This window comes from Streptomyces sp. 3N207, from assembly GCF_052246355.1.
Classification (GTDB): Bacteria; Actinomycetota; Actinomycetes; order Streptomycetales; family Streptomycetaceae; genus Streptomyces.
The window spans coordinates 1-55,787 of the sequence record NZ_JBQQBV010000032.1 but is presented as its reverse complement, the minus strand read 5'-3'; the positions used below and the strand labels follow the sequence as shown (position 1 = coordinate 55,787).

At 68.0% G+C, this 55,787-nt stretch carries 52 protein-coding genes and 13 pseudogenes (1 of these 65 running past the window's edge); 31 read left to right on the top strand and 34 right to left on the bottom strand.

The window, feature by feature from the left end:
• The 7 genes and pseudogenes from ACTWP9_RS33210 to ACTWP9_RS33180 form a co-directional block, all read left to right on the top strand.
• Positions 1-477, top strand: the 3' portion of a protein-coding gene (locus tag ACTWP9_RS33210; RefSeq protein WP_443250042.1) for a TetR/AcrR family transcriptional regulator. 159 nt of this gene lie to the left of the window's left edge; only the last 477 of its 636 coding nucleotides appear in the window; its start codon lies off the left edge, out of view; its stop codon occupies positions 475-477.
• A gap of 46 nt (positions 478-523) precedes the next feature.
• Positions 524-1,273, top strand: a complete 750-nt coding sequence (locus tag ACTWP9_RS33205; RefSeq protein ID WP_443250041.1) for an L-2-amino-thiazoline-4-carboxylic acid hydrolase — start codon at positions 524-526, stop codon at positions 1,271-1,273.
• Positions 1,274-1,560: 287 nt separating this feature from the next.
• Positions 1,561-1,788, top strand: a complete 228-nt coding sequence (locus ACTWP9_RS33200) for a hypothetical protein (protein ID WP_443250040.1) — start codon at positions 1,561-1,563, stop codon at positions 1,786-1,788.
• A 175-nt stretch (positions 1,789-1,963) separates the two neighbouring features.
• A pseudogene (locus tag ACTWP9_RS33195) lies at positions 1,964-2,233 on the top strand (ATP-binding protein); the annotation flags it as partial.
• A 56-nt stretch (positions 2,234-2,289) separates the two neighbouring features.
• A complete protein-coding gene (locus ACTWP9_RS33190) occupies positions 2,290-3,027 on the top strand; it encodes an ArsR/SmtB family transcription factor (RefSeq protein ID WP_443250039.1) in 738 nt (245 codons plus the stop codon).
• Complete coding sequence (locus tag ACTWP9_RS33185; protein WP_443250038.1) at positions 3,024-3,761, top strand: class II aldolase/adducin family protein; 738 nt, start codon at positions 3,024-3,026, stop codon at positions 3,759-3,761. Before ACTWP9_RS33190 ends, ACTWP9_RS33185 begins: the two co-directional genes overlap by 4 nt.
• On the top strand, positions 3,754-4,629 hold the full coding sequence (locus tag ACTWP9_RS33180) for an alpha/beta fold hydrolase (protein ID WP_443250037.1): 876 nt from the start codon (positions 3,754-3,756) through the stop codon (positions 4,627-4,629). Before ACTWP9_RS33185 ends, ACTWP9_RS33180 begins: the two co-directional genes overlap by 8 nt.
• A 55-nt stretch (positions 4,630-4,684) precedes the next feature.
• On the opposite strand, the pseudogene ACTWP9_RS33175 reads toward ACTWP9_RS33180, so the two are convergent.
• Positions 4,685-5,489 (bottom strand): annotated as a pseudogene (locus ACTWP9_RS33175) (transposase family protein).
• A gap of 257 nt (positions 5,490-5,746) precedes the next feature.
• Between ACTWP9_RS33175 and ACTWP9_RS33170 the strand changes: the two are divergent.
• Positions 5,747-6,361 carry a dihydrofolate reductase family protein gene (locus ACTWP9_RS33170; RefSeq protein WP_443250036.1) on the top strand — a complete coding sequence of 205 codons (615 nt, stop codon included), beginning with the start codon at positions 5,747-5,749 and terminating at the stop codon, positions 6,359-6,361.
• 225 nt (positions 6,362-6,586) lie between these two features.
• Here the strand turns inward: ACTWP9_RS33170 and ACTWP9_RS33165 are convergent, their stop codons facing one another.
• The 5 genes from ACTWP9_RS33165 to speB all read right to left on the bottom strand — a co-directional run bounded on the left by ACTWP9_RS33165 (position 6,587) and on the right by speB (position 9,557).
• Complete coding sequence (locus ACTWP9_RS33165; protein WP_443250035.1) at positions 6,587-7,114, bottom strand: SMI1/KNR4 family protein; 528 nt, start codon at positions 7,112-7,114, stop codon at positions 6,587-6,589.
• Between the two features lie 405 nt (positions 7,115-7,519).
• A complete protein-coding gene (locus ACTWP9_RS33160; RefSeq protein WP_443250034.1) occupies positions 7,520-7,747 on the bottom strand; it encodes a hypothetical protein in 228 nt (75 codons plus the stop codon).
• Positions 7,748-7,812: 65 nt separating this feature from the next.
• The gene (locus ACTWP9_RS33155; RefSeq protein WP_443250033.1) at positions 7,813-8,088 is read right to left on the bottom strand and encodes a hypothetical protein; all 276 of its coding nucleotides are present in this window, start codon (positions 8,086-8,088) and stop codon (positions 7,813-7,815) included.
• A gap of 97 nt (positions 8,089-8,185) precedes the next feature.
• Positions 8,186-8,344, bottom strand: a complete 159-nt coding sequence (locus ACTWP9_RS33150; protein ID WP_443250032.1) for a hypothetical protein — start codon at positions 8,342-8,344, stop codon at positions 8,186-8,188.
• A 172-nt stretch (positions 8,345-8,516) separates the two neighbouring features.
• Entirely contained in the window at positions 8,517-9,557 is a 1,041-nt protein-coding gene (gene speB, locus ACTWP9_RS33145) for an agmatinase (protein ID WP_443250031.1), read from the bottom strand.
• Between the two features lie 56 nt (positions 9,558-9,613).
• Here speB and ACTWP9_RS33140 point away from each other — a divergent pair, with 56 nt between their 5' ends.
• Complete coding sequence (locus tag ACTWP9_RS33140) at positions 9,614-10,609, top strand: ArsR/SmtB family transcription factor (protein ID WP_443250030.1); 996 nt, start codon at positions 9,614-9,616, stop codon at positions 10,607-10,609.
• Positions 10,610-10,701: 92 nt separating this feature from the next.
• Here ACTWP9_RS33140 and ACTWP9_RS33135 read toward each other — a convergent pair whose 3' ends face one another.
• Entirely contained in the window at positions 10,702-11,904 is a 1,203-nt protein-coding gene (locus tag ACTWP9_RS33135) for an MFS transporter (RefSeq protein WP_443250029.1), read from the bottom strand.
• Positions 11,905-11,996: 92 nt separating this feature from the next.
• On the opposite strand from ACTWP9_RS33135, the gene ACTWP9_RS33130 reads away from it, so the two are divergent.
• Complete coding sequence (locus ACTWP9_RS33130) at positions 11,997-12,602, top strand: TetR/AcrR family transcriptional regulator (RefSeq protein ID WP_443250028.1); 606 nt, start codon at positions 11,997-11,999, stop codon at positions 12,600-12,602.
• Between the two features lie 52 nt (positions 12,603-12,654).
• On the opposite strand, the gene ACTWP9_RS33125 is transcribed toward ACTWP9_RS33130, so the two are convergent.
• Positions 12,655-13,428: a Tn3 family transposase gene (locus ACTWP9_RS33125; protein WP_443250027.1), complete on the bottom strand. Its 774-nt coding sequence runs from the start codon at positions 13,426-13,428 to the stop codon at positions 12,655-12,657.
• A gap of 258 nt (positions 13,429-13,686) precedes the next feature.
• On the opposite strand from ACTWP9_RS33125, the gene ACTWP9_RS33120 reads away from it, so the two are divergent.
• Positions 13,687-14,067 (top strand): DUF6009 family protein, encoded by a 381-nt coding sequence (locus tag ACTWP9_RS33120; protein ID WP_443250026.1) that lies wholly within the window; start codon positions 13,687-13,689, stop codon positions 14,065-14,067.
• A 141-nt stretch (positions 14,068-14,208) separates the two neighbouring features.
• Here the strand turns inward: ACTWP9_RS33120 and ACTWP9_RS33115 are convergent, their stop codons facing one another.
• Positions 14,209-14,631: a hypothetical protein gene (locus tag ACTWP9_RS33115; RefSeq protein ID WP_443250025.1), complete on the bottom strand. Its 423-nt coding sequence runs from the start codon at positions 14,629-14,631 to the stop codon at positions 14,209-14,211.
• A 120-nt stretch (positions 14,632-14,751) separates the two neighbouring features.
• On the opposite strand from ACTWP9_RS33115, the gene ACTWP9_RS33110 reads away from it, so the two are divergent.
• From ACTWP9_RS33110 to ACTWP9_RS33100, 3 genes and pseudogenes are all read left to right on the top strand, one after another.
• Positions 14,752-15,075, top strand: a complete 324-nt coding sequence (locus ACTWP9_RS33110) for a DUF3289 family protein (protein ID WP_443250024.1) — start codon at positions 14,752-14,754, stop codon at positions 15,073-15,075.
• Positions 15,062-15,661 carry a hypothetical protein gene (locus ACTWP9_RS33105; RefSeq protein WP_443250023.1) on the top strand — a complete coding sequence of 200 codons (600 nt, stop codon included), beginning with the start codon at positions 15,062-15,064 and terminating at the stop codon, positions 15,659-15,661. The genes ACTWP9_RS33110 and ACTWP9_RS33105 overlap by 14 nt, the downstream gene beginning before the upstream one ends.
• Positions 15,662-15,679: 18 nt before the next feature.
• Positions 15,680-15,868 (top strand): annotated as a pseudogene (locus tag ACTWP9_RS33100) (hypothetical protein); the annotation flags it as partial.
• Here the strand turns inward: ACTWP9_RS33100 and ACTWP9_RS33095 are convergent.
• On the bottom strand, positions 15,777-16,421 hold the full coding sequence (locus ACTWP9_RS33095; RefSeq protein ID WP_443250022.1) for a hypothetical protein: 645 nt from the start codon (positions 16,419-16,421) through the stop codon (positions 15,777-15,779). The pseudogene ACTWP9_RS33100 and the gene ACTWP9_RS33095 sit on opposite strands and share 92 nt — an antisense overlap.
• Before the next feature lie 224 nt (positions 16,422-16,645).
• On the opposite strand from ACTWP9_RS33095, the gene ACTWP9_RS33090 reads away from it, so the two are divergent.
• Positions 16,646-17,320 carry a helicase associated domain-containing protein gene (locus tag ACTWP9_RS33090; protein ID WP_443250021.1) on the top strand — a complete coding sequence of 225 codons (675 nt, stop codon included), beginning with the start codon at positions 16,646-16,648 and terminating at the stop codon, positions 17,318-17,320.
• A 39-nt stretch (positions 17,321-17,359) separates the two neighbouring features.
• Here ACTWP9_RS33090 and ACTWP9_RS33085 read toward each other — a convergent pair.
• Positions 17,360-17,908: pseudogene (locus tag ACTWP9_RS33085) on the bottom strand (tetratricopeptide repeat protein); the annotation flags it as partial.
• Between the two features lie 1,527 nt (positions 17,909-19,435).
• Between ACTWP9_RS33085 and ACTWP9_RS33080 the strand changes: the two are divergent.
• On the top strand, positions 19,436-19,669 hold the full coding sequence (locus ACTWP9_RS33080; protein ID WP_443250020.1) for a hypothetical protein: 234 nt from the start codon (positions 19,436-19,438) through the stop codon (positions 19,667-19,669).
• Positions 19,670-19,692: 23 nt separating this feature from the next.
• On the opposite strand, the gene ACTWP9_RS33075 is transcribed toward ACTWP9_RS33080, so the two are convergent.
• From ACTWP9_RS33075 to ACTWP9_RS33040, 8 genes and pseudogenes are all read right to left on the bottom strand, one after another.
• Entirely contained in the window at positions 19,693-20,169 is a 477-nt protein-coding gene (locus tag ACTWP9_RS33075; protein ID WP_443250019.1) for a hypothetical protein, read from the bottom strand.
• A 72-nt stretch (positions 20,170-20,241) separates the two neighbouring features.
• Positions 20,242-22,923, bottom strand: coding sequence for a Tn3 family transposase (locus ACTWP9_RS33070; RefSeq protein WP_443250018.1), 2,682 nt, complete (start codon positions 22,921-22,923; stop codon positions 20,242-20,244).
• Positions 22,920-23,066 (bottom strand): hypothetical protein, encoded by a 147-nt coding sequence (locus ACTWP9_RS33065; protein ID WP_443250017.1) that lies wholly within the window; start codon positions 23,064-23,066, stop codon positions 22,920-22,922. Before ACTWP9_RS33065 ends, ACTWP9_RS33070 begins: the two co-directional genes overlap by 4 nt.
• Positions 23,067-23,140: 74 nt before the next feature.
• The gene (locus ACTWP9_RS33060; RefSeq protein ID WP_443250016.1) at positions 23,141-23,602 is read right to left on the bottom strand and encodes a transposase; all 462 of its coding nucleotides are present in this window, start codon (positions 23,600-23,602) and stop codon (positions 23,141-23,143) included.
• Positions 23,603-23,718: 116 nt separating this feature from the next.
• Positions 23,719-24,846, bottom strand: a pseudogene (locus ACTWP9_RS33055) (transposase); the annotation flags it as partial.
• A gap of 260 nt (positions 24,847-25,106) precedes the next feature.
• A pseudogene (locus ACTWP9_RS33050) lies at positions 25,107-26,819 on the bottom strand (ATP-binding SpoIIE family protein phosphatase); the annotation flags it as partial.
• Between the two features lie 1,918 nt (positions 26,820-28,737).
• Positions 28,738-28,944 carry a hypothetical protein gene (locus tag ACTWP9_RS33045; RefSeq protein WP_443250015.1) on the bottom strand — a complete coding sequence of 69 codons (207 nt, stop codon included), beginning with the start codon at positions 28,942-28,944 and terminating at the stop codon, positions 28,738-28,740.
• 199 nt (positions 28,945-29,143) lie between these two features.
• A complete protein-coding gene (locus ACTWP9_RS33040) occupies positions 29,144-29,380 on the bottom strand; it encodes an integrase core domain-containing protein (protein WP_443250060.1) in 237 nt (78 codons plus the stop codon).
• 516 nt (positions 29,381-29,896) lie between these two features.
• Between ACTWP9_RS33040 and ACTWP9_RS33035 the strand changes: the two genes are divergently transcribed.
• A complete protein-coding gene (locus ACTWP9_RS33035) occupies positions 29,897-30,619 on the top strand; it encodes a reverse transcriptase domain-containing protein (RefSeq protein ID WP_443250014.1) in 723 nt (240 codons plus the stop codon).
• Positions 30,620-30,685: 66 nt separating this feature from the next.
• The gene (locus ACTWP9_RS33030; RefSeq protein ID WP_443250013.1) at positions 30,686-31,714 is read left to right on the top strand and encodes an IS630 family transposase; all 1,029 of its coding nucleotides are present in this window, start codon (positions 30,686-30,688) and stop codon (positions 31,712-31,714) included.
• A 143-nt stretch (positions 31,715-31,857) separates the two neighbouring features.
• Here the strand turns inward: ACTWP9_RS33030 and ACTWP9_RS33025 are convergent, their stop codons facing one another.
• On the bottom strand, positions 31,858-32,811 hold the full coding sequence (locus ACTWP9_RS33025; RefSeq protein ID WP_443250012.1) for a helix-turn-helix domain-containing protein: 954 nt from the start codon (positions 32,809-32,811) through the stop codon (positions 31,858-31,860).
• 246 nt (positions 32,812-33,057) lie between these two features.
• Here ACTWP9_RS33025 and ACTWP9_RS33020 point away from each other — a divergent pair, with 246 nt between their 5' ends.
• A complete protein-coding gene (locus tag ACTWP9_RS33020; RefSeq protein WP_443250011.1) occupies positions 33,058-33,651 on the top strand; it encodes a hypothetical protein in 594 nt (197 codons plus the stop codon).
• A 19-nt stretch (positions 33,652-33,670) separates the two neighbouring features.
• On the top strand, positions 33,671-34,621 hold the full coding sequence (locus ACTWP9_RS33015; RefSeq protein ID WP_443250010.1) for a ribosome-inactivating family protein: 951 nt from the start codon (positions 33,671-33,673) through the stop codon (positions 34,619-34,621).
• 145 nt (positions 34,622-34,766) lie between these two features.
• Here the strand turns inward: ACTWP9_RS33015 and ACTWP9_RS33010 are convergent.
• From ACTWP9_RS33010 to ACTWP9_RS32985, 6 genes and pseudogenes are all read right to left on the bottom strand, one after another.
• A pseudogene (locus tag ACTWP9_RS33010) lies at positions 34,767-35,201 on the bottom strand (transposase family protein); the annotation flags it as partial.
• 105 nt (positions 35,202-35,306) lie between these two features.
• Positions 35,307-35,912 (bottom strand): annotated as a pseudogene (locus ACTWP9_RS33005) (IS630 family transposase); the annotation flags it as partial.
• A gap of 226 nt (positions 35,913-36,138) precedes the next feature.
• Complete coding sequence (locus tag ACTWP9_RS33000; protein ID WP_443250009.1) at positions 36,139-36,477, bottom strand: MerR family transcriptional regulator; 339 nt, start codon at positions 36,475-36,477, stop codon at positions 36,139-36,141.
• Positions 36,478-37,798: 1,321 nt separating this feature from the next.
• Positions 37,799-38,092, bottom strand: a pseudogene (locus tag ACTWP9_RS32995) (ISAzo13 family transposase); the annotation flags it as partial.
• A gap of 253 nt (positions 38,093-38,345) precedes the next feature.
• Positions 38,346-39,218, bottom strand: coding sequence for a DUF3800 domain-containing protein (locus tag ACTWP9_RS32990; RefSeq protein WP_443250008.1), 873 nt, complete (start codon positions 39,216-39,218; stop codon positions 38,346-38,348).
• A gap of 410 nt (positions 39,219-39,628) precedes the next feature.
• Positions 39,629-39,868, bottom strand: a complete 240-nt coding sequence (locus ACTWP9_RS32985; RefSeq protein WP_443250007.1) for a hypothetical protein — start codon at positions 39,866-39,868, stop codon at positions 39,629-39,631.
• A 108-nt stretch (positions 39,869-39,976) separates the two neighbouring features.
• Here ACTWP9_RS32985 and ACTWP9_RS32980 point away from each other — a divergent pair, with 108 nt between their 5' ends.
• The 5 genes from ACTWP9_RS32980 to ACTWP9_RS32960 all read left to right on the top strand — a co-directional run bounded on the left by ACTWP9_RS32980 (position 39,977) and on the right by ACTWP9_RS32960 (position 44,024).
• Positions 39,977-40,789 carry a hypothetical protein gene (locus tag ACTWP9_RS32980; RefSeq protein ID WP_443250006.1) on the top strand — a complete coding sequence of 271 codons (813 nt, stop codon included), beginning with the start codon at positions 39,977-39,979 and terminating at the stop codon, positions 40,787-40,789.
• Positions 40,790-41,043: 254 nt separating this feature from the next.
• Positions 41,044-41,769 (top strand): DUF402 domain-containing protein, encoded by a 726-nt coding sequence (locus tag ACTWP9_RS32975; RefSeq protein ID WP_443250005.1) that lies wholly within the window; start codon positions 41,044-41,046, stop codon positions 41,767-41,769.
• Positions 41,770-41,786: 17 nt separating this feature from the next.
• Positions 41,787-42,356, top strand: coding sequence for a hypothetical protein (locus ACTWP9_RS32970; protein WP_443250004.1), 570 nt, complete (start codon positions 41,787-41,789; stop codon positions 42,354-42,356).
• A 29-nt stretch (positions 42,357-42,385) separates the two neighbouring features.
• Positions 42,386-43,132: a hypothetical protein gene (locus tag ACTWP9_RS32965; RefSeq protein ID WP_443250003.1), complete on the top strand. Its 747-nt coding sequence runs from the start codon at positions 42,386-42,388 to the stop codon at positions 43,130-43,132.
• 77 nt (positions 43,133-43,209) lie between these two features.
• Positions 43,210-44,024, top strand: a protein-coding gene (locus ACTWP9_RS32960) for an IS5 family transposase (protein WP_443250002.1) whose coding sequence is annotated in 2 segments (ribosomal slippage) — positions 43,210-43,552 and positions 43,552-44,024 — 816 coding nt in all. Because the reading frame shifts where the segments join, the coding sequence is not laid out codon by codon here.
• 115 nt (positions 44,025-44,139) lie between these two features.
• Here the strand turns inward: ACTWP9_RS32960 and ACTWP9_RS32955 are convergent.
• Together ACTWP9_RS32955 and ACTWP9_RS32950 are read right to left on the bottom strand one after the other, a co-directional pair.
• Entirely contained in the window at positions 44,140-44,514 is a 375-nt protein-coding gene (locus tag ACTWP9_RS32955) for a toxin Doc (RefSeq protein WP_443250001.1), read from the bottom strand.
• A complete protein-coding gene (locus ACTWP9_RS32950; protein ID WP_443250000.1) occupies positions 44,514-44,753 on the bottom strand; it encodes a hypothetical protein in 240 nt (79 codons plus the stop codon). Before ACTWP9_RS32950 ends, ACTWP9_RS32955 begins: the two co-directional genes overlap by 1 nt.
• A 1,128-nt stretch (positions 44,754-45,881) precedes the next feature.
• Between ACTWP9_RS32950 and ACTWP9_RS32945 the strand changes: the two genes are divergently transcribed.
• Complete coding sequence (locus ACTWP9_RS32945; RefSeq protein WP_443249999.1) at positions 45,882-47,102, top strand: competence protein CoiA family protein; 1,221 nt, start codon at positions 45,882-45,884, stop codon at positions 47,100-47,102.
• A gap of 175 nt (positions 47,103-47,277) precedes the next feature.
• Here ACTWP9_RS32945 and ACTWP9_RS32940 read toward each other — a convergent pair whose 3' ends face one another.
• Positions 47,278-47,478, bottom strand: coding sequence for a hypothetical protein (locus tag ACTWP9_RS32940; RefSeq protein WP_443249998.1), 201 nt, complete (start codon positions 47,476-47,478; stop codon positions 47,278-47,280).
• A 315-nt stretch (positions 47,479-47,793) separates the two neighbouring features.
• On the opposite strand from ACTWP9_RS32940, the gene ACTWP9_RS32935 reads away from it, so the two are divergent.
• The 4 genes and pseudogenes from ACTWP9_RS32935 to ltrA all read left to right on the top strand — a co-directional run bounded on the left by ACTWP9_RS32935 (position 47,794) and on the right by ltrA (position 51,311).
• Complete coding sequence (locus ACTWP9_RS32935) at positions 47,794-48,522, top strand: DUF6333 family protein (RefSeq protein ID WP_443249997.1); 729 nt, start codon at positions 47,794-47,796, stop codon at positions 48,520-48,522.
• 36 nt (positions 48,523-48,558) lie between these two features.
• A pseudogene (locus ACTWP9_RS32930) lies at positions 48,559-48,878 on the top strand (IS1380 family transposase); the annotation flags it as partial.
• The gene (locus ACTWP9_RS32925) at positions 48,879-49,334 is read left to right on the top strand and encodes a transposase (RefSeq protein ID WP_443250059.1); all 456 of its coding nucleotides are present in this window, start codon (positions 48,879-48,881) and stop codon (positions 49,332-49,334) included.
• A gap of 660 nt (positions 49,335-49,994) precedes the next feature.
• Positions 49,995-51,311, top strand: coding sequence for a group II intron reverse transcriptase/maturase (ltrA, locus tag ACTWP9_RS32920; RefSeq protein ID WP_443249996.1), 1,317 nt, complete (start codon positions 49,995-49,997; stop codon positions 51,309-51,311).
• 98 nt (positions 51,312-51,409) lie between these two features.
• Here the strand turns inward: ltrA and ACTWP9_RS32915 are convergent.
• The 3 genes and pseudogenes from ACTWP9_RS32915 to ACTWP9_RS32905 form a co-directional block, all read right to left on the bottom strand.
• Positions 51,410-52,173, bottom strand: a pseudogene (locus tag ACTWP9_RS32915) (transposase family protein).
• Between the two features lie 184 nt (positions 52,174-52,357).
• The gene (locus ACTWP9_RS32910) at positions 52,358-53,959 is read right to left on the bottom strand and encodes a serine/threonine-protein kinase (protein ID WP_443249995.1); all 1,602 of its coding nucleotides are present in this window, start codon (positions 53,957-53,959) and stop codon (positions 52,358-52,360) included.
• A 412-nt stretch (positions 53,960-54,371) separates the two neighbouring features.
• Positions 54,372-54,584, bottom strand: a pseudogene (locus tag ACTWP9_RS32905) (helix-turn-helix domain-containing protein); the annotation flags it as partial.
• A 312-nt stretch (positions 54,585-54,896) separates the two neighbouring features.
• Here ACTWP9_RS32905 and ACTWP9_RS32900 point away from each other — a divergent pair.
• Positions 54,897-55,232, top strand: a pseudogene (locus ACTWP9_RS32900) (helix-turn-helix domain-containing protein); the annotation flags it as partial.
• Positions 55,233-55,259: 27 nt separating this feature from the next.
• Here the strand turns inward: ACTWP9_RS32900 and ACTWP9_RS32895 are convergent.
• Both ACTWP9_RS32895 and ACTWP9_RS32890 read right to left on the bottom strand, forming a co-directional pair.
• The gene (locus ACTWP9_RS32895; protein ID WP_443249994.1) at positions 55,260-55,502 is read right to left on the bottom strand and encodes an integrase core domain-containing protein; all 243 of its coding nucleotides are present in this window, start codon (positions 55,500-55,502) and stop codon (positions 55,260-55,262) included.
• Positions 55,503-55,566: 64 nt separating this feature from the next.
• The coding region (locus ACTWP9_RS32890; protein WP_443249993.1) for a transposase at positions 55,567-55,787 on the bottom strand (221 nt) is incomplete at its 5' end.

Below are 55,787 nucleotides of genomic sequence, written 5' to 3'. Positions count from 1 at the left end.
AAGGCGGAGTTGTTCGGCGCGGCCGTCGCGGCCCGCTGGGGCGAGCTCGCCGCCGAGGTCTTCGGGGCGCTGGACGGCGACGAGCCCCCACTGGTGCGGGTGGAGGGATTCGTCGCGGGATACGTCCGCCGGGTCGAGGACGAACCTCGGTTCCGGGAGCTGCTCGAGGTGATCGTGCTGCGGACCGAGCCGCTCCCCGAGCTGGCGGCCGGGCTCGGTGAAAAGCAGCAAGCCGTCGAGGCGTGGCGGGAGGCGCTCGTTCCCGTGCTCGCCGCGGCCGAAGCCGCAGGGCAGTTGCGTCCCGGGCTCGACGCGTCCGCTGCGGCGGCGGATGTCGTCGTGATGCTGCACGGTGTCACGGTCGTCAGCGCCCTGAACGCGCGGGCGGACAGCGTGAGCGCCGTGACCCCCCCGGATGCCGGCCTTCTCGACGCCGACCGTCTGGCCCGAACCCTGGTGCGGGGCCTCGCCCGATGAGTGATGCCGCGAACCGCACCACCATCTCGATCCCTGGAGGATCCCCATGACCGACACCCCGATCGGCACCACCGGCGCCGGCGGCCCTCAGCCGGATGCCGAAATCACCCCGCTAACTGCTGAGGGGGCGAGTTACGAGCCCGAACCGGGCGCCGACACCCAGGCGGTCATCGACGCCTTCCAAGCGGCACTGCCATCGCTGCTACGGGACCGTGGAATCGACGACGCTGCCGCCGAGGAACTGATCGGCCGTATGAAGACGTCGCACGCCGAACTCGAAGATGCTTCAGGCGCCTGGCACGTCGATGACGCCGCGCGCCACCATGTGCGGCTGACGTCCCTGGTCATCGCCGGATCCCGACTCCTGGCAGGGCTCCTGCCGCCCCCGGACGTGCGGGAGGTTCTCACCTTCGCCCTCAATGAGCCACTGCGGGAGACGATACTGACCGGCGCTGCGGCCGCCCTCGACCACGCCCCCGACGCGTTCCGCGCTATGGTCGATTTCTCCAAGGCCAGGGAGAACCACTTCTTCGGCGCCGGGTTCACCTTCGAGCGTCCCCGTGACGATGACGGCGTCTACCAGGTCGACGTTCACCGATGCCTGTACCACGAGCATCTGGCCGCGCACGGCGCCGCCGAACTGACCCCGGTCTTCTGCGCCTTCGACGCAAATTGGATCGACGCCATCGACCCCGACCGGCACGGCTTCACCTTCGAGCGGCGCACGACCATCGGCGCCGGCGGCCGGCACTGCCCCTTCCACTTCCGACGTGTGGCCCCTAACCCCTCCCGATAGCAGCATCCACCGTGGCTGGTGCCTGCCTCATGTTGAAGGGCGAGCGATATCCGGGACTCTAGCGGGGTGGCCGAGCGGTCCCTTGTCGATTCCCGTTCTCTCGCTCCTGGAGGAAAGGGTCCATCGCCTCACGGTCGGGCATCCCGCGGCGCCGGGACCTCCTCGAGCGGTAGCTCGTTGTCACCGCGGCCAGCAGGACCACGTGCGCGAGCCGGGCCGTCGGGCTCAACCCGGGGTCGAGCAGCACGTCGCAGGGCACGGCGACTCACGGGCACGGGAGGACCAACGTGCACGACGCTCATGTCCAAGCCCCCTGGCGAAGCTGCGGCAACTGGTTGCAGTCAGCGATGCGCGAGGAGTTGACCGCGCTGGGCTTCGGCCGGGTTTCACGGGTGACAGTGCAGCGGATGCGTCTGACCTATCGCAAGCAGGGGATGTGGGGGCTCGACCATCGCACCACCCGCGGTCCCAGTTCCGCCGGGAGGCAGGATGAGCGGGCGGGCAGCAAGGAGTGAGGACGAAGATGGCTACCGGTGAACGCAGGGGGACGCCTGCCAAGCCGGCGCCAGGACCATTTCATGCGCCTGCCCGGCGCCCAGGTCGTCTCCACCCGGGCGCTTCTGACGGCCCGGGAGAACGTCCGCGCCGCGATCGAGGCGAAGGCGGTGATCTGCATCTACGGGCCAGGCCGGCAACGGCAAATCCTTCGCGGTCAATGCCTCCCTGCGGGAACTCGCGCCCACCTTGACCCGCCGGATCCAGTTCCGGGCCCGCCCCACCACCCGCGATCTGCGGCACGAGCTCTTCCATGCCCTGGGGCTGCACGGCCGCCCGCCCTCGCATGCGATCGAGTTCGACCGCATGCTGCGCGGCGCGCTGGAAGAGCCCCGGGTACTGGTCTGTGACGAAGCGCAATGGCTCTCGAAACTCTGGTGTGCCGGCAGCCGAGTCGCACGGTGACCGAAACCGATCCACATTCTTGTTTCACGCTAGCTTGAAGTGTTAATGTCGCGCTCATGGAAACGACCCCGCCCCTGCGCGCAGCTCCGGCCGAGGACGCACGGCTGGACCTTCTCCGGCACCTCGGAGACCCGGTTCGGCTGGGCGTGCTGGACCGGCTCGCGGAGCGCGGCCCTTCAACGGTGGGCGAGTTGGCGCTGTATTTGGGGACAAGCGCGCCGCGGCTGTCGAACCATCTGCGGCGTCTTCATGGCGCCGCATTGGTGGAGGTCGAGCGCACCGGCCGTCAGGCTGTTTACCGGCTCGCTGACGAACGAGTCATCGAGTTGCTCAGCGCGCTCGGAGCCGCGGTGGGCAGCGTCCCTGCGGACCGGTCACCGTACGAGCATCGATTCGTGCTGGCTCGCACGTGCTTCGACCATCTCGCGGGGAGGCTCGGTGTCTCCCTCTTCGAGCGGCTTACGGAACTGAACGCGCTCCGGTCGGCGGGCGGCACCAACGTGGAACTCGGGCCGGATGCCGAGAAGGTACTCGCCCGGCTGGGTGTGGATTCCGGCGCTGTCCATGCCGGCCGTCGGCGGTTCGCCTGTACGTGTCCGGATGCCACCGAGCAGCGGCCGCATCTCGGTGGGGCGCTCGGGGCGGTGCTGGCCGAGACTCTCACGGACAAGGGCTGGATTTCCGTACGGCGAGAACATCGTGAGGTGGAGGTGACCACGGCCGGACACGCCGGACTGCGGACAGCGCTGCGGCTGGAGACCGACATCACGAAGGAGAAGGGACCACGAACATGAGCAGTACGACCCTTTCGGATAGAGACGTGGAAGCCGCCAAGGTGGAACTCGCGGCTGCCTTCCGTGCGGCCGCGCAGCACGGCTTCCACGAGGGGATCGACAACCATTTCAGTCTGGTCGTCCCCGGACAGCCGGACCATTTCTTGCTGAATCGGTTCGGCCCGCACTGGTCCGAGATGCAACCGCATGACCTGTTGACCATCGATGCTGACGGACGTGTGGTGGACGGAGAAGGTGAGTGGGAACGCAGCGCGTTCTCCATCCATCTCGCAGCACACCGCACGAGTGCCGACGCGACATGCGTGCTGCATACCCACATGCCGTATGCGACAGCGGTCTCCATGACGGAGCACGGACTCGACACGCGGAGCAGCCAGAACGCCATGATCTTTCATGGCCGTTATGCGCGACTGTCCTTCGGCGGCATCGCAGATGATGAGGAGGAGGGACAGCGCATCGCTTCAGCCCTGATCTCGGGCGCTTCGGTCATCATGCTCGACGGTCATGGCGTCCTGATCGTCGGCGCATCCGTCGCCGAGGCCTGGTACAAGCTCTACTTCCTGGAGCGCGCATGGGAGGCGCAGGTCCTCGCCATGTCAACGGGCTCGCCCCTGATCCGGGTGCCGGAGGAGAGGGCCACCCGTACGGCATCTCAGTGGGATGTGGCCGGAAACCCCGACGCGCTCTTCGCTGCCGTCTGCCGGCGCCTCGACGACTCGGTGCCCGGTGCTTGACGCGTTTACGCAGCGACGGATCACGGGAGCGGACGGCGTCGAGATCAACCTGCTGGTGAGCGGCGCAGGACCACCGCTCCTGCTCCTGCACGGGTGTCCACAGACTCACGCCATGTGGCACAAGGTGGCGCCCAAGCTCGCGGAGCGGTTCACAGTGGTCGTCACCGATCTCCGGGGATACGGGGCAAGCTCACAACCCGTGGGCCACGCCGATCACTCCAACTACTCCTTCCGTGCCATGGCGAACGACCAACTCCAGGTGATGGAGACGCTCGGCTTCCCGCACTTCCGCGTCGCGGGCCATGACCGTGGCGCACGCGTCGCACACCGAATGGCACTCGATCACCCCGATCGGATCCTCCAGGTCGCCGTGCTCGATATTCTCCCGACCCTGACGCTCTACGAGAACACGGACCGGGATTTCGCTTCAGCGTACTGGGAGTGGTTCTTCTTCACACAGGACAGAGACTTCCCGGAACGTTTGATCGCTGCGGAACCCGAAGCATTCCTCCGGCATGAGCTGGGACACCTTACGGAACAGGGAGTGATCACGGCAGAGGTATGGGACATCTACGTGCGGGCCCTCACGAATCCGCGCGCAGTCCACGGAATGTGCGAGGACTATCGTGCGGGCGCGACCATCGACCTGGAACATGACCGCCTCGATCTCGACCGCCGAATCGAGTGCCCCCTTCTGGTGCTCTGGGGTACCGAGAACATCGTCTGGAACCGGTTCGACATGCTGGCCGTGTGGCGGGAGCGGGCTCGTACGGTGACGGGCGAGGGCATCCCCTGCGGCCACTATCTGGCGGAAGAGGAGCCGGACACCACTGCGCAACTGCTGGCCGAGTTCTTCGCAAACGGCTGAACGGCGTTCGAGTAATGCCGCCATGAGCCCAACACCACAGGTCACTGAACGCTTCTCATCCTGAGTGCCAGACGGTCTCGATGGCGTGAACGGCGGCGACGGTCCGGCTGATCCGGTTGGGGCTGCTGCGGGCTTTGCGGAAGATCCGCCATTGCTTGAGGCGGGCGAAGGCTCGCTCGCCGGGGGCTCGCAGCTGGGCGTGCTCCCGGTTGAACTGGGTGTACTTCGTGGGTAGGTCGCGGCCGTAGTAGGGGGTGCGGACCGTGGCGCCGGCTCCTCGGTACGCGCGGTCGGCGAATACCAGGATCTGCCTGGTCAGGCACGCTTGGATCACTCCGTGAGCGCGAGCGGCCGTGAGGTCGTGGGTGCGCCCTGGCAGAGCGCGTGAGTACCACAGTGCGGTGCCGTCCGGGCGGGCTCGGCACCGCGACGTTCATCCCGTGGTGACGGTGCTTTTGCGAGTAGTACAGCTCGTCGGCGGCCACCCGGTCGGTCCTGATCAGGGTGCCGTCCAGGATGAGGAACTGGTCAGGGTCATGGTTTCGCAGCGCGTCCAGCAGGGTGGGAGCGTGGTCGGCCAGGACGTCGACGGCCTCGGTCACATACCGTCCGGCCGTCGCGGTGGATACGCCGAACCCGAGTCCTACCTGCTGGAAAGTCTCGTTCTTGCGCAGGTGCACCAGCACGAGGAGGGCCTGCTGGAAACAGCTCAGCCGCCGCCAGCGCGAGCGTAGTTCACGCCTTCGGGCGTAGATGAGCCAGGAGACGTGCTCAACCACCTCATGCGGGACGTCGAGCATGGCACGATACGGGACCAACAGGGCTCCTGTGTCGGGGCGGTTGATGAGTGAGATCACCAACCAAACGACCAGGAGCCCTGCTACGTCACGAGCCCCACTGGCCGTTCGTCATCAGCCCTCAATCCCAGGATGAGAAAGCTTCACTGAGACTCGCTCAAGGTTCGGTGCGACAGGACACCCGCGGGCCGAGTGTTTCGTCGCAGCAGGTTGAGCGGCACGGCGTGCACAGTGGGTGCCCCGTGCGCTGCGAGGACGCCACCCGGCTTGGCCTCATGCGTGAGCGATGAGTCTGGGCAGCGGATCGGGTCTGCCTTGGTATGACTCGAATCATCGCTGACATCTCGGTCTCTCTCGACAGCTTCGTCACCGGACCCGACCCCGGCCCGGACAACGGTCTGGGCACCGGCGGTGAGGCCCTGCACACCTGGGCGTTTTCCGACGATCCCGACGACCGCCGGTATCTGCGCGGGGGGACCGCCCGCTCGGGCGCCGTCGTCCTGGGCCGCCATCTCTTCGACGTGGTCGACGGGCCGAAAGGCTGGGACGACAAGGTCGGCTACGGCGCCGGCGAGGTTGGCAAGCCCGCGTTCGTCGTCGTGACGAGTTCGCCGCCGGAGTCGGTGCGGCTCACCGACCTCGACTGGACTTTCGTCACCACTGGTCTGCCCGACGCCGTCGCCGCCGCGCGCGAGCGTGCCGAGGCGGTGTCGTCGCACAGCGGCAAGAACTTGGACGTCGTCCTCATGGGCGGCGGCGCCACGATCGGCTCGGCGCTCGACGCCGGGCTGGTCGATGCACTGACACTGCACCTCGCACCCGTCGTGCTGGGCGCCGGAACGCCACTGTTCACCGGCACAGGGCCACGCACGCTCGTGCAGCGGAGCGTGACCTCGACATCGACCGCGACGCACCTGACCTACGACGTCCTCTGACGAGTTCGTTTGGTCTCCTGACCACGCCCCCGCTTCGGGGATCGACGACGTGCACTCACACGAATCGGCGCTCATCCTCATTCGTTGAGAAACGATCAAGCTTCGCTGCGACAGATCACCGAGCGTCGCGGATCCAGCGAACCCCGACCCTGTCCCGTCTCCGCCGATGTGGTCCGCGTCTCAAGTGATCTGGTCCGATTCGCCTCTGGTCTCAGGCGATCGGGTTCAGCGACAGAGCTCCATGATGGTGTCGTCGAAGTCGGGGAACTCTCGTGTGGCCTGTTCAATCACGGAAGCTGCCGGTGCACGGTGGCCCGGCGCGAATTGCTGTGCGATCGTCGTCAGTTCACGATTGGGGTGTGGAACCCAGTCGGGCTCGTACGAGGTGGCTGCCTCCCAAGGACCGAAGCCGCCGGCCAGCAACCACAAGAAGGCGCCCAGGCCGCGCGCGACGACGCCGGTCTCCCCTTCGGAGCCGAGGAAGATGACAGGCTGCTCGACCAGTGCCCGGCCTGGGCGGACCAGCCAGAACGCGGCGTATCCGCCGGTGCCATCCTGGCCGAACACGCGGAAGTCGTTGCCGTTCAGCTCGCTGTTACCGGTCCATGCTCGGAACCAGTCGGTTGTCTCATCGGCAGACAGGAAGGCTGCGAAGGGTTCAAAGTCGACACCGTCACCGTCGGCGTAGTCGAACCGGACCGCCATGGCGGCGGCGAGCGCTGGAGGAAACTGGCGACCTTCGTTCGGCGTCACGCGAACAGGGTGCCATGGCCGGAGCCTTGAGGGGCTACCAGGTCTTGGCGTCATTTCGTAAGGCGGCGCCAGACCAGTTCAGCTGAGACAAGATCCGGCATCCAGCGGCCCGGGATCAGATGCACCGAGATTCCCGGCATGCTCGCATCTCAAATGATCTGGTCGCCGCAGGTCACAGGTCTGAGCAGGGCCAGATCATTTGAGACGGGACAGACCCGTCAGCGCCTGCCGGCCACCGACACGGTTCTGTCCGCTCCCTGATGATGGGGTTCCGCCGCAGTCCAGAGTTGATTACCCGGTGGGGTTCGCTCGACATCGAAGCGCCGACAGCATCCGGTCGATGTCCTGGGCGGTGGCGTCGGTGCCCGACCACTCGGAAGAGAAGCGGGGTGGTGGTGGAGGAGTTCAGCTGAGCCAGATGAGGTCGGTTACGCGGAATTCGCGGTGTCCGGGGTAGCGGGTGTAGCTGATCAGCACGGGGAGGCGGGGGACGTCGATGTTGTAGCGTCCGTCGCCCATGGGGAGGCCGGGGAGGGGTTTGTCGGCGTCGGCCGCGGCGCCGGCTTCAAGCGCGAGGGCGGTGAGGAACCGCACGATCTGGTCGTGCAGTTCGGTCTCTCCGCTGCGGCGCATGGCTTCTAAGGTGTTGGCGCTGTCCTCGTTGCAGTAGATGGTCCAGCCAGGCTGTTGTGGGTCGGTCACCCGCGGTCCCCGGTCAGGTCTGGGAGGGGGACGAGGTTGCGGCCTGCGTCGGTGTCGGCGAGTCGCTGTTCCCGGCCGGGGCGGCTGTCCATGATGGCCTCGATCCACCATTTGCGGAGGGTGGTGTTGAGGTCGTCGCCTTCTTCGGCCTGGCCGATCTCTCGGTAGAACGCCATGCGCTTGGCGCCGGTCAGGGTGCTGGCTACGGCGTCGATGGTGCGGGGGATCGGGTGGACTCTCGGGTCGGCCGGGTGTTCGGGCTGGGCGCTCATCGGTGCCTCCGCTGGCGTTGTGGACAGCTCTACGGTACTGCCCTGCCGGAAGGGGGCGAAGCGGGGTTCGTGCTGTTTGCTCCGGGCGGCCGGGGTGTCACTTGGCGGCCTGGAGGGCTGCTTCGCGTTCGGTGCGGCAGGTGCGGCAGAGGGGGCTGGCGCCTTTGCCGTAGCGGTGACAGGGGCGTCGGCAGTGTGCGCAGGGGCCTACTTGGCTGAGGGTGCAGTTGAGGGCTGCCGGGATGGTCGCGTCCATGAGGGCCGTCTCCAGTTGTGCCGGGCCCGGCTGGCTGCCGGGCTCTAGCCCAAATCGTACAGACCTTCGAATTTGATCTTCCGCTAGTCTCTCGCCGCAGCGACGTACGGTCGCTCCACATGCTTCACGTTCCCTGTCAAGCCAGCGTGTTGAGTTTCAGGGATCACTGAGGTCATGATGTCAACCGCGCCTTGGCGTGCTTGTTGAAGGCCAGGCCGGCGAGCGTCTCCCAGATCAGCCGGTGGGCGTTGTTGACCGTCAGGTCGGCGTGGTCGTACGGAGGAGAGACCTCGGTGACGTCGAGCGCCACCACGTTGGTCTCCAGGGCGATCCGGCGGACGGCTCTGAGTAGATCGGCCGGAGCGAACCCCCCGGGCTCAGGTGTCCCTGTCCCCGGGGCGAACCCGGGGTCGAGCACGTCGATGTCGATGGAGATGTAGATGCCATCCGTACCGTCGATCGCCTCGGCGATGACATCGTCCATGACCGCATTGATACCGCGCTCCCAGATCTCCTGCATCGTGTGATGGCGCATCCCCTGCTCGCGCATCCACTCCTGAACGTCGGCCGGTGGCCAATAGCCCCGGAGCCTGACCTGGACGAAGTCCCTTCCGGCGATCGCCCCCGACTCGATCAGTCGCCTCATCGGTGTGCCGTGACTGGCCAGGTTGCCGCGCAGAACGTCAGCCGTGTCGGCGTGCGCGTCGAAATGGATCATCCCGATCCGGCCGTGACCGTGATGCGCGCCGACCGCCATCCCGCTCGGCCACGTCACCGAGTGGTCGCCCCCGATCACCACGGGGATGATTCCGCGGTTCACCACTTCGGATATCCGCCGGCGGATAGCGTCTCGCGAGAGCTCCCACATGCCGGGCAGGACAAGCGCATCACCGTAGTCGACCACGTTGAGGTGGTCGAAGATCTCGATCTCCAGGTCGAGGTGGTAGCTGCCCGCATCGTAGGCGTTGGCGCGCAGTGCCCGGGGCCCGAAACGAGCACCGGGACGGTTGGTCGTGCTGTCGTCCCACGGTGCGCCGATCACGGCGACGTCGGGCCGCCACTCGTCGAGTTGCTCCGGCTCGGTGAGGTGAGGCCGCCGACCGAACGTCGGCACACCCATGTACGAGGACGCATCAAGCTGGGCCTGCATGCCGGACGGCAGGGCCGGTCGGTCACCGGCCGTCGTGCGTTCGCCACGGGTTTCCTGTGTCATGCGGTGGAGTCCACAGCAGCGACGATGCCCTGCCAATCGATGTAGCCTGCGGCTTAATGATCAGCTTCGCGCTGGGTGTCGAGGATCTCGCCGACACCAGGTTCGCCGTCTCGCCTCTGCAGGAGACCGTGCTCAGTCTGCGGGTGTTACGTGATCCGGGCCTGTCCGCATTGCACCTGCCGTGGCGCAGGGCCGTTCTCTCCAGGCTCGGTGCACTCGACACCGGCCTGCTGATGTCCCTGGTCGGAAGGCGCCATACGGTTCCCGACTTCCTGACCCCACGGCCCACGGGCTTCGCCCCGTCCTTCGAAGACGAACTGGCCGTCGTCCGCCGGACCTCCCCTCACGTGGTCCGCCGCGAACTTGAGGCTGTATACGCGCCCGACCCGCTTCCCGAACCTTTGCACCACGCCGCCGCAGCTTTCGCCGACGCCGACGCCACTGACGCGCCCGTCGCCGGACTCGTCGACACCATCTGCGAACTCCTGCAGCACTACTGGGAACTCGCCATCAGACCGACATGGCCACAGATGCAGCTCGTCCTGGAAGCCGACATGACCTATCGCGCAGGGCAGTTGGCCGTAGGAGGCGCCCGTCTGCTCTTCACCGACATGCACCCGAACCTGCGGTGGCATGACGGAGTGCTGCACATCGACAAGGCGATCGGCAACTACCGCGTCACGGCCTGTGGCCGGGGGCTGTTGCTGATCCCGTCCGTGTTCGCCCACAAGCCGGCGCCCCCCATCAGCCCGGACGAGCCACCAGTGTTGGCATACCCCAGCCGCGCGGTGGCGACGCTGTGGGCCCCGGCGCCGGCCGCTGACACATCCGCTCTCGCCTCGCTGCTCGGTACGCCCAGATCCAGACTGCTCCGCCTCCTTGCGGAGCCGCTGGCAACAACGGAGATCGCCCGCCGCCTCAGGGTGACCCCAAGTGCCGTGTCCCAACACCTTCGCGTGCTGTACGCCACGGGCTTGGTCACCCGGGCACGCCACGGACGGCGGGTCCTCTACCGCCGCAGCTCTCTCGGCGACCAACTGACCGACCGATAGATGAGCAAGAAGATGCGGCCTCGGTAATCTCCTTGTGACCCAGTCCGCGCCGTGTGGTTACGAATCTTCGGCAGGCCCTGCGAAGAATTCGGTCAGCGCACGGCGTCGTTGGTGCGGGCGGTCCAGATCGCCAGGGCGGCGAGCAAGGCGCAGGCGCCGCCGAGCCAGAGCACGCCCTGGAGCGTAAGTGTGTCGACGATGATGCCGCCGGCCAGCGCGCCAAGGCCGATGGACAGGTTGAACACCGCCACCCACAGCGAGGAGGCCGCTTCCACCGCTTGTGGGGCGGCCTTGATCATCCAGGTCTGGAGGCCCACGGAGACACCACCGAAGGCCAGGCCCCAGACGATCAGCAGGATGGCGCCGCCGATCGCGGTCTGGCCAAGCAGCAGGAAGAGTGGCATCGCGGCCGTCATGGCTACGGCGATGGTCAGCACGCTGCGGTGGACGCGGCGGGAGAGCGCCGATCCGGCGATGAAGTTGCCGATCATGCCGGCCGCACCGAACCCGAACAGCAGCGGACCGACGTAGCGCTCGTCGATCCCCGACAGCTTTTGCAGCGCCGGGCTCACGAATGTGTAGGCGGCGAAGTGTCCGAACACGATGAGCACCGTCGCGATGATGCCGACGCGCACGCCTGGGTTGCGGAGCTGCTCCATCAGTAGCTTGGGCCGGATGGCCTGGGAGGCGACCAGCCTCGGCAGTACCGCCAGCAGGGCGATCAGGGTCACGAGCGCCAGGGCGCTGAGCGAGGAGAAGGCGATGCGCCAGCCGGTCAGGTCACCGACCAGGGTGCCGAGCGGGACACCGAACACGTTCGCGGCTCCGACGCCGCCGAAAATGACCGCGGTGGCGCGAGGCACGTCCGGGGGGGCGACGAGCCGGACCGCCAGGCCGGCGGCGACCGCCCAGAAGCCGCCGATCGCTATGCCGACCAGCACCCGGGAGCCCACCAGCACCGCGAAGTTCGGCGCCAGGGCGGAGCCCAGGTTCGCGACGGTCATCAGGGCCATCAGCCCGAGCAGCAGGATGCGGCGGTCCAGCGCCCCGACGATCATCGGGACCAGCGGTGCCGCGAACCCGGCGACGATGCTGGGCACCGTCACCATCAGTCCTGCCCTCCCCTCGGAGACCGACAGCGCGGACCCCACGGAGGTCAGCAGGCCGATCGGCAGTTGCTCGGCGGTCACCAGCAGGAAGGTGCCCAGAGCCACCACGGAGACCGCCAGCCAGCGACTCTTATCCGGGGTCCCTGGTTCCTGTGTCTGGGTGGGGGTCTGCTCTGCGGTCGTCAACGGATCCTCCTTCAACAATTCGGGAGCGTTCGCTCCCATACGGCGACACTAATATGGGAGCGAACGCTCCACAAGTTGGGTAAGGTGAATTCATGGCACGCCCCCGACAGTTCGACGAGAAGAACGCGGTCACCTCGGCGACCGAGCTGTTCTGGCGACGCGGTTACCACGCCACCTCGGTGCGCGACCTGGGTGACGAGCTGAAGCTCACACCCAGCAGCCTGTATCGGACATTCACTGACAAGCACACGCTGTTCCTTCGCGCGCTCGACCACTACCGGGCCACCGAGTCCGTTCAGGCACGCCAGCGGCTGGATGCGACGGACCGCCCGGTCCGGGAGGTGCTGCGGGAATGGATGCTGTGGCTGGTCACCTGCCCAGCCGACGGCAAGCCAGGTCGCGGCTGCTTCGTGGTCAACACCGCAACTGAACTGGGCACCACCGACGAGAAGGTCCAGCAGCGGACTGAGGCCGCATTCGAGGTCACGCGCCAGGCCTTGCGCTCGGCCCTGGCCGAGGGGCGCGATCGTGGTGAGCTGTCCGAGGACCTCGACACCGACGACGCCGCTGAGCTGTTGTTCACCACGGTTCTCGGCCTACGGGTACGCGAACGAGCCGGCCACGACCTCAAGCGTCTGACCACCGCAATCGATCTCGCGATCCGGGGCCTGGGCCCCACGCCCCCGGAACCTGCCTGATTGCCCGGAGCCAGTGGAGCTGGCTCCGGGCCACCGCCGACTCAACGGTCTGCTACGGCGTCGGCTGCCGCTCGTCCGCGGGGGCGCGTGGTCCGGGCATGGTGGTGGTGGCAAGGTCCAGGCGGGCCTGCATGTCGAGGTTCACGTCGCCGTACGGGCGTACGTGCGACCAGAACAGCGGGGTCAGCCCGCGCCGGTCGGCCGGAGTCAGGATCCCGGCCCACTCCGGTTCGCCCAGGATCTCCTGGAGCATCAGCGTGTTCACGAAGACCAGCGCAGACTGCAGGATGCGCAGGCAGAGCACGAACATCTCCTGCTCGTCGCGCCGGTTGGAGGCGATCTCGCCGCCCTTGCCGTACGCGATGACGGCGCCGGCGCCGTTGGATGCCTCCATCACGTTCAGGCCCTCCTCGATCTCCCGCTGCAGCTCGCGCAGCCGCAGGTAGCGGGCCACGAAGATGGTCTTCTGCACGCGGCCGACCTCCAGCATCGCCGCGTAGGTGGGGTGGGAGGCGTTGCGGGTGAAGCGCCGCAGGATCGCCTCGGTGGAGGCGGTGCGGGTCCTAATCGCCGTCGCATACTTGATCATCTGGTCGTACTGCTGGGCGATGAGCTCCCAGCGGATCGGCCGGGTCAGCGCCGGCGTCAGACGGAGGTAGGCGTCCGGCCAGAAGTGTGGTGAGCGACCAGCGCCGGTCGGAATAGCCGGACGGCGGCGGATTCTTGCCTTCTGCTGGAGACGACGCCATGGTTCCTCCCCCTCTGAGCGCGCCCTGTCGCGCCCCGTTGACCTTGTCTGTCCTGCCCAGGCCGAGCGAAAGGGCAACCGGCGGATTCACGTGTTCCAGGCGTCCTGGGCCTTGGCGGTGGAGTCGGTGTCCGGCGGCCACATGCGGAGGATCTCGTCGTGTTCCGGGTGCGATGCGCGTCAGTGTGATGACGGCCGCGGGATCGCTGCCGTAGACGCCCACCCATTCGCGGCAGCGGAGATCAACGGTCTGTCCATAGCCAGTCGGGCGGGAAAAACAACACAGCACCAGCCCGGCCCCGCCCGGGGCCGGCACCAGAAGGAGGGGCTGCGGCCATGAGCTCGCTACTGACCGAGGGCGATCTCACCCACGAAGAAAACGTGGTGTGGCTGGAGAACCCCGAACACTTCGACTACGTCCGCCAAGCCCTCGACAAAACCCCACGCCGCCGCAACAAACCCCGCTACGCCCGCGACGGACGCATGGTCGGCTTCACCGAACTGACCAAAGACGCCGAACCCGACCCCGACTCCGGCCTCTACCGCCGCCGCGTCTTCTTCCTCCTGCCACACGACCGCGACAGCAACCCCACCGGCCTCTACCAAGAAGGCGCCCCCGGAGAAGCCGTCGACCCCCGCACCATCCAGCCCAAACACGTCGGCGAGAAGACACCCCGCTCACAAAGCGGCCCCGCCGCCATAGCACCAGCAGGCTGACTCCCCACCCCGGAGCAACACCCTCATCCCCCGAGGCGAGTCGCTTCAGTCGCTCTGCGGCGGACTCGGCCTCCGCACGAGGAACGGACAGGTTGACCTGACTCTGCTCCGCTCAGATCTGGAGATCATCCACGGGCGTGGTCAGCGGTTCTGTGACGATGTTGAGTGCTTCGCCTGGCGGAGGTGACCGCGCAGCAGGGTGCGCAGCTGGGGAAGCGGCAGGCGAGCACCCAACGCAGTGAGAAACTCCGGCACCCTCCATGTGATCAGGGCTCCCTGGCGGGGGAGGTAGAGGCCGACCCGGTCGATGCCGTACGTGTCGTCGTAGTCGAGCAGCAGATACCTGGCCAGCTGCTGTACCGCGGAGCGGGGGAGTGTGCGGGGGCGGGTGGTGACCTTGCAGTCGATCAGCAGCCCGCCCACGATGAAGTCCGCATCGGCCCCGCCCACGTCGTCACTGCTGGCGAACACCGGTCCGCACACCCGCTGTTCGTCCGGCAGCTGCCGAAACGGGGCGAAAGGCTGCTGCGCGAGCTGCATCTGCTCGGCGATGTCCTCCACCACGTACGCGGGGACGGCTGCGGTCAGCTGACCCAGGGTGGTGCGCGTATCGGCGGGGGCGAGCAGGTTCCGGCGCCGGGGGAAGACGCCCGTGCGGTAGACGGCTTCATAGAACCCCGCTACGTGACACAGCCGGGTCAGCTCCAGTACCCGGTGTACGACTTCTCGCTCTGGGACGCCAACCAGCGCGCCCTCTCCATCGCGATCCACCAGTTCCACGGCCACACGATCGCGCTGAAGGACTACAAGGTCGAGGGTGGCAACTCCTTCTCCGGCAAGCTCGTCTTCCACTCCTACGACCACTTCGGTCTCGACCCGGACGACGAGATCACGGAGTACGGCTTCATCGACTGGTTTACGCTCCAGCACTATGACCGGTTCGACGGGAAGTACCCCCCGCCGATTGCGCAGGCGGACATCGAGATCCCCATCAGTGGCACGTTCTGACCTCGCCGACCTGATGCCCCACAGGCGCTCGCCGGGCCGGGTCCTGGTCGTCACGCTGCTCGTCGTGACGGCCGGGTACCTGGCCTGGCGGGTCGCCGTCCTCGCGGGCCTGGAGGCCCACTTCGGCAGCGGCTTCGACGAGCAGCGCTTCAACCGGCTGCAGCAGGAGTACGACCGCCGCGAGGACGCCTTCGCCCGGGCCGACGCCCGGATGCGGAAGCTGATCGCGGAACACCCCCGCGCCGAACGCATCGACTGGAGCCGGTACCGGACCTGCGTCCGCGAGCCCGGCCGCCCCTCCGACACGTGCACGACGACGCCCCCGCGCGACCAGAAGGTGTACGACGCCCTCTGGGGCGTCAGCGTGATCCTCTACCAGCCCAAGGACGAGGGCCGCACGTTCTACCGCTTATACCACGAGGACCCCCCGCGCTACACGATCATGCGCGCCCCCGAGGACACCGCGGAGGAGGCCGAGGAGTACGCGGACGCCCACGGCTTCCGCTCCACCCGCCCCCTCGGGCCCGGCTGGACGATCCTCGGCCCGATCGACGACATCGGCCGCGAGGAGAAGCGATTCCCGTAGGAGGGCTCGAGGAACGCTTCGCCGGGAAGCAGCAGGGAAGCAGCAGGCACGAGAGCGCTGAAGCCGATGATGGAGGGTCACCAAACGAGACACGACCCCCATCGCGGCCGCTACTTCAAGCCCCAGCGCCTGCACGCCGACAAAGCCTACGACCGGGCTGACCTCCCGGTGACGACGCGACGTTGGAGGAGCGGCGCGGGCTGCGGCTGGGCGCGATCCGCGCGGCCACCCTCGCCCACATGGAAACCACCGGTGTCGTCAGCCTGCTCTCCTTCCACTCCCGTACCCAGGAAGCCCTCTCCTTCGCCCGTGGCCTGCCGGACGCGGCCGATGAACTGCGCGCGCCGGGCGGTTCCCGGGTGAGGTGTGGGGGGAGTGGCTGTGCGGCCTCCACCCGGCCGCCCACCAGCGCGCTGTCCTCGACCAGTTCGCAGGCGGTGTGGACGCGGAGGGCCGTAAGACGGAGTTCCGGATCCTGTCCTCCTGCCGCCTGCTGGGGGAGGGGACCGATATCACCGATCGGTGCGGTCTGGACGGTGTGCTGTTCGCCGACGTGCGCAGCAGCCCCGTCGACATCGTCCAGGCCGTCGGCCGCGCCCTGCGCCAGAAGCCGCACGAGGGCAAGGTCGCCCGCCTGGTCGTGCCCGTGCTCCTGGCCGCTGAGGACGAGGGCCGGGACATGGCAGCTGTGGCCGCGTTCGAGCCGCTGGTGACCGTCCTGCGCGCGCTGCGCGCCTTCGACCCGCGCATCGTTGAGCACTTGGCGCTGCGGTCGGCCGGGCGCAGCGCACGCCGGAGGACGTCCTGGCCGCCGATCCCGCCGGGGACCCCCGAGAGGCCGACAACACCTCCGCCGAGGGCGGTGAGCCGGCCGACGAGGACCACGCCCAGGAGCAGGAGCCCAACGGCCACGGGCAGGGGGCCGAGCTGGCGCTGCTGCACTTTTCCCGCCGTCCCCGCGAGGCCGACCAGATCGCCCGGCTGGTGCGCACCCGCGTCCTGCGCCCGGAGTCCACCGCCTGGCTCACCGGCCTGGAAGCCGTCCGCACCTACGCCGCCGCCCACGGGCACGCCAACATCCCCTACACCGCCACCGTCGACCTCGGCGACCACAACGTGGCCTACCCGGCCGGACAGTGGGCCGCCGAGCAGCGCCGCGCCTGGCGACGGGGCGAGCTGGCCGACTGGCGCACCGAGCTGCTCGCCGAGACCGGGTTCGTCTTCGACCCCCGCGACCAGAGCTTCACGGAGTTCCTGGACGTGTGCGCTCTCTACTTCGCCGAGCACCACACGCTCGCCGCGCCCCGAGACGCGGTTCTGGTAGGCGTGGCGGTCGGGGAGCGGCTGCACCAGGCCCGCAAGCCCGGGGGCTGGGCAAGAGGCCCGAGCGCGCAAAGAGCCGGCGCCAGCGGCTGGAGGCCGCTGGAACGCGCCCGCGGTGAGGGTGTAACGCGAACGATCGGTTGCGTGCTACCACCACGGCTGAGCCGGAGAACCGTCAGCCTCCAGCCCGAATCGCCTCAACCGTTCCGCGCCGTGGGTGTCCCCGGCCTCCTCGTGCCGCTGCGCCAGCTCCACCAGGACGCTGGTGTGTCCGGCGTTGACGGCCCGCTGGTACATCTGTTCCGCGCCGTGGGTGTCCTCGGCCTTCTCGCGTAACCGTGCCAGCTCCACCAGGACGCGGGTGTCTCCGGCGTCGACGGCCCGCTGGGCGAATCGTTCCGCGCCGTCGGTGTCCCCGGCCTTCTCGCGCAGCCCCGCCAGGAACGCCAGGGCGTCCGTGTCTCCGGCGTCGGCGGCCCGCAGGTACAGCTGTTCTGCGCTGTCGGTGTCCCCGGCCTTCTCGCGCTCCCACCCCAGCGGGATCAGGATGTCTATGTCTCCGGCGTCGACAACCCGCAACAACAGCTGTTCTGCGCCGTCGGTGTCCCCGGCCTCCTCGCGCAGCCCCGCCAGCCTCAGCAGGGCTCGGGTGTCTCCGGCGTCGGCGGCCCGTTGGGCAAGTCGTTCGGCGCCGTCGGTGTCCCCGGCCTCCTCGCGTAGCCGCGCCAGCTTCCCCAGGGCGCGGGTGTCTCCAGCGTCGACCGCCCGCTGGGCGAATCGTTCTGCGCCGTCGGTGTCCCCGGCCCCCTCGCGCAGCCCCGCCAGCCCCAGCAGGCCGCGGGTGTCTCCGGCGTCGGCGATCCGCCAGTACAGCTGTTCCGCGCCGTCGGTGTCCCCGGCCCGCTCGCGCAGCCCCGCCAGCATCACCAGGGCGTCCCTGTCTCCGGCGTCGACGGCCCGCCAGTACAGCTGTTCCGCGCCGTCGGTGTCCCCGGCCCGCTCGCGCAGCCCCGCCAGCTCCACCAGGGCGTCCCTGTCTCCGGCGTCGACGGCCCGCCAGTACAGCTGTTCCGCGCCGTCGGTGTCCCGGGCCTCCTTGCGCTGCCGCGCCAGCTCCACCAGGGCGTCCGTGTCTCCGGCGTCGGCGGCCCGTTGGGCGAGTCGTTCGGCGCCGTCGGTGTCCCCGGCCTTCGCCCATAGCCGCGCCAACCTCCCCAGGGCGCGGGTGTCTCCAGCGTCGACCGCCCGCTGGGCGAGTCGTTCCGCGCCGCCGGTGTCCCCGGCCCCCTCGCGCCGCCGCGCCAGCTCCACCAGGGCGTCCGTGTCTCCGGCGTCGGCGGCCCGTTGGGCGAGTCGTTCGGCGCCGTCGGTGTCTCCGGCCTCCTCGCGTAGCCGCGCCAGCTTCCCCAGGGCGCGGGTGTCTCCAGCGTCGACGGCCCGCTGGGCGAGTCGGTCCGCGATGCGGTAACGGCCCCGCGAACTGGCCGCGACCGCCAGGGCGTTCAGGTCAGCTGTGCTGGCTGAGTGGTCCCGGGCCGCAATCCAGAAGGAGCCAGGCGGGAAGACGTGGCAGCGGATGGTGCGGGCGTGATGGTCGAGGTAGTCGCTGAGGCCGTAGATGTCGGGGACGGCTCCCATGCCGTCCGGGTTGGCGACGGGTTCCAGGGCTGCGGCCACGCCCTTGACCTTTTCCCGCGCATAGTCGAGAGCGTGGGCGAACCAGGTGTCGGGGTCCGCGGCGGCGCGCTGTTGTTCGGTCAGGTAGCCGGGGGCAGCGGCCTTGAGGAGTGCGGCCGGCAGGGGTGAGGTGTGGCCGAGGCGTCGGGCATCCATGGCCGCGGTGATGACGGCGTGGCCGCAGGCACCGTGGGGTTCGGTGGCCTGTTCGTAGTGGTCGACCAGTTGCGGGCCTGCCGCCAGGGTCTGGGTGATCCTCCCGCCGGTGCTCGTGCTCACGGCCGTGCCCAGCGAGCGGTCGCGTTGGACGCGCGGATCCCGGAGAGAGTCGACGGTGAAGGACGCCGGGACGTCGATCAGTTTGGCCTGACTGAGCAGGGCGCGGGCGTTCGCGTGCGTGTCTGTGCCGGGCTGCGGGGTGGCGGTCAGGGCGCGGTGGTACTCGGGCCACAGCGTGCCCAGGATCACGACCGGTCCAGGCTCCTCCAGTCGGCTGTGCAATGCGGAGGCGGCCTCCTCTGCGCCGGTCCCGGTGAGGAAGTTCTGGGCTTCGTTGAGCCACAGGACGGTGTGCGGGGCGAGGGCGTCGGCGTCGAGCAGGGCGAGGAGCCTGGTGGCGTTCTTCGGGAAGACCAGCTGCCAGCCTGTCAGGCAGGCGTGGGCGGCTTCGAAGGCGGTGCGGGTCTTGCCGGTGCAGGACTCTCCACGCACGAGCACCAGCGTCGCCTGCTCGGCGGAGGCGGCCTGGGCCAGGCGGTTGCGCAACTGCCGGTCGTGGTCGCGTTCGATGTAGTCCGGGAGGACGAAGGCGCCGTCGGTATCCGGCGTGGTGGTGCCGTGAATGGCGGGATGGACGCCGAGCTGCTGCGCGGTCCACGACTCGACAGGCCGCGCACGATCGATCCGGGCAACAGTCCGTTCCTCGGAAATGTGCTGGTGGAGTTGCCCGATGTTGTACGCGGCGACCCCGCCCTGTGTGGCCTGGACCGCGGCAGGACCGGGGCTTGAGCTTGCTGTGGTGCCGGGGCCACTCAGCCCTGATGAGGCGGCCCCGGCTGCGGAGGGTTTCCCGGGGTCACGTTGCCCATGTTCCAGGCGGCTACGGACCCGCGGTCGGCACTGATGTCCACGTTCCCGCCGACGACTTGCCCGCCCTGGCTGGCTGACACTCCGCCTTGAGGGATGCACTGTTCAAGCAGGGCGTTCAGCTGCTCGGCTGCCTGGTCTCGCTCGGAGCCGTCGAGGCTTTCCAGCAGGGCCTCGATACGGGCCTGCCACGCCGCCTCCTGACGGATACGCACCCGCTCCAGCTCGGCCGGCCCGACCGACTCCAGGTCGCCTGCGGTCCGGTCGAGGCGCTCCAGTTCGTCGTTCTCGCGTTGCGGGTTTCCCCGGCCGAGCCACCGGGCCACCCGCTGGCGGAACCCTGTCCAGGCGTCGGTGCCTGCGGCCTGCACCACCGCAGTGCCTCCCGCCGCGGCCAGCGCGGCCATTGCCTCCGACAACATCCTCGCCCCTTCTACACGGAGATCGATCCGCCTGGGAGATAACCGACACCAGTGCCCCAGCACGTCACCCCATCAGATACGTGCCGCAGTTGTCCTTGGTTCCGCCAAGAGAGCGCCCTCAGCCGAAGTGCGGGGGCGGGGCACGGCGGCAGCCGGCACCAGGTCGAGGCGCTTGTCCATGTCCAGGCGGAAGGTGCCGTACGGGTTGACGTTCGACCAGAACAGCGCGGTCAGGCCGCGCCGGTCCTCGTCCGAGAGCTTCTTCGTCCAGGCCGGCTCGGCGAGGACCTGCTGCAGCAGCAGCGTGTTGACGTGGACGAGCGCGGACTGCAGCAGGTGCAGGGCGAGCATCGAGGTCTCGGCGTGTTCCCTGTCCGGGCCGGTCAGAGCGCCGTCCTTGCCGTAGTGGAACACGGTGTTCGCACTGTTCCAGTTCTCTACGACCTGCAGCCCGCTGTGGATCTCGCGGCGCAGTTCGGGGCTGGCGAGGTAGTCGCAGGCGAAGATGGTGCGAACCGCGCGGCCGAGCTCTTCCAGCGCGGCGTAGGTGGGGTGCTTGGGGCCGCCGCGGGTGAAGCGCCGCAGGACCTGCTCGGGCTCCGTGGTGCCCAGGCGCAGCGCGGTGGCGTACTTGACCATCTGGTCGTACTGCTGGGCGATCAGATCCCACTTGATCGGCCGGGTCAGGGAAGCACCGAAGGCCGGCCAGCCCGGCGGGGTGTCGTCCGGACGGTACAGGCGGATGCCGCCGATGTTCTTCAACCGGGGCAGCAGCCGGAAGTTCAGCAGCTCGGTGAAGGCGAACCCGACCACGGATGCGCCGTGGGTGTCGACGTACTGAGACTCGATCTCGGCGTCCGTGCAGTGCCGCAAAAGGCCCTCGATCATCGCCGCGACCTCGGACGAGGAGCAGGACTTGAGCTGGGAGTAGATGCAGACGTTCTTCTTCTCCACGTGCCAGTAGATCATCACGCCGTTGCCGCCGTAGCGGGCGTGGTACTCGGTCATGAAGTTGGACGACCAGGACCCGAACTTCTTCGAGTCCGACGCGCACGCCGTGCCCTGGCCCCACCAGGCCGCGTCGCGGGCGGCGAAGGTGGCGTTGACCAGCTTCGTCACCGCTGCGCGCAGGTTGTCGACGGTGATGAAGTGCCGGCGCACGTGCCGCAGCGCCGCCTCGCTCTCGCCGTGCTCGCCGGTCGCCACGATCGCCCGGATGCCCATGTTGGTGCCCAGGGCGAAGAGGGCGAGCAGCAGCCGGCGCTGCAGCGTGGGCCGGTCGATGCGCTCGTACGCGGCCACCGAGGAGAACTCGTCGGTGAAGCCGGACAGGAAGTCGGCGTTCTTCAGCACGTCCAGCAGATCCAGGACGCCCCAGCGGCGGGCGACCTCCTCTTTCAGTGCCTGAAGGCCGGTCGGTTCGGGCAGCTTCTCCAGCTTCGGCACGGTGATCCACGGATCGCCCTTGCGGGTGGTGAACTTCACCCCGCCCGCGGAGCCGTCGGCGAGCGCGGCAACCAGCCGGTCCAGCCCGCTGGTCATGCGCTGCTTGAGGTCGGCGATGAACTCCTGAGGGTCCATCGGCTGGCGGATCGCCGCGTAGTGCACGGTGCGGGCGTGCTCGAAGTCGCCGGGCAGGTCGTCCTCCGGGTTACCCCACCGCTGGCCGCCTCTCACGTAGATCTCCCGGCGCCGGATCGCGTCCCGCAGCGCCACCAGCACGCACAGCTCGTACGGGATGCGCTCAATGCGGCCGCGCTCGTCCACCACCGCCTCCCGCCAGTCCTTGCGTACGACGCCGTCCAGCGGCACCTGCTCGCCGGCGTCATAAAAGCGCGTCTTGCCGTCGACCTCGGCGTAGCGCTCCAGCAGCGCGAGCGCGTTCATCACCGGCCGGTAGGCGGTGTTGTTGCACTTGAAGCCGAGCGTGGCCAGCAGCGGCGGCAGCATCTTGCGGTAGTAGCTGCTGTAGGAGGACCGCAGCGTGGTGCGGACCTTGGCCTTGAACACCTTCTCGTTCGCCTTCGCCTCGGCGACCAGGTCGCGCAGCGACTTCTCCCCGACCACCGGGAACAGCACCCGCCGCACCGTCCCCTCCGGCTGGCCGACCGCCGCGTCCCCGAGGCGGAAGAGGATGCCTTCCTTGCCCCGGACCTTCTTCAGTTCCGCCGTCAGCTGCTTCTCCACCCGCCGCTCTGCCCGGGTATTGATCTTCTGCACCAGGGAGATCAGCAGCTCCACCAGGGCATCGGTGATCTCCGCCTGCCGAGACCAGCACAGGGCCGCGAGCAGCGTGATCTGCACGTCCTCGGCGGTCTCGCGGAAGTCCGAGGGGTACATCTTGATCGCTCGTGCCCGCCAGGCGGCCAGCATCTTCTCCGAACAGCCCGCGAACAACTCGGCTGGCAGCCCCAGCTCCCGTACGGCGGTCAGCTTGGTGATCTCCGTCAGCAGCGAGTCCAGGCCCACCGCGCCCGGGTCGCGCTTCAGCGCGGCCAGCAGCGTGGCGCCCTCGTCGTTGCCCTCCGCCACCAGCTCCAGCAGGCGGTCGGCGCAGGCCGCACCCAGGCGGCCGATGGTCCGGGCGCAGAACTCCTTCTCCCACCGTCCCCGCGCGGCGGCCAGGATCTTCTCGATCCGGCTCGGGCCCGGAGGCTCGATCTTCCGCGCCCGATACTCGACCAGCAGCGCCGCCCGCTGCCGGTCCTCCACCAGCTCGACCGGGCACACCTCGGCGGCCAGCCACGCCGTCATCTCCGACCCTCCATCTCGAAGAACTTCAGCATCAGGCAGAAGCCGAGCCGCGTCGCCCCGCTCTTGTTCGCCACCAACTTCCAGTCGCCATCCACCAGCGTCCAGCTAGCCAGCAGATCCTCCGGCGACCACTCCTGCCGCACACCCCGCCCCTTCGTTCGCTGATCACTTCATCGGACCAACGACGCGCGCACCGGCTGGGACACGATGCCCGGCGCTACAGCACGCCTACTTTGCGGCTGGTGTCTGAGATAGGAGTCCGGGGCCGTGTCTCGAGGTCCCGCACCAGACGACGCGAGCACATCAGCCACCCCAGACTCCTCTCCACCACCCACCGTCTGGGCAGCACCACGAACCCGGACATGTCGTTGGAGCGTTTCACGATCTGCAGCGTGAGCTGCAGTTTCTCCTTCGCCCAAGCGACGAGCCGGCCGCTGTAGCCGCTGTCGGCCCACAGCAGCGTGATCGCGGCGAACCGCTCGTGCAGGCGGGGCAGCATCATGTGGGCGGCCTGGCGGTCGGTAACGTTCCCGGCCGTCACCAGTACCATCAGCAGCAGGCCCAGACAGTCCGTGATGACGTGCCGGCGCCTGCCGTTGATCTTCTTGCCGCCGTCGTAGCCTCGTGAGACCGCGGGCACCGAGGCCGCCGCCTTGACCGACTGCGAGTCGATGACCATCGCCGTCGGCTGTGCCTGGCGCCCTTCGGCCTGGCGGCCTTCTCCCGCAGCCGGCCGTGGAACTCCTGGGCCAGGCCCTTCGTGCGCCACCTGCGGAAGAATGCGTAGACCCGGTCCCACGCCGGAAAGTCCGCGGGAAGCGCGCGCCATTTCACTCCGTTGTCGGTGACGTATCGCAAGGCGTCCAGCATCTGCCGGTGGCAGTAGCCCTCCGGCTGTCCGCCCCGGCCCTCCAGCCAGGCCGGGACCGGCATGGCGTCGCGCACCACCTGCCATTCCGCGTCCGTCATGTCGGTGGGATACCGCCGCACCCGGTCGGAGCGGTCAGCCGCGTTCCCGAACCGGTGAGCGAGGCAATCGCACGCCGACACACGCGAGTTGGACGCGACCGGCACCGGCACGCAAGACTGGGACAACAGGGCCTCCCTGCACTCGAGTTGGCTTCGCAACCCTCGTGCTGCACCGGAGGTCCTGCTTTCATGCGCCACTCGGCCAAGATCACCCGACCAAGAATCCCGTTCGATCAGAACCGTCCTCGTGATCGATAGGGCAACGGCTTCTGAGGCCGGACAGACCGCTGCTTCATAGCGGGCGGCAGTCTTGTCGAACCGGGAGGTAGCGATGCCACGGAAACCTTTGAGCAGGTTGAAGTACTGCTCGACGGTATTGCGGCGCGGGCAGATCTCTCGGTCGAAGCCCGGCGGGCGACCGCCGACGCTGCCACGGCGTCGACGGCGGCCTTTCTGATCGGAGCGTTCGGGGATGGTGTGGGCGATCCCACGCCGGCGCAGGTAGGCCCGGAAGCCGCGCGAGCTGTAGGCCCTGTCCGCGATCAGGTGATCAGGGCGCCAGCGTGGGCGGCCGGGTCCGATTTGCGGTACGCGGATGCGCTCCGGCAAAGGGCGCGCGCATGGGTTGTCGTTGCGCTGGCCGGGGCTGCTGAGCAGCAAAGCCAGGGGACGACCGCGGCCGTCGCAGGCCAGATGGATCTTGGCGCACTGTCCACTCTGTAGGCGGAGTGGGCCCTGACCTGGGAGAACGTCCTGTTCAGGGCCCACCCGGGCTTGGCTGGATTTCCCGCGTGTACCTGCGGTTTCCCGGGGTTTTCCGGCGCGGTTGTGCACGCGTTGTGCATGGGGAAGCCTGGCCGTCCGTACTGAGTGGCACGCCGATCCATCGTCCAACCGATAGCACTCAGGGCCGTGTATCCAGGCGGCCTGACCGCTGCCCTGTAGGCGCCCCATTCCGGGCCCGTTCGCACAGTCCCGTCCCTGGTTTCGCCAGTGGTGCAACCTGGTTTGTGTGGACAACGGACAGTACAGAACTCCATCCCACTTGGCCTCGCGGCGTTCTCTCTGCCCACCGGAGATTGTCCGGAGGTGCTTCGCGCCGTCCGGCATTACGAAGGCGTTACGTACAGTGCATGTCAGGGCTTGCTGGCGAATTCCTGACTCGGGTCCGGCAACACCCTGAATCAGGCGTTGGCAGTCGACGGTCGGGTCGGTCAGCTGTCGGGTGCCTCTGGGGTGGTCTGCTCGGCCCAGATGACTTTGCCGTCCTTGGTGTAGCGGGTTCCCCAGCGTGTGGTGAGCTGGGCGACGAGGAAGAGGCCTCGCCCGCCCTCGTCCATGGTGGCGGCGTAGCGCAGGTGCGGTGAGGTGAGGCTGCGGTCGTAGACCTCGCAGGTGAGCGTGCGGTCGCGCAGCAGCCGCACTTTGATGGGTCCGACGCCGTGGCGCATGGCGTTGGTGATCAGTTCGCTGAGGATCAGTTCCGTGGTGTCCGCGAGGCTTTCCAGCTCCCACTCCGTCAGCCGTGCGGAGACGGCGGCGCGTACTCGGGGAACGGCTGCGGGGTCCTGCTCCACGTCCCACTGTGCGACCTGTCCGGCTCCCAGCACCCGCGTACGGGCGACGAGCAGCGCGATGTCGTCGCTTTGGACTTCCGGGAGCAGGGCGTCGAGCACGGCGTCGCAGGTCTGCTCGGGGGACTGGTCCGCGCGCGCCAGGGTCTCGCCGAGCAGCCGGAGCCCGGTGTCGATGTCCTGGTCGCGGCGTTCGACGAGGCCATCGGTGAACAGGACGAGTCTGCTGCCTTCGGGCAGGTGCAGTTCGACGGATTCGAAGGGCAGTCCGCCGATGCCGAGGGGAAGACCCGAGGGCACGTCCAGGAACTCCACTGTGCCGTCGGGGTGTGCGAGGGCGGGTGTCGGGTGGCCGGCTCTGGCGATGGCACAGCTGCGGGATACGGAGTCGTAGATGGCGTACAGGCAGGTGGCGCCGGTGATGGTGGTCTCGTCGCCGGCGGCGACGGCGTCCTGGTCGGTGAGGGTGACCAACTCGTCGAGATGGCCGAGGAGTTCGTGGGGCGGCGGATCGAGGGAGGAGAAGTTGTGCACGGCGGTGCGCAGCCGTCCCATGGTGGCGGCGGCGTGCAGCCCGTGCCCGACGACGTCGCCCATCACCAGGGCGACGCGGGCGCCCGAAAGGGGGATGACATCGAACCAGTCGCCGCCGACCCCCTCCTGCGCGGGGAGATAGCGGTAGGCGACCTCTACGGCGTTCTGTTCGGGCAGTGCGCGGGGCAGCAGGCTCCGCTGCAGCGCCACGGCCATGCCGTGCTCGCGGGTGTAGCGCCGTGCGTTGTCGAGGGAGACGGCGGCGTGAGCGGCCAGCTCGGCGGCGAGGGAGAGGTCGTCCTGTTCGAAGGGCTCGGGCTTCTCCGAGCGCCAGAAGTTGACGACGCCCAGCAGCACACCGCGGGCGCGCAGCGGCGCCGTGATGAGCGAGTGGACTCCGTAGTCGATGACCAGGGAGGCGCGTGAGGGATCGAGAGTCTGCCATCCCGGGGACTGCTCCAGACGGGGCACCAGGACGGCCTGCCCTCTCGCGATGCCATAGGCCTGCGGCGATGACGGTCCGAAGGTGATCAGGTCGCCGACCGTGAAGAGGGGAGCGTCGTCGCGGATGCCGCTGGAGGCTGTGCGCCGCATCTGCGTAACGCCGTCACCGGTGCCGATGCCGCCCCCGTTCACCGCCGGTTCGTCACCGCGCAGCACGGCCTCGGGCAGGTCGACGGTGACATAGTCGGCGAAGCGCGGGACCGCGACCTGCGCCAGCTCCTCGGCCGTACGCGTCACGTCGAGGGTCGTGCCGATACTGCCTGTCGCGTCGTAGAGCAACTTCAGATGCTGGCGGAACAGTTCGACCCTCTGCGATGCCTCACCGAACATCTCCATGACTTCTTCGGTGCGGACCGGCTCCTCGTCGACCACCGTGTCGACCGCGAGCCGCGCGGACGCCGCGCCGACCGAACCGGCGAGCTGGGCTTCCACGTGATGGACCAGCTCCGGGGGCGCTACGGTTTCCGGCGACTCGGGCCTCGTTCCGGGGTAGGAGTCCAACGCCCGCAGGGCGCGCTCTCGGCCGAGGAATCGCTCCAGCAGCCTTTCCAGTTCGCCGACCGTGACACGGGCCTGCCAGCGCCGTTCTCTGACAGGCTCCGCGAGGATGTCGACGAACTGCACCGCCTGCTCCCGCTCGGCGGCATTCGGTCGGCCGGCGAGTGAGACAACGACATAGCCACCGATGTTCACCAGTGCGCTCCAGAACATCGCATGGCTGATCGGGTCCATTCCCTCCAGGCCGAACAGCTGCTGCGGCCGGAGCAGCGCAATGCCGAGCAGGCCCTCACGCAAAAACGAGGCAGGCAGCAGCCCGGACTCGGCGAAGCTCGGCAGCAGCAAGGTGTACGCCCACATGACGAACCCCGCCACAAGGCCCACCAGCACGCCCCAGCGGGTGCCGCCCTTCCAGAACAGGCCGCCGAGGATCGCGGGCGCGAACTGTGCTACAGCCGTGAACGACACCAGGCCGATCGACCTCAACGCCGGCCCCTCGCCTGCGAGCCGAAAGTACGCGTAACCGAGCAGCACGACCAGCACGATGGTCGTCCGGCGGATGCCCAGCACCAGCCCGGCGACGTCGTCCCTGTGCGCCAGCCGGGACTTGCCGCGCAGCAGCAGCGGCATCACGAGCGAGTTCGACACCATGGTGCTGAGCGCGATTGTCTCGACGATGATCATGGCGGTGCCCGCGCTGAGGCCGCCGATGAAGACGAACAGCGCGAGGGCCTGCTGGCCTTCGGCCATCGGCAGGGTCAGCACATAGGTGTCGGCGTCGACGGCCCGTCCCAGCCGCAGGAGCCCGCCGGCTGCGAGCGGAAACACGAAGAGGCTGAACGCGAGCAGGTACAGCGGGAACAGCCACATCGCCCGTTTGAGGTGCCGCTCGTCGACGTTCTCGACAACGGTGACCTGCCACTGACGGGGCAGCAGCACGATCGCCAGCATGCCTACCATCAGGAGCCAGATCCACGTGCCGTAGCTGGTTCCCTCTCGCAACGTGAACAGCTGGGTGAGGTCGGCGTCCGCTGCCCGGGTGAACAGGTCGTCGAACCCCTGGAACATCCAGAAAGTCACAAAGATCCCGACTGAGAGGAACGCCGCGAGCTTGACCACGGACTCGAACGCGATGGCGGCGACCATGCCCTCGTGGCGTTCGGCGGCGTCCAGGTGGCGGGTGCCGAAAAGGATGGTGAACGCGGCGAGCAGCAGCGCGGCGTACAACCCGGTGTCCTGAAGCAGCGGGACATGGCCCAGCTCCGAGGAAGCGGTGATCTCGGGATACCGCCGGATGATCTCAAAGGTGTTGGAGACCGCTTTGAGCTGTAGCGAGATGTAGGGAACAACCCCGACCACGGCGGTGATCGTGACCAGGCCGCCCAACGCCGCGCTCTTTCCGTAGCGGGCGGAGACGAAGTCGGCCAGCGAAGTGACCCGGTGCCGACGGCTGATCCGGATGATTCTGCGTAGCACCAGCCAGCCAAGCGCGAGCATGAGCGTCGGCCCCAGGTAGAACGCGAGGAGGCCGAATCCAGTCGTGGCAGCCCCGCCCACGTCGCCGTAGAACCCCCACGCGGTTTCCCACACCGCGAGGGACAGCGCGTAGGTCGTGCCGTTGTTGATCAGGCTCCGGCCGGCGTCTGCTCTCCGATCGGCGTAGAAGGCCACAGCGAAGAGCAGGCCGAGGTAGACCACCGAAACAACGACGATGACCCAGGTCTGGAGCACGGCACTACCGCGATCTGGCGCCGATGACGGCGACCAGGCCGATCACGATCGCCCAGACGAGATTGAGGTACGCCCAGAGAACCGGGACACCGAAGACCTGGTCCATTTGGTCGAACTGCGCCAACAACGGTGGAACAACCAGCACGAATGTCAACGCCGCCACGGCCGCCAGGCGCCCGGCCAGCCGCCCGTTGTCTCGTGACTCCGCCACGGCTGCCTCCCCAACCCAATGTCACGCCTCGCCACGCGCCCAGGTGCGTCCAGTGCCGCAACACGGCCGCCGACACCGCCATGCCCACACAAATGCTGCCTCAATACGCTATCGGAAGCCCGCAACGTCATCGAAGACCAACACGCCCACTCCTGCCTGAGGTGCCTCGCGTTTCTCGGACACGATCTGGTCTGTCGAATTATGCAGCGAGTTGCATCTCCTCGAACTCGGCGTGAACTTCGTTCGGGGGTCGGTAACCCACCGCCGAGTGGAGGCGTTTGCGATTGTACCAGAATTCTATATAGCGAATGATGTCACGACGGGCGGCCTCGCGTGTGGGGTAACTCACCCGTGAGACGCGTTCGTTCTTGAGGGCGCCGAAGAACGATTCCGCCATGGCGTTAGTGTGTCCAGAAGGTGATTGTGAGGGTCTGATGTAGAAGACGGAAACGAACAGTTGCCATGCTGTTGTGGAGATGAAGGTAGGTCCTTCGGCATCGGCGTGCAGGTGCAGGTGTCAAACCGCCATGAGCTGCTGAGGTGAATGAGTCGTGGTGGTGAGCGTCATGGAAAAGCCGTACTAAATGCGGCAGGTGGGGGCTGAGAAGGCGAACGCAAGTGAACCGCTGATGACGTGTCGTAAGGCTTAGATGGCATCGAAACCAGGGCCTTAATGCTGTCCTGGGATGAGTCAGACGGGAACCTGTTTACTGGTCTGGCGGTGTCCGGCATGAAGGTGGCGCGAGCTCAGTCTGGGCTTCACAACGGAACTGGAGAACTCCTCGCCGCGAAACCGCGATCCACGGGTTGACGTGGCTCGCGAGAGGGAGAGGCGCAAGTGGCGAAGAGCCATGAGGGCCGGAGTACCGGTCGCGCGTCGGGAGGGCGGAACGTCCCGTAGTAGTGATGAAACCTCCGTAATAGAGGCGGAGCGAAGGGGACGTGTTGTTGAGTGTCGATCGACGATCAACCAGCGATGGGAGGAATCGGATGGTCGAGACAAGATCAGCGGGCAAGCCGTTTGATATTCCGAAACGGCTGGTCTGGAACGCATAAGGTCAAAGCCAACAGGGGAGCGGCTGGGGTGGACAGGCAGTCGTTAGCGGAGTTTGAGCAGGACGAGAAGAACAACCTGTACAAGCTGTGGAACCGGCTGTCCTCGGGAAGTTACTTCCCTCCGCCCGTGAGAGCGGTTGATATTCCCAAAGCCGGCGGTGGGACTCGGAGCCTTGGGGTTCCGACCGTGGCAGACAGGATCGCCCAGACGGTAGTGGCCATGACGTTGGAGCCTGGTGTGGAGCAGATCTTCCATCAGGATTCGTATGGCTATCGCCCGAGACGGTCCGCGCTGGATGCGGTGGAGATGTGCAAGCAGCGGTGCTGGAGGCACCCTTGGGTGATCGACCTTGACATCCAGGGCTTCTTCGACAACGTTCCGCACGGCCCCATCATCGCGGCAGTGGAAAGGCATACCAATCTCCCGTGGGTTCTGTTGTATGTGAAGCGATGGCTCGTCGCTCCCGTGCAACAGCCCGACGGAGCGCTTGTCAGGCGGGAAAAGGGGACTCCCCAAGGGTCCTCTATTTCGCCGTTGTTGTCGAATCTGTTCATGCACTACGCCTTCGACGCGTGGCTGGCCCGGGAATATCCGGCGATCAGGTTCGAGCGGTATTGATCCGAAACGGTAGGTGTTCTGGGTCGTTGATCCCTGCGTGAGTGAACTGGTGGGGATGCACGGCAGTTGTCGCCGTCGGCGCAGGAGGCCCTACGGCTGCGGGCGGTGGCCGCCTTGGTGGAGGGCCGGACTCGCGAGGAGGTCGCGGCGGTGTTCCATGTCTCGCTCAAGGCGGTGGACAAGTGGTGGGCGAGGTGGCTGGCCGGCGGGCGGCAGGCGCTCGTGGCCCAGCCGCGCGGGCGCCGGATCGGCGAACACCAGGTTCTCGATGCGGTCGAGCAGCAGGCGATCCGACAGGCCGTACTGGATCACCGTCCCTGTGACCTGGGCCTGGCTGGGCAGCTGTGGACGCGGGCCGGGGTGGGGGACCTGATCGCGAAGCTGTACCGGGTGCGGCTGACCGAGCAGGGCGTGGGCAAGTACCTGCGCCGCTGGGGTCTGTCGTTCCAGCGTCCGGACAAGCGGGCCGTAGAACAGGATGCGGGAGGGGTCCGCCTCTGGCGGGAGGAGACCTGGCCGGCGATCCGGGCCAGGGCGAAGGCCGAGGGCGGTGAGGTGCTCTTCGCCGACCAGGTCGGCGTCCGCTCCGACCAGGTCACCGGCCGCACCTGGGGTGCCAAGGGATGCACCCCGGTTGTCCGCCGCACGGGCAACCGTTTCTCGGCCAACGCGATGTCCGCGATCAGCACCAAGGGCCGGATGCACTTCATGGTGTTCACTGGGACCTTCGACGCCGACGTGATGTGCCGCTTCCTGGACCGGCTCGCGGGCCACTTCGACCGGAAGGTGCACCTCGTCGTGGACGGCCACTCCGCGCACCGCTCCCGCAAGGTCCGCGCCTGGCTCGCCGACCACCCGGACCGGATCGAACTGCACTTCCTGCCGTCGTACTCGCCGCAGCTGAACCCCGACGAACTGGTCAACGACCTCAAACGGAGCCTTCCCATGCACAGCCGGGCCCGTGACCAGGCCCAGCTCGCCGCCGAGACCCGCAGGTTCTTCCACCGCCGCCAGCGCCAGCCGCACATCGTCCGCGGCTACTTCGGCGGCCCGCACGTCCGCTACATCCTCGAAGAGAACCCTTTGAGTTTCTGATCAATACTTCCCTCGATTCCTTACAGGACAACCCTATTGGGTCCCTGTCCGGGATCTTCGGGGCCCCTCACCCAGTCGCCGAGCCTTGAGGGGCGTCCCCGGGTTCCATGACGAGAAATCAACGGTCTTGAAGTGCTGCGGGTTTACAGGAAGGCAGCCGATTCTGCCTGGTTGTCCATCACGTCTCCGATGTGTGGGGTCGTTTGGTGGTACTCCTGGCGTGGGCCGGTCTGGTTGGCCCCGGCGAAGAGTTCGACCCAGCAGTTCACGGGGACGACCGAGCTGATGCCATTGTTCCTCTGACTGGAGAGACCCAGCGTGTGGTCCCGGCCGTTTCCAATCTTGCAGGTGCTGCCGCCTGTGATCACCCAGGCGTTGCCGCCGTAGTTCCGGCCCTGGTAAAGGATGCCGAGCCGTACTTCCTGCCGCCCTGTGGTGGTGGGCTCGCGGAGCCTGTCGATGAGTCGTCGGTCGCGTGCGGCCTTCCGGGCGGATACAGGCGCGTTGGTGATCCTTCCGTGCGTGGAGGCGGCGATGGCTTCGCGGAAGGTCGAAAAACACCGCCTGCGCTCCGTACCGACGTTGACCAGGCAGGTTGTGGGCGTGGACTCCGTGGTGGCTCGCGCGGGGCCGGAGGGTGCGCGGGCGGCTCCCGGGGCCATAGCGGATAACGCCAAGGCCACCGCTGCAATGACCAACCTCGCAGCTCGCCCCGCACCACGGCGAGCTGAGGGCACCGACCCCGGCCCGTTCGCCGCACTCGCCCCGGGGGTGGGAGGCAGCGGGGCGGGACGGGAGGCAGGCCCCGCTTGCGGATCTCGGGTGGCGGGCGCTGTCGGCACGGCTGGGGTTCGGTGTGCGTAGGCCCGTGCCCACCGGCGGTGCACCTCGGCCAGTTCGGCGGGGGTGGCCTTGCACAGGCGGGCGAAACGCTCGATGGGGGCGTAGTCGGCGGGCACGGTGGTGCCACGGCAGTACCGGTGGAGCGTGGAGGGGCTCACCCCCAGCCGCTTGGCAAGCGCGCTGTAGCTGAAGGGAGTGCGGTCCTTCAACTCCTGGAGCAGTGCCGCCAAACTGCCCACTTCGGTATCCGTCATGACCGCTCCCCACTCAGCCGTACCGCGTCCCAGAGGATATTCCACCGGCCCACATTCCTGCAGGACAGCCAGGGTGGAACGTTCTGACATCCCATCCGCCCCCAGACCTGTGGCGATGTGGGGGCCGCTCTGGCCAAGGTGAGGTGACCACCACAGCAAGACCTCGCCCCCATCCCCCGCGCCGCGGGCCCACTGGCCGACGCACCCACCGGGAGATGCCGACAGGAAAGAGGAGCCATGCACTTTATGAAGAGTCGGAGCAACGAAGAGGGGGAGGCGATGGTCCGTACCCGTAATCGCCCAGCCGTGCTGGCGGCGGCCGCCGCGACGAGTGCTCTGCTGCTCACCGCGGTGGCGCTGGGCTCAGCTTCCGCGACGTCGCCGGGTTCGGAGGAGCCGGCGAAGGCCGCTGTGCAGGCGGCTCCGGCGGCCGACTCGACGCGTGAGAGCTGGCAGCCGCCGACGGACCAGAGCCTGGGCCGCAGGAACCTCGCCGCGGAGCAAGACAAGGTCAACACCGATTTCCTGATCAGTGATGTGTCGCCGGGGCAATTCAAAGGCTGGTGGTACCAGTCCCACATCAAGGGCGTCAACGTGACGTGGATGGCGCCCTCGGGGCGGGATCCGTACGACGGGTGGGACTGGATCGAGATCCTGGACAGCAACGGCAAGCGCGTGACGTGGGACTGGGCCTGCGGTACCTCCCACTGCGGCGCGTACGGCTCCACCCTGATCGACACGAAGCTGACGAAGGGCATGGAGTACAAGGCCCTCTACTGGAGCGACGGGGGCCGGATCACCAAGGGCACCCTGCAGGCCGAGTTCGAGTTCTGGGCCTGACATGGGAGGCCGACGAGAAATGACACGAGCATCTGAACACGGGCCGGTCCGGCGGCGGTTGATCAGCGCAGGGGTTGTGGCCGCGGTGCTGGCGGGCACACTGGGTGCGGGAGATACGGTCACCTACGGTGCGCAGGCCCGGGCCGGACAGGACGCGCCCGCCCAGGCTCAGGGCCGGCCGTCGAGCCAGGGCCAGCTGCAGCCGAGGGCAGTGGGAAGCGACGAGGAGTTCGCCAACCTCTACACGCACACGGTCGGGAACATCCGCAGGGTGCTGCGAGGGGACGAGGCCGCCCAGCAGCCCGGGTCCGGCTACCTGATCCGGAACCCCGACGCCAACGCCTTCCAGTCGATCAACATCGGACGGTTCGCCGAGCGGGACAACATTCAGGGCGGCATGGTCCGAGCGCTCTTCCGCCGGTCCGATACGTATCTGCTGGGATTCTACGTGGAGCACGGAAGCCGCCAGACCCTCTACACGTTCGCCGAGGGCGGGCGCGACATGATCCCGGCAGAGGTATACCCGCACGCCGACAGGTCGCGCTTCCCCTTCCCCGTCACCTACCGCCACGCATCCCGCATCCAAGTCGGCCGGGGCCATCTGCGGGATGCCGTACGCACCCTGTTCGACCACGACCCGGGCCCGGGCAACGGAAGGCTGCGGGACCACGTCGAGACGCTGGCCGTGGCTCTGGCCGAAGGGGCGCGATTCCAGGTGATTCCCGGACTGATCGCCCAGCACATCCGGGGCGGGCAGGACTGGGCCGTGGGCGACCACGAGAACGAGCTCCACGACTGGACCGATCGGTCCAGAGTCGTCGCGAACGCGCACGCGGCCGACCCGAGCGGCGCCGACGGCTCCGTGTGGCGGCAGCCCCGCAGGTACGACTGGAACGGCGCCCGGGTACTGCTGACCGCGCTGGACCTGGCCCGCCGGATATACCTGCTCAAGCCGCCGACGAAGCACTGACGTAACGAAACCGGGGGTTGAGAAGGCGTCGTCAACTTGAATGGCGGGCCTGGACGGCTGAGAAGATCTTCGAGAGTCTTGATCACCTCGGAGGGATCGGTTGTGGATGCCGGGGTGCTGTCGTACAAGGGCTACTGAACCTCTTTCATCCTGAATAGCTGCAGGTCAGGAGAGTGTGGACGGCGGTGACGGCACGGCCGATGCGGCGGGTCGAGCAGCGTGCTCTGCGCAGGAGGCGCCAGGACTTGAGCTGGGCGAAGGCACGTTCTCCGGGGGCGCGCAGACGAGCATGGTCGCGGTTGAACTGCTGGTAGTGCTCCGGGAGCTCGTGATGCCGGTAGTACGGCGTGCGGAATGTGTTGTCGGCGCCTTGGTAGGCGCGGTCGGCGAGCACGAGGATCTGGCGGGTGAGGCAGGCTTCGGTGATCCCGTGGGCGCGGGCCGCGGTCAGGTCGTGCGTGCGGCCCGGAGTCGCCCGTGAGAACCACAGGGGCGTCCCGTCCGGCAGTGCGATGACCTGCACGTTCATGCCGTGCTTCCGGTGTTTCTGTGAGTAGTACGGCTCATCGGCGGCGACGCGGACGAGTTTCTTGACGTTGGTCTGGACGAGGCGGACCTTCGCGAGGATCTCCTCGGCGGACGCGGTCCAGATGAACGGATTCGCGTCCTCGTTCCAGGAGTTGATGTAGTCGCGGATCTGCTTGACCAGGACGTTCACGCTGGAGAACGTGCCGCGGCGAATGGACTGCCGGGTGAGGATCCCGAACCAGATCTCGATCTGGTTCAGCCACGAGGACCCGACGGGAGTGAAATGGAAGCGGATGTGCGGATTCTTCTCCAGCCATGCCTTCACCTCCGGCGTGGTGTGGGTGGACAGGTTGTCCAGGACAACGTGGATCTCCTTGCCGGCGTGCGGCTTGATCGCCTTCTTCAAGAAGGCCAGGAAGTTCGCCCCGTTCCGGCTCGGCTTGCACTCGCCGGTCACCTTACCGGTATGGACATTGAGGGCGGCGAAGAGGTTGGTGGTGCCGTGCCGCACGTAGTCGTGGGTGCGCTTCTCGCTCGCCGCGAAGGTCACCGGCAGCACCGGCTGAGTCCGGTCCAGCGCCTGGATCTGCGTTTTTTCGTCGATGGACAGCACCACCGCGCCGCCGGGCGGGGCCAGGTACAGGCCGACGACATCGGCTACCTTGTCCGCGAACGCGGGGTCCTTGGAAATCTTGAAGGTGCCGTTGCGGTGCGGCGTGAGATTCTCCTCGCGCCAGATGCGGGCGACGTAGTGCCAGGACACCGAGATGCCCTCGCGTGTCAGTGGTCCGTGCGGCCGTCGTCCGGCTCGGCGTCGTCGCTCTCGATGTTGCCGCCGTACGGCCTGAAGGGCCCTACCTTGGCGATTCGTTCAAGGGCCGGCCGCTCTCGGTCCAAAGGCCGCCGAAGATGAAGTTGCCCGGAACGCTCTGCGTTCCGGGCAGCATGCTGGGCGGTGGCTGCGAAGCTCGGGAGAGGCTATGGCCGTCTCAAGCCACGGTTGAGGGGTTTGCCGATTCGGCGGCGCGGCGGTATTCGTCGTTGATGCGCTGGGCTTCTTCGAGCTGGTCTTCCAGGATCACGATGCGACAGGCGGCCTCGATGGAGGTCCCGTGGTCGACGAGTTCCCGGGCCCGCGCGGCGATGCGCAGCTGGTAGCGGGAGTAGCGGCGGTGTCCGCCCTCGGAGCGCAGCGGGGTGATCAGCCGGGCTTCGCCGATGGCGCGGAGGAAGCCCTGGGTGGTGCCGAGCATCTCAGCGGCCCGGCCCATGGTGTAGGCGGGATAGTCGTCGTCGTCGAGACGGCCGAAGGTGTCGTCTGCTGTCATCTGCACCTCTCTGTGGAACACGCTTGAGGGGCCCTGGTGCCAATGGCACCAGGGCCCCGAAGGAACTGCTACACCATCTGCCGGCCCTGGTACTGCGCCGGCCTTCTGTTTCCGCTGACCCGACCGAGATGCTGTCGGGGGTGCGGGGATCGCGGTTGCTTGACCGGAGACCACCTCACTATCGATGTCCTGCGGTACCCGGGCCCAAGACTTCCGCCCGGGCGATCCTGATGGCGCTCGGCTCCTCCGTTCTTCCCTCGGTTGATCACTACTTGCCAACTGCTGGTGATGCGAACTACTTGGTGACCTGGGTAAGCGTCACTCTTCGGCAGCCAGCCCCGTCGCCCGTCCTGCGTCTGCTCTGGCTTAGAACCCCACTGCCGAACCTCCCGGTGCGCGCGTCCCAGCCGACGCCTTCACCGAGGTACTGCTCACTCACTGCTGGGTACTGCGAACTGCACTTACCGAACTGCGGTACTGCTCACGGCGGCCCCTGACCATTGCGGGCCACCCGGTCCGGTCGTCAGTCCCGTCGCCGTACTGCAACAACCCTGGCTTCGGAACTCCACCACCGAACCGTCCTGCGAACTGCAACTGCGGGTACTACTGGCCGGCAGTTCGTCTCTGCCCGGCCTCGTTGATCTCGGCTACGAGAGAAACCATAACCACACCACCACCCAATGTCTACTCCGGCCGACATAGATTTCCGTGTGTTCGACGGTGAGGTAATCGATCTCGAACAGTAGGGCTGGAGCAGGAGACCCGCCCATGAGCGTGCAGAAACTTCCCTGCCGGGCCCCGGCCCCTCGTCTTGCGGCACGCCAGCCGGGTGGCGCAAGGGAGGCCGTTGCTGGCGGTGCCGCATGGCCCACAACGCGGAAACCAACCGCTACCGGGGCCTGCGGCCGGCAGACCGCGCAACCGTCCTGGAACAACTGCGGGCAGGCGCCACCCCGCACGAGGCCGCTGAGATCGTCGGAAAGACGGCGAGTGCCCTGGGACAGGCAGCAGACGGCGACGGAGAACTGCGGGCAGCCCTGGACGGACACCCCCTGGCGTGCAGGTGCTCGCCCGCCAACTCGACTACCTCGCGGCGTTAGTACTCCAGCAGCGGTTCGTGTCCTGAGCTGCGTTTTCGGTAGTGGCAGTGGCGGGCGATGGCTTGGCGGTGTCTTCTCCAGGCCGACCATCTCAGTGCGTGGGTGACGGGATCGTGGTCGGCTCGGGGGCGGGGCAGGAGAGTGTCCAGGAGTCGCCGGACCTCCGCCACGGTGAGCGGGACGGGGGCTGATCCGTTTCTGCAGCCCCCTTTTCGTCGCCGCAGCCTGAGGAGTGCCTCCCGAACGGCTGGGTTCCGGTCGACGACGCGTTTGCGGCCAGCGCCGGGCCGGCGGATGCGTCCCAACGGGACCTCTCCGGCGTCGAGTTCCCGCACTCCGGCAGACACAGTCGCCTCACGAACACCGGCGGCACGGGCGACTGCTCTGATCCCGCCGTGGCCGAGGGACTGGGCCTCCGCCCCTATCAGCAGGCGACGCTGCCGCTCGTCGAGGTGCGGCAGAATCACCTCGAACTTGGCTGCCAGCACGGCCCGTTGCCCATCCAACCCGTTCATGCCAGACCAACGAACCACCGAACGGAAAGCCACGAGTTAAAGATCTGCACGCCCTTAGACAACACGACGCCTGGCAGCCCGGTCCAGGTGCCCTCGCCCCTGCTGATGGCGACCGCAGGTGTCACTGACGCCGGACCGGAGCTCCTGGAAGCAGTACGGCGTGGGGGCACAGCAGCTCCGGCTGTGCGGCCCACGCCTCTTCGACGCTCGGTGCTGCAGGCCATCGAGACTGCACCCCGGAATGTAACGAGGGCTACACGTCACCTGGCCCTTTGGACTCGGCGGGCGGCAGGCCGTCGTGGCAGGAGAAGAGACGCCCCGGCTGGGAGAAGGGTGAGTCAGCCGGGCCGAGGGGGTAGGCGCGGCCGTTCTTGTAGTAGTTGGTCTCGCCGAGCACCCAGAAGTAGAGGTCGACGAGGGGGTCTCGCGGGACGAGCGCGAGGCCAGCTCCTCCGATGCATCCGTAGGCGTTGCGTCGGGCGAGCGGCTTGAGCAGCTCAACGAGCTCCAGGCCGTTGGGCTGGCCGGCGACTGCGGCGGTGGTGGCGGCAGTCACGAGGTCGGCGAGCTGCAGGTGCGGGACGTGATGAGACGGGGCGGTCACGATGGGCATCACCACGCGGTCCGGCTTTACGTAGGTGGTGCCGAGCGTGGTGAGGTCCAGCGCCTCTGCCAGCCACTTTGCGTGGTCCTTGCTGCCCCCGCCAGGTTCGTCGGCGATGACGACGCCACGCTCGTTGGTGGTCTGTAGCTCCATCTCGATACGCTCGTACAGGTAGCCCAGGATCTTCGTGGCCACCTCCCTCTTCTCCCACTCCGCTTGGCCGCGGTCCCAGATCACCACGGCCGTACGGACGCCGCACTGCCCTGCGATCTCCAGCATCCGGCGGCGCGCGCCCTTCACCACATCGCCGCCAGCGCTATCCAGCCAGCTGCCTTTGGACGGCTTCCACTTGAACTCCTCGCTATCGGGCATGCCGATCTCGGCCCGGAGCTGGTCGACCGCGCGGTTGTACACCGCCACTTGAGGCTCCGGGAACATGACGGCGCCCACCGAGACGAGTTCGCCGAGATGCTTCCGGCGGGGGCACGGCTGTCCGCTGTCGTCGATGAAGATCAGCTGCATTCTTTCTCTCCCGTCCCCGGCCCACCGCCATCGGCTGGCGTCGCCCTCTCGGCGTGCTCATTCGGCTCAGGAGCGTACGACGGGCCATGCCCGAAGACAGCGCCCTGCGAGGGTGCTGCCGACGACTTCGCGGGGCGCACGAGGACGACGTACAGGCTGCTGCCTTCCGCGTTGGCCAATCCTCCGTCGCTCCCAGCTGAAACTCCTCCCTGGCGATACCCACCTGCTCCTCGGCGGCCTGGGCCTGGCGGAAGGCGTCCCCTGCCGAGTCGGCTGCGGTCCGGGCTTGTCAGAAGGCGAAACCGGACGCCAGGAAAGCCATGCCAACTGACGCGACGGAGATCCAGTCACTGGCTGCCATGTCTGTCCCTACGCCCTCATGCACTACCTGGAGCCCTCGGTGAGGGTGGCTATTCGGCGGCTCGGACGGCTTTGAGGGGGGTGGGTCGGCGTTTGGGTGGTGCGGTCTCGTACATCGGGGCGGTGATCTCGGGGAGTTCGCCGTCCTCGATGCGCTCGGCGGCGTCCTGGAGGGCCTCCTCCAGCTCTTCGGGGGAGGCGTAGGAGGCGATGTAGGGGTGGAGGTAGTACGTGCGGTACTTCCGCCCTTCGGGCCGCAGCACCAGGCCCCGGCTCTCCAGGAGCGCCATCGCGGTGGGGAACGCTGGCCTGTCCGCAGCTGCTGCCGTCTTCCTCGGTCCGTGCGACGGGCAGCGCGTCGACCCGTATGGCAGGCTGTGCCCCCATAGCCTGATCTCATGCTCAGCGACGATGCCGCCTGGCACGATCTGTACGGACAAGCCGCCGCGGAATTCGGCGACCTTGTCAGCGAGGTACGTACCGCAGTGGACTACGGCCTTGCTGATCCCGAGGACTCGGCTGAGGTGGCCTGCGCCGCGACGGAGACCACCGAGGCGGTCGTTACCGCTCTTTCTCACGAATGGGCGCTCTACACTCCACAGGAAGCGGCCACGGTCGCCTCCGCGCTGTTCCTTCAGCTGCAACACAGCGCGGACGCACTCGCCGCTCTGCGCCGCGCCGTCGGGCACATCGCCGAACGCGGCGAGACCGAACTCCTCGACTCGGCAGGCCCCGGGCAGCCAGCGAATCTGGCTGACGCACTGCAGCAACTCCACCGCGCGTCCAACGACCTGCACCGATTGGTTTCCCGGCACGCTTCCACGACGGTCCGTGCCCTCGCCGCGGCCAAGAGCTGCGCGCCGATCCCGCGGAATGCGCACGAGACGATCGTGGCTGTCGCGCGGCTGTTGGAGGACCAGCACGACGACCAGGTGCAGCTGAACGAACGCCACGGCCCCGGCGAGGACGACCCAGCAGCCGACGACGTCTTTGGCTGCAGCTGCGATATCACCGTGACCAGCAAAGGCGAGACATTCAGCTTCCACCGCGGCGACTGCGCGTGGTCCCTCCTTCGAGACGCTGATGGGCGCCCCCAAGCCGACGGAAGCATCCTCTACAGCAACTGGAGCTCGACCAGCACATCCCTGATCACCGCACATCCGCAGCAGCTGACGCAAGAGATCATCGCTCTCGTCACGTCGACCGACTGACGTCCCCCTCCCAGCACGAGGCGCCGGTCACAGCCGGGACAGCCGCGGCGGTGCTCGGAGGTGACCATCAGATCGGCTACTTCTCCTTGTGCTCCTCGCCTGTGTCATCAGAGCCGTCGCCGGAACCAGGTTGAACGTGGTGGTAGGCCGGCGGGCGGTGGGCCGCGGCTCCTGGGCAGGCCGTAAGGGGGGGGAGCCTGGGTAAACCGCCCCGTACGGGGGCTTGCCCAGCCCGGCCGGGCCGCGCTGAGGTGGTGCCCGTCCCGCCGGACGTCCCGGGCGGGCCGGTGGCGGAGGAGGAGCCGGTGGAGAGCTTCAAGGTGGGGGAAACGGTTGTGCGGCGGGAGGTGCACAGCTCGGGACGGGTGTGGAACGAGCACGCGCTGCGCGTCGTCGCCGACACCAGCGAGGCCTTGGTGGCCGCCTGCCCGCCGGGAGCTGAGACCCGCTGGCCCGCCCTGTACGTCAAGGCCCGTACCGACGGCGACCGGTCAGTGCGCACGGAGGCGTTCGACGCGATGGCCGCCGGCACGTGGGAGCTCGTGGACGCGGTGTGGCAGGACACCGAACTGCTGCAGTGGAAGCCGCCGGCGGCCTGGTTCAGCGTCAACGCCTTCTACACGGGCGCCGGGCTGCGGAACTGGTACGTGAACTTCGAGCACCCCACCACCCGGACCGGCGACGGGTTCGAGACCTTCGACCTCACCGTGGACCTCGTCGTCGATCCCGACCTGACCGGCTGGCAGTGGAAGGACGAAGACGAGTACGCGCACGTACGGCGGCTCGGCATCGTCACCGACACCGAGCACCAGGCCGTGGACGCCGCCCGCGACCAGGCCCTCGCGATGCTCACCGAGCGCACCGGCCCCTTCTCCGACACCGCGGCGTGGACGGCCTGGCGGTGGAACCCGGCCTGGCCCACCCCCCGGCTACCGCGCCCAGGCGTGGCCGGAGAGAGGGATGCACCGACGGGTGGCTGATCACCGACCCGGCACCTGTGACGTTCGCCCTGAACGCGACGGCCCGCGACCGGCTGGCCGGCCGCGAGGTACTCGGCGCCGCCGAATGGCACCGGCGACGTCTGAGTACGGGCACCATCCACGCACACGGCCGGGGCGATCCCGCCGCCGCCGACCTTGCCGCCGCCGCAACGGCCAACTTCACCGACGAGCTCACCTGTCTGCGCTCCTGCGCCGCCGAACTGTCCGCCTATCTCACCCCCGACAGCACCCTGCTCGCAGCCTTCCAACTCCTCAGCCCCGGAGCAAACCTGAAAGCCCGCCAAGCGCTGCACATCGGCAACTTCGCCCGCTCCAAGGAGCGCCTGACCGGCTACACCGAAGCCCTGTGGAAGACGCTGCACCCCGAGGCCCGCCGGCGATGGAAGGCCGCCCAGCCGCTGTACGATCCGGTGCGCCGCGCGAGGGACTTCAGCGCGCAACAAGCGGCACAGGCCGAGCAGCAGCAGATGTACCGGGAGTGCCTGGCCGCCGCCGGACGCGTCTACAACGCATGGCGCACGACACCGAAAGATCAAGAACGGGCCTTAGAACTCCTAACGGAATGACTTCAGGCGTCTTTATGTAGGCTCCCGCCATGACGCTCGCGTACTGGGAACGGCACCGCTTCGACGACCTGGCGGTGGCGGCCGACCGGGACGAACTGCTCAAGTCGGCGGACGAGAACCCGGACCCGTACGCCGCCTTCCTCAACCTGCTGCGCTCCGGGAGGCGCGACGCAGTGTGCACGGCGCTGGAGTACTTCCACTACCAGGACCGGCAAGCCCGGTGGGGCTTCGGCAACCCACTGGACGAGTACGCCACTGAGGTGCTGGACCACGCCCGGTGGGTGCTGCGCGGGACGCCGCTGCCGGAAGCACAAGGGCAGGACCGGGCCAGCGCGCTGTGGGCCATCCAGAACCACGCCGAGGCCGCGGACGCCCCACTGATCACCGCTGCACTGCGCGCCGTGGACGGCGACGTCGTCGACGATGGCGCCGTGTCCGCCGCCGGGCAGTGCCTCTACGCCTGCGAAGTCCCTGAGGACCCCGAACTTGTCGCCCAGCTCGGCGCGATGGCCCTGGACGAGGACCGCCCCCTGCGAGTCCGCGTGGCGTGCGCAAGGGCGCTGGCCTCGGCGGAGTCTGACCAAGCCGCCGAACTCGCGGTACGGCTGACCGACCTCTCGGAACTCAAGCTCCAGCTGGCCGGCGCCCTTGTCCTCACCGCCCATCTCGACACGCATCGCCCCCTCCTCGAACGCCTGGTGGCCACCTGGCCCCCCAACACCCCCGAGGCAGACGACATCCGCGACGCCTTGGAGGAGGACGAGGATGACGCGTGACGTGCTCATAGAAATCCCGACGAAATGATCTCCGCGGTGGTTGGATCACTCCGGGACCGGTGATCTGGGGGTGCGTGGTGGCTCGGCCGAAGCCGTGGGAAGTAGATGGTGCGTTGTGGGCGGTGGTCGAGCCGCTGCTTCCGAAGGTGGGGCGTCGGCCCCGGCACCCGGGGCGCAAGCGGCATCCTGACCGGCCGGTGTTCCAGGGCATCCTGTTCGTACTGCACACCGGGATCGCCTGGGAACACCTCCCCCAGGAACTCGGCTTCGGTTCGGGCATGACCTGCTGGCGCCGACTGGCCGAGTGGACCGAGGCCGGTGTGTGGTCCCGGCTGCACGAGGTCTTGCTCGCCAAGCTCCGCAGTGTGGACGCCCTGGACTTCTCCCGGGCCGCGGTCGACGGCTCCCACATCCGGACGTTAAAGGGGGCTCCAAGACCGGACGAAGCCCCGTTGACCGGGGCAGAACCGGCAGCAAGCACCACTTGATCACCGACGCCACTGGCATCCCGCTCGCCGCCACCCTGACCGGCGGCAACCGCAACGACGTCACCCAACTCATCCCGCTCCTCCAGGCTGTGCCGCCGGTGCGCGGCAAACGGGGCTGGCCCCGACGTCGCCCAGACATGGTGCAGGGCGACCGCGGCTACGACCACGACAAGTACCGGCGTCTGGTCCGGAATCTCGGCGTGAAGCCGCTGATCGCCCGCCGCGGCACCGAGCACGGCTCGGGCCTGGGCACCCACCGCTGGGTCGTGGAGCGAGCATTCGCCCACCTGCACTGGTTCCGCCGCCTGCGGACCCGCTGGGAGATACGCGACGACATCCACGAAGCATTCCTCACCCTCGGATGCGCACTGATCTGCTGGCGACGCCTGAAGTCATTCCGTTAGGAGTTCTAAGTGCGGACAAAGCTTCAGGACCTCCACTGGCGAGGAGTCCCGGCGTGTGCGTGGCCCAGCGAGACCACGGGCGGTCCATCAGCTCCCCGGCCTTGAGCATCCAGGTTCAGATTCTCCAGCTACGGATGCGGTCGGCAGCCTTGTAGACGGTGGCCTTACCAGCCTGAATGTCCCGCACCAGCTCCACCAGCGCGCCATAGGGCGGGTCGATGCCCTCGCCCGAGGCACTCATGTACGCGACGGCGACCTGGCAGGCATACAGCGAGTTGCGGTACGGCAGGGGCTCAAGCTGAACCACCGTGTGCAAGAGCGCGGCGGCCCGCCAGGCGGCATCGGGCGGGGCAAGACCTGGACGGGGAATGCGGGTCTTATGGCGGGCGACCGCAGCGACCAATCCGGAGTAGTCCGCAACGCTGACGTCCTCGGGGACGGCCTGTTCCTGGACATCGAGCAGCCAGGAGATATCGACGTGGAGCACCATCAGGCGGCCGCTGCTCCCTGGTGGTGATCAGCCGGAGGGACCTCGTCAGGAAATGCCTCGTCGAATTCGTCACGGTGCTGCTCACCCCAGGCCACAGCAGAGCGCACGAACAACAGACGCTGGCGCTCCCGCAGGGATAGATCGTGAACGAACTGCTTGAGGGACTTGCCTTCGGCGGCCGCTGCAGCGCGGACCTCCTCCAGCTCCTCGTCGGTGAAGGTGATGTTCAAGGACGGCATACCCCGATGGTACCTAACAGGTACCTGGATGGCCATGAGATCTGGCGCGACAGGGTGATCACCTCGGGGCGGGCACTGGCCAGCAGCAGTGCCGTCCCGCCGGAGATGCCCGCATACAGATGCGTCCCGGCCACGCGCCAGCCAGCTTGAGGCGGCGGCCGCGACCATTGAGCCGGTCCGAGGCTGTGGCACGCTGGCTGCGCAGACGCCGGCAGCGGTCACAGGATCTAAGCCAAACAGTCCCGAGGGCCCCATACCCCGCCCGGCGCGTTACAGCAGCGCTCCCAGCGGCAGAACGCGTTCGGCGAGCTTTCCGCGCAGCTTTCCTCCCGCGGTGTCGACGTCGGCCCGAGCCAGTCGGCAGTGATCAGCAGTCCGGCATGCTCGGTCACTTCCCCAGGAGACAGGGCACAGAACGCGGCGGCTTTGCCCAGGCGGAGTCCGCAGTCCTCAGCGCGGCCGATGCAGCCGTCGGGACGGGCATGGGCGATGGTGTACAGGGCCAGGAGCCGGGTGGTGGCGCCCGGTTTTTCTTGCGGATCTTCTGGTCGCCCACGACTCTCGCGCCCAGCCGGAGATCCTTGAGCGGATGTTCTTGCCGAAGGCGAACGGGCGGGGCCAGCCGGGCAGCAGCGCGGGGACGGTGATCGTGGGGCCCTCGACAGAGCTGCCGGTCAGGCGCAGCCAGTCGTCCGCGACCAGCCGCTCCAACACCCACGCTCGGCATCCCCTTGAAGCCAGCCGACCAGGTCTTGCCCGGTGATCTTCCCGGTGCCGTCACGGGCGGCCCGCAGAGTGAGAATGTGCACCGCAAGGGCACCTCGGACTCGGGGTAGACGGAGTGAGTGCAGAAGGAGTCCAGGCCCCGGGGAACTCACCCTGAGCCAGGGGTCGTTCGCCATGCGCAGCAGACAAAAGCCACCGGCAGCAAGCCTCCTGCCGGTATCGGCAGGAGGTACCCATGGGGGAATTCAGAAGGAGGTGGGGCGGGTGGCGCTGACGGCGGTGCATGTCGAGTGGGGGCGTGTGGATGCCACTCGGGATGATCTGGGCTGTGCACGTGCCTGGTCCGAGGTCCATCGAGTACGTCCCCGTTCCCCGTTGGCGTGCCGTGAGTGCGGACACGGCATGCGGGCCAAGCAATCGCCCTGCGGGTTGCGTTACTTTGCGCACGATCCGCATGCTCCCGCCTGTAGCACGGCCGGGGAGTCACTGGAGCACCACCGGCTCAAGCAGGCGCTGGCGGCTGGCGCCCGCGCCGCGGGGCACCGCGCCGAGCTGGAGGCTGCCGGCCCCGGCGGCCGCTGGCGCGCGGACGTGCTGGCCACCTGTCCGCGCACCGGCCGCCGGACCGCGCTGGAGGCCCAACTCTCCCCTCTCATCCGGGAGAGCGCCATCGAGCGCACCGGCCGCTACCGGCAGGAGGGGGTGGAGGTGGTGTGGTTCGCCATCCGCGAGCGGCTGTGGCAGGCCGCGGTGCCCTCCGCCCGTGTGAACCCGGACCGGACGGCACAGGAATGGCGCCTGGATGATGCCCTCTACCGCTTCACCACCGAGGAGTGCTACTGCGACCGGCCTTGTCCCACCGGCCTCCACTCCCACTGGGCGCAGAGCGCGCTCTCCCTGCCCTGCTTCCTCCTCCTGCTGCTCACCCACCAGCTGCACCCCCACCCCTGGAAGACCCCGGGCGCCTGGGTACCGGTTGAGGACCTCGCAGCGGAGGAAGCCTTCCGTGCCGAAAAGAATGCCGCCCGGGTCGGGCCCGCCCTGAGACTCCGTCCCGACCTGGCCACGGTCATGGCCGGGTTCAACGACCTCATCCGGCCGGGATTCGATGCCGCCCGGGCCACCGACCTCCTAGAGGAGATGTTCGCCGAGCTCACCGCCGCCGGTGCGCACGTAGTCACCGTCACCTACCCCGACATCGGCAGGATTGCGCCGCTCGCCCGACCCATGCGGCCGAGGGTGCTCGACTTCAACGCCCAAATCCGTAGCACTGCTGCCCGCTACCCCGGCGTCACCGTCGTGGACACCTTCCCCCACACCTTCACCACCGACGCCCGAATGTGGAGCAGCGACCGGCTGCACGCCAGCCCTCTGGGCCACGCCCGCTTCGCCGCTGCCGTGGCCCACGCACTCAACCTGCCCGGCAGCAATGAGACATGGACGCTCCCGCTCCCCCCGCAACCACCACGCACAGCCTGGCAGGCCACTGGAACCGAACTCCGCTGGATCGCCGGCTTCGGCGGCTCATGGATCTACCGCCGACTGCGCGGCCGGTCCTCCGGCGACGGGCACAGCGCCAGGAGACCCGAACTCGCTCCGGTGACTCCGCAAGCCCCTGGCTGATCGATCGGGGGCGCCGGGGACGTCACCCTCATCCGCTAAAGCCAGCGCCACCTGCCAATGTCTGCCGGTCGTGCTGGCGTTGGAGGCCGCGGGCGCCTCGCTACCCAGGGTCCGCAACCACCCCGCCAGTCACGGAAAGTGAGGGTTCACCAGCGACAGGGCAAGCCCCCACCGGTCAAATTTGAAGACCCGGGACATCCAGGAGGCGGCAGGCGCGGACATAGGACGTCCCGCCGGAGGCCCGGCCGGAGTGCAGCACCAGCGCCCCGGCCACCCCGACGACGGGGTACTGCCAGTTCTCCTCCGCGGCCTCGGCGAGTGCCCACACACTGCCGGGGTCGCAGGGCGCCGGGCCCGGCTCCTCGTAGTAGTCCATGGCACGATCCTGCCCGCACCCGTGGGCACACCACGCTCGCACACAGACAGAAGGGCAGCTGCTGCACGCCGCACGAGCCCTGCCGCACGGGTCTGTCCGATGGGTCAGTGCCCGGGCGCGACGTGCGCACTTCGCTGACCAGTACCATCGGGCTGCTCTCCGCTGCAAAGACCGCCGCAGCGGGACAGGCCACGACGCAAGCGGACCGGCGGTAGGGGTCGGCGCTCCCCGCGAGCGGAACGTCCGGACACGGCTCAGGGGTAACTGGGGCAGCTGTGCGTCGCGCGGCGCACGAGACGGGTTAGCGTTCCGACTGTGACTGACGCGAGTGAAATGCCTATGGGTGACAGCGAGTTGGCGACCGGGGAGGGCGAGGCGGACGAGGTGGTCTGGGAGCACGAAACCGAACTGACCCTTGTCTTCCCGCCGTTCGCTTCCCATCCCGGAACCGCCGGAGGGGACCTGCGGCCGCATGACGCCTCACGTGCCCGGCGCTTCGTCGAGGCGTTGAGCACCGTTGCGGCGGTGCTGGACGAAGGGACGGAGATCTCGCTGTCCGAGGCGGTCCCGCCCTACAGCCCCGCCGGATTCGGATACGTGGCGGTGGGCTGCTGGGGGAACGTGGTGCACCTCGTCGATCCGGCGCTGCTGTCGCTCACGATGGAGGAAGAGGTGGCCGCGCTGCGGAAGCTGCACCCCGAGGCCCGCATCGCCGGTGAGACGGTCGAACGGCTGACGGGTCAGCACCACGGCTATGTCCTGGCGGTCCCCGGGGCCGGGACGCTGCACGCGGGCAGTTGGGACGGCGAGAGCTACGAGGTGGAGGAAGGCGATCTGTCGGCGCTGCTGCGCGCCCTCGGTCCCGGTGAGGACATGGAAGGTGAGGATCTGCTCGGATTCGGCGAGGTGAACCGACTGGCTGCTCTCGTCCACACGGGCTTCGACGACATCGAGGACCCGGACTCCCTACGCATGTCCGTCTTCCGGGTCCGCCACACCGAGGACGCGGAGGACGCGATGGACGAACTCTGGCGTTACCTCTGAGGGTCGCGTCGTCGTCAGGAAGGCTGCACTCCTCAGGTGAAGAAGAGTATCGGGCCCTACCCGTGCCTGCGTGTCGGAGGCGATGGCCCTCAGGTCGTCTCGCTGGCCGGATCGGTCCTGCTGTGGGGACGGTCCGCAAGAGCGGCCTTGGCCAGGCGGTATCCGCCGCGCTTTTGCGGTGGCGGATACTGCGGGCCGTTCACGATCCAGGGAAGATCGTGCTGGACTTGGCGGTCGCGCTCGGCGGGGACTGTCTCGCCGATGTGAGCATGCTGTGGGACGAGCCGGCTGGCGTACGGCTGAGGACCGTGGCCGAGGTCATCGCCCACCTCAGTGCGAGCAGGCAGACCGCGATCTTGCTGTGCGAAGATCCTTGCGCGGCTGTTCGGCCAGGTGCGCGCGCCGTCCACCCTGGGCACCTTCCTGCGCGCCTTCACCCGGGGCCATGTGCTGGCTTCGGCTGCGCCAAAGTCTGCGGCCTGCACTTCCAGATCGTCACGGTCAAGACCGCCACGTGCACCCCGGTCATCGTCGCGACGCGGCTGCGCAAGGGATCGGCGAACTCCGACAAGGGCGCCGCATCCCTGCTGCGCGAGGCCCTCACGACGGTGCGGGCGATGGGCCTGACCGGGCAGATCATTGTCCGGGCGGACTCCCCGTACTTCTCCCACAAGGTGGTCGACGTCTGCCGCAGGGCCAGCGCCCGTTTCTCCCTCGCGGTCGCGGTGAAGAAGAAGGTCCGCGAGACCATCACCCAGATCCCCGAGGAGGTTCCGCGGATACAGCATTCCGACGCCCTGGACGGTCACTGAGCCTTTTCCGTGCACCCAGCAGAACAGGAGGTGACACCGTGACGTAGCGGTGTTCTTGCTGTTCGGAAGCTCGTCGTCGCCTGCCGGTGGAAGTCCGGTCCGGGTAGCTGCCAGGAGGCCCGGTAGCAGGCTGGCGGCGTCGGAGGGAAACGTCCGGCGTCGAAGCCCAGCGTCGAAGGCCCTGCAATGGGGGAGCGACGGTACGGTCCGTAGCATTACGCGAAGCCTGCGGCGTCGTTACTCAGCCACCCTTTTGGGTGGAACGAGGGAGTGCCGAGCCCTTCGAAATCGGGGTGAAGGCCATGGAAGCGGTGAAGATCCTGGACGGGCAGCCGTGAAGGACTCCCCGGCGTATGGGGCGCGGAACGTATCGAGGGTGGCGGCGGGAACTGGGGAGGCCCTCCCCGGCCCGGTGACCTGCGGAGAATCGTCGTCGGAAGCAACGCGCCCTATAACCGGTGACCCCGGGAAGTGGACGCGGGCCGGGTGGGCGTCGGAGGTGGCCGTAGTACCGCTTGAGCCGAGGAGACAACACAACTCCCGGTGAGGGAAGGGCCACTGCTTCGTCGGTGCGTCATGATGACAAGGAGTGGCCCGGTGAGTGCCGGTATGGCTAGTCCCGCCGTCGGGGGACGTTCTCCCTCGGACAAGGTCCGTGCCTTGCAGCATGCGCTTTACCGGTCGGCCAAGGCCGATCCCGGACGGCGGTTCCACGCGCTGGGAGACAAGATCCACCGCAGGGATGTGCTCCGGCGTGCGTGGGCCATGATGCGTGCCAACAACGGCGCACCGGGCATCGACCGCACCACCCTGGCCGCTATCGAGGAATACGGCATCGACCGTCTCCTCGGCGAATTGGCCCACGAGTTGAGGCAGGGCCGGTATCGGCCCTCGCCTGCCCGCCGGGTGCTCATCCCCAAGCCGGGGGTGAAGGACGAGCAAAGACCGCTGTCCATCCCGACGGTTCGTGACCGCATCGTGCAGGCCGCGATGAAGATCGTGCTTGAGCCGGTCTTCGAGGCCGACATGCTGGCGTGCAGCTTCGGGTTCCGCCCGAAACGCTCGGCGCACGATGCCCTGCAGGTGCTCATCGACGAGCACCACCGGGGCCGGCGGTGGGTGGTGGAGACAGACATCGCCGAGTGCTTCTCGGCGATTCCGCATGAGGAGTTGATGCGCGCGGTCGAAGAGCGCATCTGCGACCAGACCGTCCTCAAGCTCCTGCGGCAGATCCTGCGCGCCGGGGTGATGGAGGGCGGGCAGGTGCGGCGGCCGGTGACCGGGACCCCGCAGGGCGGTGTGATTTCACCGCTGATGTGCAATGTCTATCTGCACCGGCTGGACCGGGCATGGGATGAGCACGACGGGGTCTTGGTCCGTTACGCCGACGATGTGGTCGTGATGTGCTTCTCCCGCAGCCAGGCCGAGCGGGCACTGGCCCGACTGGTCGAGCTGCTGGGGGAGTTGGGGCTGAAGCCAAAGGCAGCCAAGACCCGGATCGTGCACCTGACGACGGACGGGGAAGGCTTTGACTTCCTCGGGTTTCACCACCGCCAGGTTCGTTCCCGGGGGCTGCAGGGACGCCGACGTTTCGACTTCCTGGCCCGCTGGCCCTCGGACAGGGCGATGCGGCACGCCCGCGACCGGATCCGGGAGATCACCGCCCGGCGTCGGCTTCCGCTGCATCCCGAAGCGATCGTGGAGGACTTGAACTTGTTCCTCCGTGGGTGGATGGCGTACTTCCGGTACGGTCACTCCGCCCGCCGCTTCAGCAAGATCGGGAAATTCGCGCGGGAACGCGTTGCGCACTTCATCAGCAGAAAGCACCGGCGCAGCCGGGCCTTCGGCTGGTGGGTGCTGACCATCTCGTCCCCGAACGAACTCGGACTGATCAGCCCGTATGGAACCGTCGTGGCACCCAGGGCCGGAAAGCCCTGGCGGGAAAGGCCGAATGCCGCCGGTGAACGGCGTCGGTGAGCCGTGTGCGGGAGAACCGCATGCACGGTTCGAAGCGGCGGGGGTTGGAAACGGAGCGGAAGCACTCCGCCACCGCGCCAGCCCCCGACCCTACAACCTCAGTGTGAGCAGGTCAGGTGGAGGGTGAGGACGGCTCGGACGAGGCTGGTGATGTGGGTGGTGGAGCATCGCAGTTTGCGTAGGAGTCGCCAGTTCTTGAGGGTGGCCATGGCCTGTTCGACGAGCGCTTGGATCTTCGCGTGCGAGCGGTTGACGGCCTGCTGACCAGCGGAGAGTGTCTCCCAGCGGCCCCAGTGGGGCACCCGTATGGTGCCGCCTGCGTCTCGGTAGCCCTTATCTGCCCAGCACTCCACTCCGGCTTGTGCCAGGGCGTCGACGATGTCGTGAGTGCGTGCGGCCTTGATGTCGTGGACCGAGCCGGGCAGCGCCGGCGATGCCCACAACAGCCGGCCGACGGGATCGGTGATGACCTGCACGTTCATGCCGTGCTTTTTGTGTTTGCCTGAGTAGAAGGGCCGGTCGGCGGCGATGCGGTCGATCGGCAGCAGCGTGCCGTCGAGGAGCACGAACGCCTTGGTGGAGGCCGTCCTCACTGCCTGGGTGAGGGGGGTGCAAGGGAGGCCAGGAGACCGACGGCCTCGGCGATGTACCGGTAGGCGGTGGCGGTGCCGACACCGAACCCCGCAGCGAGTTGGGCGTACGTGTGACCGCACCGCAGGTGCGCCAGAACCAGCAGCGCCTGCCGCCCGGCGGACAGTCGGCGCCACCGCGTGCCCTGTTCCCGGCGACGCCCAGCCAGTTCACCGGCGAGGAAGCGCAGGGCCGAGGTGGACACATCGACGCTGGCTGGGTAGACAAGCACGCGGAAGCCCCTGGTGGACAGGCGACCTTGGTCGTGAACCCGTCTACCAGGAGCTTCTTCACGTCCGGACACCGCCCCTCCAGCCCGACCACCCACCCAACCGGCCAGGTTGGCAACAGCTGACTGCTAGCAGTGCACCTTCCCTGCGGCGCTCCGGAACCTGGACCAGCCCCACGGCGTTCGGTCAGGTCTTCTCCGGTGTCCACTGCGTGGCCTTGCTGAAGTAGCTACGCGTACCGTCCTTTCCCGCGTTCTGTGCCACTCGGTCGATCCACAGCAGGACCACGTTCTTCTGATCGGTCTCGACGCATATGCCCATGCCCGCCTTCAGGACCGAGCCCTTCTTGATCTGCTGGATGGTCACAAGGCCGGGCAGGTCGTTCCGGCGGGCCGCAGTACGGCACTCCTGCGGAGTGATTTCCCGCTTGTTCACGGAACCCCAGACTCCCTTGCCGTCGACCAGCCTGAGGCCGTTGTCGGGGAACTCGTCGTTCTCGCCGCAGTTCATGTACACGAGCGTTTCTTCGCTGGACAGGCCGGCGTGAGTCTGATGCGTCTCGACGCTCATGCTGTTCAGGTCGACAAAGGTCGCTCTGGCGGCGCTGCAGTGAGCGGACGTGTCCGAGGTGGGCAGCGGGGCGCGCAGATTGATCGGCTTGTCGCTGACCATCTGCTTCCAACCGGCCTGGTTACTGGGCTGATTGCGGCCTCCGTCGGAGGACTCGCCGACGCGGGGTGAGTGCGTGGCCCAGTATGTGGCTCCTCCAGCTGCCAGCACCGCGGCGAGTCCGGCGGCGGCGATGACCATGCGCGGCCTGTGCGCCCCGCGCCGTTCTCCATCCGTCGCCGAGGCCTGGCCCGACTGCTGAACCTCCGGTCGGCTCACCGGTTGAGCCGACGGCTGCGCGCTCTCACGCTGGTTCACCTCCGCTCCGACGTTCTCCGGCAGCCACCAGTCGGGCCCGCGATGGAATGAGGCGCCATCGCCGCTGCCCCGGCACATCTCGATGACCTCGGCCGGGGACGGCCGCTGCTCCGGGGTCTTGGCGAGGCAGTGCCCGACGACATTGCGGAGTTGCTCCGGGCAGGACGCCAGGTCCGGCTCCTCGGAGACGATACGGAACAGCAGGGCGTAAGCAGACCCGTCTCCGAACGGATGCCTTGCAGTCGCGGCGAAGAACGCGACCATGCCCAGTGCGAAGACGTCGATCTCCGGGCCGGCCGTCGTACCCGTCACCTGCTCCGGGGCCATGTACGCGGGCGTACCGAGCCGCACGTCCGTGCCCGTTAAGGCCGTGGCATCCGTGGCCCGTACGAGCCCGAAGTCGATCACGCGCGGCCCGTTCGAGGCCAGCAGCACGTTCGTCGGCTTCAGGTCACGGTGCACGAGGCCCGCCGCGTGCACCGCCTCAAGCGCCTCCGCGGTGCCCGCCACCAGCGACAGCACGGTCCGCGGCGGCAGCGAGCCATGGGCGCGTACAGCGTCGGCAAGCGAGGGTCCCGCAACATAGGCAGTGGCCAACCAGGGCTGCGGACATTCGGTGTCGCTGTCGAGCACCGGCGCTGTGTAGGGCCCATGCACCCTCCGAGCCGCCGCCACCTCGCGGGCGAACCGGCGCCGGAAGTCCGGGTTTTCGACGTACTCCCGCCGTATGACCTTGAGCGCCACAGGCTGACCGCCCGGGGTATGGGAGAGGTAAACCACCCCCATGCCTCCAGCGCCGAGCCTCCCCATCAGCTCGTAACCGGCAATCTCCCGCGGATCGCTGGCCGTAAGTCCTTGCACCGCGCTCCCCCTCGTCACCGCTCCGCCGGGCCCAAGGACGTCCAGCGGCCAAGCTCCAGTTCCCCGAAGGCCCGGCATGGCACTTCACCCAGGGCGGTGTTGCCGACTCCCCGCAGCACGGCAGCACCCCAGTGTGCAACGCCCCAGACGCGTCAATCCGCCGCCAGTGACCCCGAGTTGACCCCCCCATCGCGCTGTGGGGGAGCTGGCCGTGGCCGCCTGCCCGTCGCTCCATCTCCGCGAAGGGCATGGCCCCGGACTTGTAATAGAGGTCCTGGAGCGCTGCGACGAAATCGGCAGGCTCTCGGACCAGGTCCGGGCGGGGAACCGTGTCACGGCCTCGCAGCTGGCCCGTCAGCTTCTGCTCCTGGACCCTTGCGGCCCGCCACATCCGCTGAGCATCTGGCACGGGAGCCCCGCACACGCGCGCGTACGCCTCGACGACGGGCAGGCGCGGGATGCGCTCGCCTGTGGTCGCCCGCTGCAAGGGCCAGGCTGAGTAGACCGTCTGCTTGGCCATCTCGGCGTATGTCAGTCCCGCTTCCTTCCGGCGGGCACGCAACCACAGCGCTAGTTTCTTCAGCGCCGCGTTCGGGGTCGAGACCGCTTTCTCGGGACGTCCCACACAAGCCTCCTCAAGCCGTCGGCGTGAGGGGCGCACGGCGGGTCAGGTGCAGGGCTGTCAGGCCGCACCCGGTCACTACCTCCAAAGCGGTGATCACCGGCATCCCCGTGCCCGTCAGAACGGCTGCGATAGCGGTCAAGACGACTCCAGTTGCTGTTCGCCGCCAGCAGGCGTTTGCCGACACCTGTTGCGGTGAACAGCATGTTGGCACCTCGTTGACGCCCGGTGGTAATGACTCAGGCGGTTACTGAGTTTCAAAGCGTGGTGTCGGCAGGGGCTGACGTTCCTTGATCCCTGCGGTATGCCGAGTGCATGAGGTATGCGCAAGGGGGCGGACTGACCGACGAGCGGCGGGCCTTCCGGGAGAAGTTGAGGATGGAGGCGGCTGAGCGGTTCGCCCGAGGCGACGAGAATGCGGTCATCGCGCACGACCTGCGGGTCAGCGTCCGGTCGGTGCAGCGCTGGCGCATGGCCTGGTCCCGGGGCGGACCGAAAGCCCTGGTTTCCAAGGGGCCAGCGTCGTTGCCGCTGCTCAGTGACGAGCTGTTCGCCGTGCTGGAGCAGGAGCTGACCAAGGGGCCGGTGGCACACGGCTGGCCGGACCAGACCTGGACTCTGTCACGGATAAGGACCCTCATCGGGCGCCGGGGTCTTGACCCCGGATTTTGAACACGTCTATGCGGCTTGGGCCAGGGTAGTTGCTGTTGGTTGGAAGTCGTTCTCGTAGGCGATCGGGGACCGCTGGCCGAGGTGGGAGTGTCGGCGTCGGGTGTTGTATCGGGTCAGCCAGCGGAAGGCGTCGAATCGCGCTTCACGCTCGTTCGACCAGCTTTTGCGGCCCTTGAGCGTCTCCCTCTTGAAGGCGGCGTTGAAGCTTTCTGCGGCGGCGTTGTCGGCGCTGGACCCGACCGCGCCCATGCTCTGCCGGACCCCTGCTGACCTGCAGATTTCAGCGAAGGCCCTGCTCGTGTATTGGGCGGATTCAACTGGTCGTCGCAACACCGGCTTGGGCTGATCGTAGATGATCGTTGAGGGCTTCTGCGGGTGTCTTCCAGCCGAGGATCTTTCGGGGACGGGAGTTGAGGACCGTGGCGATGGCGGCCAGTTCGTCGCCGCTCCATCGGGACAGGTCGGTGCCCTTGGGAAAGTACTGGCGCAACAGCCCGTTGGCGTTCTCGTTCGTGGCCCGCTGCCATGGGGCGT

Bases quoted from the DNA above. Each gene is read 5' to 3' on its own strand.
- ACTWP9_RS33205 (WP_443250041.1), top strand. From the start codon at position 524: ATGACCGACACCCCGATCGGCACCACCGGCGCCGGCGGCCCTCAGCCG.
- ACTWP9_RS33190 (WP_443250039.1), top strand. From the start codon at position 2,290: ATGGAAACGACCCCGCCCCTGCGCGCAGCTCCGGCCGAGGACGCACGG.
- ACTWP9_RS33185 (WP_443250038.1), top strand. From the start codon at position 3,024: ATGAGCAGTACGACCCTTTCGGATAGAGACGTGGAAGCCGCCAAGGTG.
- ACTWP9_RS33170 (WP_443250036.1), top strand. From the start codon at position 5,747: ATGACTCGAATCATCGCTGACATCTCGGTCTCTCTCGACAGCTTCGTC.
- ACTWP9_RS33160 (WP_443250034.1), bottom strand. From the start codon at position 7,747: ATGCGCCGCAGCGGAGAGACCGAACTGCACGACCAGATCGTGCGGTTC.
- ACTWP9_RS33155 (WP_443250033.1), bottom strand. From the start codon at position 8,088: ATGAGCGCCCAGCCCGAACACCCGGCCGACCCGAGAGTCCACCCGATC.
- ACTWP9_RS33150 (WP_443250032.1), bottom strand. From the start codon at position 8,344: ATGGACGCGACCATCCCGGCAGCCCTCAACTGCACCCTCAGCCAAGTA.
- speB (WP_443250031.1), bottom strand. From the start codon at position 9,557: ATGACACAGGAAACCCGTGGCGAACGCACGACGGCCGGTGACCGACCG.
- ACTWP9_RS33140 (WP_443250030.1), top strand. From the start codon at position 9,614: ATGATCAGCTTCGCGCTGGGTGTCGAGGATCTCGCCGACACCAGGTTC.
- ACTWP9_RS33130 (WP_443250028.1), top strand. From the start codon at position 11,997: ATGGCACGCCCCCGACAGTTCGACGAGAAGAACGCGGTCACCTCGGCG.
- ACTWP9_RS33120 (WP_443250026.1), top strand. From the start codon at position 13,687: ATGAGCTCGCTACTGACCGAGGGCGATCTCACCCACGAAGAAAACGTG.
- ACTWP9_RS33075 (WP_443250019.1), bottom strand. From the start codon at position 20,169: ATGTTGTCGGAGGCAATGGCCGCGCTGGCCGCGGCGGGAGGCACTGCG.
- ACTWP9_RS33070 (WP_443250018.1), bottom strand. From the start codon at position 22,923: ATGACGGCGTGGCTGGCCGCCGAGGTGTGCCCGGTCGAGCTGGTGGAG.
- ACTWP9_RS33060 (WP_443250016.1), bottom strand. From the start codon at position 23,602: ATGGTCATCGACTCGCAGTCGGTCAAGGCGGCGGCCTCGGTGCCCGCG.
- ACTWP9_RS33025 (WP_443250012.1), bottom strand. From the start codon at position 32,811: ATGACGGATACCGAAGTGGGCAGTTTGGCGGCACTGCTCCAGGAGTTG.
- ACTWP9_RS33020 (WP_443250011.1), top strand. From the start codon at position 33,058: ATGAAGAGTCGGAGCAACGAAGAGGGGGAGGCGATGGTCCGTACCCGT.
- ACTWP9_RS33015 (WP_443250010.1), top strand. From the start codon at position 33,671: ATGACACGAGCATCTGAACACGGGCCGGTCCGGCGGCGGTTGATCAGC.
- ACTWP9_RS33000 (WP_443250009.1), bottom strand. From the start codon at position 36,477: ATGACAGCAGACGACACCTTCGGCCGTCTCGACGACGACGACTATCCC.
- ACTWP9_RS32990 (WP_443250008.1), bottom strand. From the start codon at position 39,218: ATGCAGCTGATCTTCATCGACGACAGCGGACAGCCGTGCCCCCGCCGG.
- ACTWP9_RS32985 (WP_443250007.1), bottom strand. From the start codon at position 39,868: ATGGCGCTCCTGGAGAGCCGGGGCCTGGTGCTGCGGCCCGAAGGGCGG.
- ACTWP9_RS32980 (WP_443250006.1), top strand. From the start codon at position 39,977: ATGCTCAGCGACGATGCCGCCTGGCACGATCTGTACGGACAAGCCGCC.
- ACTWP9_RS32965 (WP_443250003.1), top strand. From the start codon at position 42,386: ATGACGCTCGCGTACTGGGAACGGCACCGCTTCGACGACCTGGCGGTG.
- ACTWP9_RS32955 (WP_443250001.1), bottom strand. From the start codon at position 44,514: ATGGTGCTCCACGTCGATATCTCCTGGCTGCTCGATGTCCAGGAACAG.
- ACTWP9_RS32950 (WP_443250000.1), bottom strand. From the start codon at position 44,753: ATGCCGTCCTTGAACATCACCTTCACCGACGAGGAGCTGGAGGAGGTC.
- ACTWP9_RS32945 (WP_443249999.1), top strand. From the start codon at position 45,882: ATGCGGGCCAAGCAATCGCCCTGCGGGTTGCGTTACTTTGCGCACGAT.
- ACTWP9_RS32940 (WP_443249998.1), bottom strand. From the start codon at position 47,478: ATGGACTACTACGAGGAGCCGGGCCCGGCGCCCTGCGACCCCGGCAGT.
- ACTWP9_RS32895 (WP_443249994.1), bottom strand. From the start codon at position 55,502: ATGGGCGCGGTCGGGTCCAGCGCCGACAACGCCGCCGCAGAAAGCTTC.